The organism is Moorena sp. SIO3I8, assembly GCF_010692325.1.
Taxonomy (GTDB): domain Bacteria; phylum Cyanobacteriota; class Cyanobacteriia; order Cyanobacteriales; family Coleofasciculaceae; genus Moorena.
Genome location: NZ_JAAHHW010000051.1, coordinates 1 through 42,072, shown reverse-complemented (window position 1 = coordinate 42,072; position 42,072 = coordinate 1). Strand labels below are relative to the sequence as shown.

Genomic DNA, 42,072 nt, shown 5'->3' with positions numbered 1-42,072 from the left:
AAGCTTCTTCATGGCAAAAAGAAAACCAAGCAGAAGGCTTGAAGTAAGGCTTGAGCCGGATGATGGGTAACTGTCAAGTCCGGTTCTTAGGGGAGGGGAGTAGAGTAATCTACAAACCTTACCCGACTTCACGTCCGGTTCTGGAGACGAGTCAGCTGTGAGGTGACTCCCTGGCTTAGTTTAATGGAAACTGGGCACGGGTATCCAGAATACACAAACCAAAGGAGAGCATAGGTAGACGCATGTCAAACAGATATAGCGACCTCTGGAAAAACCAAAGGTGGAAGAAACTCCGCCAGAACCTTTTCCGCCTACAAAAGCGCGTGTACAAAGCGGTTCGAGATGGTGACTTGAAGAAGGCACGGTCTCTACAAAAACTGATTCTGAAGTCCCGTTCAGCTCAACTTTTGGCAGTCCGTCAAGTGTCCCAACTAAATAAAGGGAAAAAAACGGCTGGAGTTGATGGCATGTCAAGCCTCAACTACAGACAGCGTATGGAACTGGTAGATACATTGAACGACCATGCCTCTGACTGGAAGCATAGCCGACTTCGTGAAATTCCTATTCCTAAAAAGAATGGGAAAGTAAGGATGTTGAAAATACCAACCATCGCCGACAGAGCCTGGCAATGTCTAGCCAAATTCGCCCTTGAACCAGCCCATGAGGCTACGTTCAGTGCCGACAGCTACGGGTTTAGGACAGGTAGATGTGCGCAAGACGTACAAAAACGCCTACAACTACACCTAAAATCAGACGCAAACGGCATAAACAAGCGAATCATAGAACTAGACATCAAGAAATGCTTTGACCGTATCTCACACACCGCCATAATGGATAGGTTAATTGCACCAGTAAGTTTAAAGACTGGGATATTCCGCTGTCTTAAAGCAGGAGTTGACCTGGAATTTCCTGAGCAAGGAACCCCCCAAGGTGGAGTAGTAAGTCCCTTACTAGCCAATATCGCACTTGACGGAATAGAGAACATTCACACCAGCCTAAGATATGCTGACGATATGGTGTTCATTCTAAAACCAAAAGATAACCCCAAGAAGATACTAGACAAAGTCAAAAACTTCTTAGCAGAGCGTGGGATGGAAATTAGTGAAGAAAAGACCAAACTAACCAAAACGACAGACGGCTTCAACTTTCTGGGGTGGAACTTCCGCGTCCAGAAAAACGGAAAGTTCCGGTCAATTCCCTCAGAGGAAAACCACCGAAATATCCGAAAGAAGATTAAAGCCGTAGTTAACAACTCGAATTATGGTGCTGAAGTAAAAGCCAAAAAGTTAGCCCCAATTGTGCGTGGCTGGAGAAACTACCACAGCAGCTGTGATATGAGCAGTTCCCGAGATTCCCTCTGGTTCATGAATAAAACCGCCAACCGTAAATTCCGAAAGGAAAAGAAGGTAAACCGGTACAAAGCAAACGAACTATGTAAAAAGGGATTCCCTAAGGTAGGCTACAAACAAAACCAGCACGTCAACGTAAAGGGGACTAAGTCACCTTACGACGGTGACTTAGTTTACTGGAGTAACCGGAATTCAAGGTTATACTCCGATGCTACCTCTACAGCCTTAAAAAAGCAAAACCAATCCTGTGGATTCTGTGGGCTGAGATTCTTAGAAGACGAATATGTACACCTCCATCATATCGATGGAAACCACGACAATTGGAAAACTAAGAATTTATTAGCAGTACACCAAAGCTGCCACCAACAGATACATTGGAGCAATCCAAAAGGATAGGATATCTAGGAGCCGTGTGAGGCGAAAGTTTCATGCACGGTTCTGAAGGAGAGGTGCTCCCCTTAATAGGGGACATCGACTCTAACTAAGACAATTTGAATGAATTAAGAATTAAGAATTAAGAATTAAGAATTAAGAATTAAGAATTAAGAATTAAGAATTAAGCATGGAGAATGGAGAATTAAGAATTCTAAATTCCCAATTCCCAATTCCCAATTCTAAATTCTAAATTCCCAATTCCCAATTCCCAATTCCCAATTCTAAATTCTAAATTCCCAATTCTACATTATAAATTCCCAATTCTACATTCTACATTCTACATTCTTAATTCAAAAGAGATGTTCCCATAAATAATCTGCGATCGCATTTTCTCCTGCCAGTTTCTCTGACTGAACACCCAACAAAACGGAAATTTGTTCCAACTGATTATTGAATCGTCGAGCAACCCGACTGGGTATACCGTAGCCATAGATAATATGACCTTGCCCAGCAATCACTACTACTTGATAATCTGGGTTAGCTTGGGCAAACAAAGCAATCTTCTCTGCCATGGTTTCATCCCATAACACTTGGGCAGTGAAAAAATTGTCGAAGTTGCGACTATTGCTATGACCGGCGTGGTGATGTTGTTGGTAGAATCCCTGAATCAGGTTGCGGTAATCAGCGTTATCTGTGCGAATTTCTGATAATGGGGGAATATGTTCCTGCTCAGCAGAGGTTAAACTCTCTAAACCCCTACGGGCTACTTTACGAGTGACCTCAGTAGGTGTATTTAAGGCTAACACAGGCAGTTGATTAGTTTTAGCAAAGCGTACCAGGGGAGCATAATATTCCCAAGGAAAGCCCCAGCGTTGTTCATACTCACTTTGCTTAACCAACTCAGCTTCTGTGATTTCTCCTGCTAGGTATTGATCCAGGATATCTTGAGCTGGGCGCTGGAACATTTCCATTGCGATCGCAATTTTGGAATTTTCACGGGTTAGTGCTTTAATAATCGCTAACTGCGCCTCATGATCTTTTTGGCTGCTGTGAGTTTCTCCTAAATAGATAACCCGGGCTTTTTTCCATTCCGGTAATACCTCCGGTAGGGATAGTAGATTAACCGTTTCTATCTGTTGTTGCTGGCTAGTGGCAGTTGAACTATTATGTTGAGTATGTTGAGCAAAAACTGGGGTAGTACAGAAAAAGAAAAGTCCCAGGGAATAAACAACGACTTTGGTAATTGTACCCATAGAAAATTGATAATAGCGACTCAAAAATCCAACTGGTCATGTTTACTGGTCATGTTTAGCTTAACGTGATTCAGGATTGCCAGGAAGTAATTGAGCATCACAAAATTCCAAAAGCCGATTCAAAGCCCAAAATTCATCCACATCACCTTTGCCTGTACTAATGTGAGCCACATGACCCCCTTGGGCAGTTAAAATTAAGTTGGCATAGGGATTACTACTCGTGCGCTCTTCCAATTCTGGAATAATAGTAGGGTCAAAAATCGGGTCATCCGCAGCATAGATGATCAAATAGGGCAAAGCTAACCTGTCCAACAGGTAAAGTCCACTAGTCTTCTGATAGTATTCATTAACGCTAGCAAACCCGTAGTAATCAATCACCATATAGTGGTCAAAGCTCCGCATTGAGTTAATGCACTCCACTACACCAGGTTTGACAGCCTCAGGAAAGTTTTCTAACCGTTGTTGAGATATTTTCCTGAGTTTATGAGTGAACTTCTTTTCGATCAAGCGTCCTATTGGCGTAGATAGCAAATAATCTATGGAGCGATTCGATTCGAGATTAGGACCCAAAACTGTTCCAAACCTGACCAGAGAACAATTGTTATCAACTGCTGCCTTAAGTCCCCACAATGCCAACTGTCCCCCCATGGAAAAGCCCACCAAACCGACAGGTTCTGGGCAACCCATCTTTACTAATTGCATGGCTAGCTGCAACTGATCTTCCCCTTCTCGCCAACCGTCAGAAGATGGGACTGGGGATAGTTGTGCACTGCGTCCGTTACTGCGCCAATCATAAATTAACACTGCCCAACCATTGCTGTAGGCTTTACGAGCAAGGGTACGACTATACCAACCATTATCGACATCCCCTGTAAGGGCATAGTTAACAATCAGGGTACCTTTGGCATTGTCAGGACAACTCCACAATCCGCGCAACGGTACCTGATCCGCACCAGTAAATATGTGTTCCTGCCAGGGCATCAGGGGCAAATGGGAAAGCCAAGGTACTCTTTCCCCCCACCAACTCCAGGTCGTGCCGTACCAGTAAGTGGTAGCAATACTTTGAAATAAGCCATTTCTTAGGTACCAGGGAGCTTGGTAGTCTTGCATCAGGTTTCGTGCCTATTTGTGATTACACATCGGACTATAAGCCCTTCTAGTTCTCCATTGGTGTGGGCAGACAAACATTTGTTGCTCTAATTTTCGATATCTTATTCCATCCAGCGACGAGTCCCAAAAAACTGACAGGAATTGGAAGCTACCTTTGCTGCGGCGGCTAGGGCATCAGTAAACTCGTTCTGTAGAATATAGTGACAGAAGGCACCGTGAAACACATCCCCAGCTCCCAAGGTATCTACTGCTTGAATCTGGGGTACGGGTACTTCACCGGACACTCCTAAGCTACGATACTGAATTGGTTTTTCTCCTTGGGTAATGGCAATGTGATCAATCCCAGCGTCTAGGACATAAGCCATCACCTCTTCTTGGCCAGAGCACCCTGGTGGATAGAAATTGGCTGAGCAAATGGCGTAATCAACATAGGGCAAAATTGTTTCAAATCCTGGCTTCCAGCTACCGCCATCCATGACTACAGGGATATGATGAGTTTTGGCAAATTTTGCGATCGCATTACTAACCAGCATCTGATGACCATCAATGAGCACCACATCCACCATCAAGTCTAAATCCTGAGGTATTTGTGTACTGCTGGCTTGGATTTTAGTAGCATTAATCGAAATAACTGCGCGATCGCCTGTGGATTCCGTAACAATGATCGAAGATACTGGTGGTGGTTGGGGGTTAGCTGGATCAAGGTCAGCGATGATTACGCCATGACTGGTCAAATCGCTGCGAATTAGCTGAGTAATCGGATTAATTCCCACCACACCGAGAATTTTAGCTAGATTCCCTAGATAGCTAAACGTTACTGCTGCATTCGTTGCTGGTCCCCCAGCCGCTACTGTATAGTCAGAAGCAGTTATTTTTTCATTGCTGCTTGGTAGGTTGGTGCTGAGGTATACCAGGTCTAAGGTAACCATCCCCACAAAAAGACCAGTGCTCGCCATCTAACAACTACCCTTAGTATGATTTTTCATCAGCCTTGTAAAGGTAAAATTGTTGACAGATCCCTACAGTTTCAAAGGAGTATGAAGGGATCAGCGTACTAACATCCAGGTCAGTGCGGTAAATACTAAAGAGCAAAAAATTTTCTCGCTTTGTGGTCTGGGCAACAACTTGCTTAATTTGGGGTCGTCCTGTATCCACCAGTATGGTACACTGACGGCGCAGGAAACTGCCTAGGGTTTCCGGTGCTTGGGGACAAACTTCTTCTTTTAGATACTTGCTCAGTTGCTCAACCGCATAATCTTCATAGGTAGCTTGTCCAGGATTGGTCACCACCATTGAGCCTCCCACCACCGCAAGTACTATAGTTCCAAAAGCGGTGACAACCTGTGAAATCTTCATCTGAATTTTTTAACGATATATTATATATTACGATGCCTATCAAGCCTTCGAGTTCCAGGTTAACTGCAAAATGGTGGTAACGTCTTGCATGTTTGATGGAAATCCCTCAGGGCAAGACAATTGCCGCCATGGTCAGCAAACCTCAGGACTCTATTCATTCCTGACTGACTGAGTAATTACCATCAAAATTTTATAGATTGTTGATAAACCAACAAATAAGATGCTATAATAAACAACGGTAAGATTATGGCGAGCGTAGCCAAGTGGTTAAGGCAGTGGATTGTGGTTCCACCACTCGCGGGTTCGAGTCCCGTCGTTCGCCCTAAAAGTCCGTGGAATGGAAATCAGTCGTGGAACAGGCATCTTGCCTGTTTCGACTTCCGGGCATCAGGGGTGGAACAGGCATCTTGCCTGTTTCAACTTCGGGGCATCAGGGGTGGAACAGGCATCTTGCCTGTTTCAACTTCCAGGCGGGCAGGATGCCCACCCCACTCATATTCATCCCGCCCCTAAGTAATTCAAAAAAAAATGCAGAAGTAGATTCACATCATCACTTCTGCCATTATCCTCTCAAGACGCTTAACTAGACACCAATAGAGTCTACATCCACAGTCTTGACTTCAGGGTCTTGAGAGTCATTGGCAATCTTTTCGCTTTGGCGGGCTTTGGCAAAGTCAATTAGCCACTGAGACAGCTCTGAAACGAGCAGGGTTATAACTGCGATATCATCAATTTGCCCAATGATGGGAATAAAGTCTGGGGAAATATCAATGGGGCTAAGAAAGTAAACTAGGGTTCCCAAGATGATCCACCAGCGGTACTTGGAATGGCGGATAGTGTTGCGATACCAGTTGTAAAAAGATTGAATTGGATTGTTCATCAAAATTTGCGGCTGAATACCTCATCCCATACCAAGTTGCGTGGGTAGGAAAGCCACACCTCCAACTAATGGTTTAAACGACTGGTTTTAAATGCTCATAAGCCGAGACCAGCCAAACTCGTTATCCCCAAGGGCCACACTTGTTAAGATTTCTTCCAATTAGAAGCAACCACAAAAGGGGTTTTTCCTATAGACCGGACTGGGGAACTCTCCGGCTCTGATGTACCAAACAATGGCTCAATACTCTATAGCTACTATTTATAGTGCCAGATTCTTCCAGAAACCGACTATGGGGATAACCACCCGTTTGATTAGAGTTTTTACTAGAATTTAGGCAGTTGAAACGGGCAAGATGCCCATTCCACCATGAAACGGGCAAGATGCCCATTCCACCATGAAACGGGCAAGATGCCCATTCCACCATGAAACGGGCAAGATGCCCATTCCACCATGAAACGGGCAAGATGCCCATTCCACCATGAAACGGGCAAGATGCCCATTCCACCATGAAACGGGCAAGATGCCCATTCCACCATGAAACCAAAAATTGAGGCTTTCCCTAATAGGGAACTTGGTTATCGTAATCAGAGGAAGAACATCAAATGAAATTTTTGCCCATCTCCCTATCTCGCCATCTTCCCATCTCCCTATCTCCCCATCTCCCTATCTCCCTATCTCGCCATCTTCCCATCTCCCCATCTCCCCATCTCCCCATCTCCCTATCTCCCCACACTCCCCGCACTACCTAAGACACTCTGTACCGGATATGCTAAAGTCCAAGTGTAAATTTCCTGACCTAATCAGTTAACTCGTGGAGAATAGGATCAGTTTCTTGGCAAGTGGTTGAAAATCAATAGAAGATTGATAAACCACTGAGTTATTTGGAAGTAAGGGCAAGTCGTGGATATTGTCGAACTTATTGCAAAAGGTGGGATCGCCATGTGGCCTCTGTTGGCTCTATCGATCCTGACTATGGGTACAATCTTTGAACGGATCTGGTTTTGGGCAACTATAGCGTTGAGGGAAGGCATAATTGTTAATCGTGTTCTAGAGGCAGCAGCTGGTAGCTGGCATGTTGCTAGACAGATTGCCCTAGAGTCACGCCGACAACCCATCGGTAGATATTTGTATGCTCCTTTACGACTGAATAATCCTGACCCAGAAGTATTCCGACTGGCTCTAGAGTCGGCTGCGGATGATGAATTAGCTGCTATGCGACGGGGAGACAAACTCCTGGAAGCTGTGATTGCTCTAGCACCACTGTTGGGATTACTTGGTACAGTGTTGGGCTTGATTAACTCATTGGGTTCCATTCGCATTAGTGACCTTGGCACAGCTTCCACCGATGGGGTGACTCAGGGGATTGGAGAATCACTGATTAGCACAGCTACAGGTTTGATTGTGGCGATTATCAGTCTGGCTTTCTATCGACTATTTCAGGCTTTTTGGTTTAACCAAGTTAAAGTGTTCCGCAAAGCTGGAAGCGAGTTGGAATTGCTTTATCGACAAGATTGGTTACAACAAGAAGAAAGCTCTTAGTCACAGGAAAAATTTATGACGAAAAAAAAGGATTCAGCTCCTTCCCCCATGGCAGTCCGTCCTCTAAGACTGCGAATGGATAGCTCGCCGGAAGAGGTTCGGGTTGAGATTGTTCCCCTGATTGATGTGATTTTTTGTATTCTGACCTTTTTCATTTTGGCAGCTGTTACTTTATCTCGCCAGCAAGCCCTGAGCGTGGATTTGCCTAAGGCAAGTACTGCTAAGGCTCAAGGACGGGAAATCTTAATGGTTAGCCTTAATGAATTTGGTCAACTCTACGTTGAACAGGAGCCAGTGGTAACCCAAGAGCAGTTCAAAAAGAAACTGCAGGCATATCGTCAAACCAATCCTTATGGGTTGATGGCTCTTTATGCTGCCAAGGAGGCTAGTTACAACGAGGTCGTTCAGGTATTGGATGTGCTACGACAAGTGGGAGGCGATCGCGTAGCCCTAGCTACTCTACCGGGATCCTCAGGTCAATCCATTGACTTTATTCCTTCCCTGCCATCGGGAACAGGTGTCCCTAAGTTTAACTCCCCTGGAAACAACTCCTCTGATGCTCTTAATGACATATTAAAGTTCTTGCCTGGAAATAAATAAGGTTGTTGGTAAGTGTGGGGAGATGGGGAGATGGGGAGATGGGGAGATGGGGAGATGGGGAGAGTGGGGAAATGGGGAGATGGGGAGATGGGGAGATGGGGAGAATTTTAGGCAAATAGTCAGGATTTTCGCGCCTATTTATCGAAACATCCCCTCATATCCGAATCACGAATTGTTAGTCATTGTCTTGATGCAGTCGCTCATGGGGGTTCCCCCCATGAGCGACTGCATCAAGAAAGGAAATTTTGGTTTATCCCCCTATCTCCCTATCTCCCTATCCCCCTATCTCCCTATCTCCCTATCTCCCTATCTCCCTATCCCCCTATCTTCCCACACTCCCCCCTCTCTAGAGTCCTAAGCTGGAACCTCGATTTTTTGGCTTCCAGCAAGACCAAAGGCTTTATGAATAGCTTGCAATGCTCGCACTCCTTGGTCTTGGGCAACAACACAGCTAATCTTAATTTCTGAGGTGGCAATCATTTGAATATTGATTTGTTCCGAAGCTAGGGCAGCAAACATTTGTGCTGCGATCCCTGGTTGTCCAACCATGCCAGCACCGACAATACTGACTTTGGCAATATCGGCATCTAGGAGAATTTCACTACACCCAATCACTGGTGCGATCTGTTGTAGGGCTTTCTGAGCCATTTCTGCTTCGGCTTGAGGTACTGTGAAGGCAAGATCCCTGGTGGCAATTCCATTAATGATTCGACAGCGTTGGGACTGGATAATCATATCAATACTAATATTGTGCTCTGCCAAGGTTCCAAATATCTTGGCTGCCATGCCTGGACGATCGGGAATTTGACGAATGGCTAGACGGGCTTGCTTGATGTCTAGGGCTACACCTCGAACGGGGGGATGGGTGATCTCGCTGGAGTGGTCACTATCTGCTGCTTGATCAGCAATGGGTAGATGAATGGGGGTATTGTTGATATCGAAACAGTTACACAAGGCCGCGATCGCGCGATCGCATTCGAGGGCATCAATCACACAGCTGACTTTGATTTCGGAGGTGGAAATCATCTCAATGTTGACACCGGCATCGGCTAAAGCCTGGAACATCTGAGCTGCAACCCCAGGACGTCCAATCATCCCTGCCCCAGTGATCGAGACTTTAGCAATATCCCTACCGACCATTACTTCTGCTTCTTGGGTATCGGGGGTGGTTTGGCGACGCAGGGCGGGAGCAATGGCTTCGGCTACTGCTTCCGCTCGATTGATCATAGGGGTATTGACGGTAAAGGCAATATCATTAGTATTCTGTTCGTGAATGGACTGGATAATTAAATCTACATCTAGGTCTTGAACTGCAATTTCACCAAACAACCGTGCTGCTACACCAGGGGAATCGGGCACTCGTAATAGGGCTATTTTTGCCTGGTCGGTGTCATATTCTACGCTATTGACTGGTCGAGCAATTTCTAATCCCTCTAAGGAACGGGGGGGAGAGCTTGGGGAAATTACTCTAGTGCCAGGTTCATCGCTCCAGCTGGATAAGACTACTAAGGTTAAGCCATAGTTGCGAGCAATTTCTACGGCACGGGGATGGAGGACTTTTGCCCCTAAGCTAGCTAATTCCAGCATTTCATCAGCGGTAATTTCCGGCATCAGTTGAGCATCCGGTACGATCCGGGGGTCAGTGGTTAAAATCCCCGGTACATCGGTATAAATCTCACACCGAGATGCCCCCAGTGCTGCAGCTAGGGCTACGGCTGAGGTATCAGAGCCACCCCGACCTAGGGTAGTGATTTCTAAGTCATCAGTGCTGGTGATGCCCTGGAAACCAGCAACTACTACAACTTTCCCCTCGTTTAAAGACCGCTCCAGCCGCTCGGTTTCGATTTGCATAATCCTAGCGCTACTGTGTTTAGCTTCTGTTACAATACCTACTTGAGCGCCAGTCAGGGAAATAGCTGGTTGCCCTAATTCCTGTAGGGCCATGGATAATAGAGCAATGGACACTTGCTCACCGGTGGATAGCAGCATATCCATTTCCCGACGACAGGGATTAGGGGAGATGGCTTTCGCTAGTTGTACCAAACCATCGGTAGTCTTACCCATAGCGGACACCACCACTACCACAGAATTGTCCTGTTGCACTGTTTTGAGAATTCGCTGGGCAACGGCTTGTATGCGTTCCACAGAGCCCACCGAGGTACCACCGTATTTTTGGACAACTAGCGCCATAAGCTTATTCCACTATTTGTTTTTTTGTTTGACTCCCGTTTCCAGGATTGAGTGAATCGTAATGTAAGCTATCAGCTATCAGCCGTCAGCTATCAGCCGTCAGCTATCAGCTATCAGCTATCAGCTATTAGCCGTCAGGTATCAGCTGATGGGCTACGGGCACAGCCAAAGGCTTGTCGCCACGCTACTTATCGGTGCTTTTGAATAAAATAAGCTGACCGCTGACTACTGACTGCTTACATCGTAATTCCCTGGATACGTTAACAAAATCATCAATAATTGTCAACAAACAAAAATTTTTTCAGTCTCTTGTTTCTAGGGAAGCATTCAGCTTTCAGCAATCAGCTTTCAGCAATCAGCTTTTGTATCTGGGTTGTCAAGTCATCGATTGCCGAAAAAGGCAAGAGGCAAGAGGCAAAATGCAAAAGATATCCGGAGTTTTATTGGACAGAAAAAAAAAGACCATACAGGTTTAAAGCAAGATAGCTGACCGCTGACCGCTGACCGCTGACTACTGACCGCTGACCGCTGACTGCTTAGAAACCTTCACCAAATTAAATCAAGATACAACACAAAACCAGGCAAAACTTCTTCTCCCGATAAACTACTGGGAGACTCTAAAACTTCAACATCTCTACTTGGTCGATAAATTTCCAATTGTCGCTCTTTACGATTAATCAACCAACCTAAACGAGTGCCATTGTCTCGGTATTCTTCCATTTTTTTTCGAATTGCTGTTATGGGATCACTAGGAGAACGTAACTCAATCACAAAGTCAGGACATAGGGGCAAAAATTTCTCTTGCTGTTGAGGAGTTAAACTATTCCAGCGTGCTAAGGGTATCCAAGAAGCATCGGGAGAACGGTCTGCTCCATTGGGGAGTTTAAAACCAGTGGAAGAATCGAAAGCAATGCCAGTTCCAAAGGCCGAAGGCCACGCTACGCGATCGGAATCACTCCAGTTAAACAACTGTTGGTTTAATCTACCATTCCGGTTTCCTGTGCTGCCGCCAGTGGGTGACATAATAATTAAATCTCCATTAGCATTGCGTTCAAATTTCAAATCGTCGTTGTCTTGACAAAGCTGGAAAAATTGCTCGTCGGTAAGGTTAATTGATTGGAGATCAAGGGTTAAGGTGGTCATTATTGTTTAGGAAAGGGAGTAGGGAGTAGGGAGTAGGGAGTAGGGAGTAGGGAGTAGGGAATAGGGAGTAGGGAGTAGGGAGTAGGGAGTAGGGAGTAGGGAGTAGGGAGTAGAAACCTAAGTGTATTTTATAATTATAATTAACGCTATAGAATTGTTTTAGCGATTGACCTTTGCGACCCTAAACTATTCCGATGTTGTCCTCTAAAAATTTACTACTAATAGAATAGCTAGTGTAGGTACCTGGACAAAAATAAACCTCACAGTATTAACTTGTGTAACGTTGCCAAAAGTCCCTCTGCTTCCTACTCCCTGCTCCCTGCTCCCTGCTCCCTGCTCCCTGTTCCCTGCTCCCTGTTCCCTGTTCCCTGTTCCCTGTTCCCTAAAAGTTGTACCTCACCAAATTGAAAACCGCTATAGTGTAGCAACTCCAATACCATAGTTTGGTCAAAAAAGACAGAACCAACGGCTGGGTTTTTTGGCGAGTTTCAACGATACCTTAGCGATAGGCGTTAAATTTGAGTAGGAAATACCACCACTATGTCTAAAACTATGACCTCTGCTGTTGTGCCTAATACTCCTCCTATACCGCCAACTCAATATGAACTTCCTTGTGATGACGGTATTCCCATGGAAACGGAACGACATAAACTTCAGATGGAATTGCTGACTGACCCGTTATACCCTTGGTTAGCCCAGCGGGAGGATGGCTATTTTGGGGGTAATATGTTTCTTTATTTCAGTACAGAACAAATTAAGAATCAAGACTTCCGAGGTCCGGATGTATTTGTAGTGCTTGGAGTTCCCAAAGCCGAACGACTAAGTTGGGTAGTTTGGGAAGAAGGTAAAGCACCTGATGTGATTATTGAGCTAATTTCTGACAGTACAGCCAACACAGATAAAACTACTAAAAAAGTAGTTTATCAAGACCAAGTCAGAGTACCAGAATATTTTTGGTACGACCCGTTTAATCCAGAGGATTTTGCGGGATTTAGGTTACACAATGGCGTCTATCAGCCTTTAACTGAAGATGAACAAGGACGACTAATTAGCGAAAGGTTAGGATTAGCCTTAGTCCGTTGGCAAGGGGTTTATAAAAATAATGTTGATACTACTTGGTTACGTTGGGCTACTTTAGAAGGAATTGTGCTACCTACTGCTGAAGAAATAGCAGCCCAAGCTCAACAACAAGCAGCTCAAGCTCAACAACAAGCAGCTCAAGCTCAACAACAAGCTACCCAAGCTCAACAACAAGCTACTCAAGCTCAACAACAAGCTACTCAAGCTCAACAACAAGCTACCCAAGCTCAACAACAAGCTACCCAAGCTCAACAACGAGCTGAACAACTGGCTGCTCGTTTACGAGCTATGGGAGTCGATCCTGATCAAGTATAGCGCTACGCGCAAGTCAGAAGTTAGAAGTCAGAAGTCAGGTGTAGGGTGCGTTAGGGCAGGGATTGCCATGATATTCAAGGTCGTAGCCAGTAGCCCCGTAACGCACCACCAAAAGGTAGGAGATGCACTGAGTTTATGATCAATAACTTGGAACGAGTTGCTCCATTTTCCCGATTCCCGATTACCGATTCCCGATTCCCTATTCTTCATTATCAGCTCAGGTAAAAGTTTAACAATGGTTCAGCAGATCCAACCAACTACCGATGACATTTTTTATCCCGAAAGTGACGGCCAACCTTTGGCGGACAATACCCTTCAATTTGAACTAATTACTACCATTAAGTCTGGCCTAGACCTTAAATTTAAAGATGACCCCAATGTGTTTGTAGCAGGGGATTTGTTGTGGTATCCAGTAGAAGGACAACCAAAAATTAACCAAGCACCCGATGTGATGGTGGTGATCGGTAGACCGAAAGGGCATCGGCGTTCTTACAAAACTTGGGTTGAAGATAACATTAATCCCCAGGTAGTTTTTGAAATAGCCTCACACACAAACACTATCAAAGAATTAGAAGAGGATAAACTCAAGTTTTACCAAAACCATAAAGTAGAAGAGTACTATATCTATGATCCAAATCGGACAACACTAAAAGGCTGGTTGCGTTCAGGAGAAACCTTAGAACCAATCCCCCAGATGCATGCTTGGGTTAGTCCCCGTTTAGGAATTACCTTTGAGTTAGTAGAGTCAGAATTGGTACTGTATTATCCTAATGGTGAGCGGTTTGCGAGCTATTTGGAAATTGTTGAACTCAAAGAGCAAGCGGAGAAAGCTCTAGATCAAGAAAGAAGTCGTATGCAATCATTGCTGGAACAATTGAAAGCGAAAGGGATAGATCCAGAGGATTTTGAGCTTTGACTGCTTTTAAGCTTTCACCAAATTAAATCAAGATACAGCACAAAACCAGGCAAAACCTCTTCTCCCGATAAACGAGTGGGAGACTCTAAAACTTCCACCTCTCTACCTGGTCGATAAATTTCGACTTGTCGCTCTTTGCGATTAATCAACCAACCTAAACGAGTGCCATTGTCTCGGTATTCTTCCATTTTTTTTCGAATTGCTGTTAAGGTATCACTAGGAGAACGTAATTCAATCACAAAGTCAGGACATAGGGGCAAAAATTTCTCTTGCTGTTGAGGAGTTAAACTATTCCAGCTTTGTAATGGTATCCAAGATGCATCCGGAGAACGGTCGGCACCATTGGGGAGTTTAAAACCAGTGGAAGAATCGAAAGCAATTCCCAACTTGTTTTGACGGCTCCAGCCTTGAAGTTGGTAGCCTATTTCTAGATTACGGTTTCCTGTGCTGCCGCCAGTAGGTGACATAATAATTAAATCTCCATTAGCATTGCGTTCAAATTTTAAATCATGGTTGTCTTGACAAAGCTGGAAAAATTGCTCGTCGGTAAGGTTAATTGATTGGAAATCAAGGGTTAAGGAAGTCATGATTGTTTAGGAAAGGGAGTCGGGAGTCGGGAGTCGGGAGTCGGGAGTCGGGAGTCGGGAGAAGAAACCTAAGTGTATTTTATAATTATAAAAAAGGATATAAAGTTTGTTGGTTTTTGCGGAAGCTTTTTTGATGTAGGCATTCAGCCGTCAGCTGATGGATTAATCTATCTCGATCTAGGGTTTCATAGAATTAAAAAACTCGCAAAACCCCACTTATTTCTGACTTAATTAATTTTTTTGCTTTGTCAGCTGCGTAGTTATTTGCACTATCATTATATCGAGCTACATCAGGTTTAATTTGGGTAACTCGTCCATTGAGTATTTCAACTTTAACCGTGAACTGTCCATGGGGGGTTTTATTGTGTCCCCAAGGTGTATCAACTCGTAAACCGAAGGCATTTATTTCTGTGTAAACTTTTGAGTTCCATTTTCCGGTGATGGTATACTGTTGTATATGGCAATTATCTTCAGTAGAATCGTGGGAATTTTCCAGAGATACATCCTCTAACCAAATGTTATAAGTATAAAAGCTTCCTGTTTTGCGATCGCCTTCTTCACCTTGCAGCCGGGCATTGTTAAGTTTGGTAACTAATCGTGTAAGTTCAGGTGTAGATTGCTCCTCCCTAAAGTTGTTGTTGTAGTTGTAGATGGTAACTTTCCCTGTGGGATTAAAAACGGCAACCCCTTTACCCTGTTGCACTACTTCCACAACCGCTTGAATAGCTTCATCGCTCCAATTAAAATAATTGCGATCGCCTATATGAATGTCTTTACCTTCATCAATAGAAATATTGAATTTACTCAGTTGTTGTAGGGTGTCGTTATCATTACTCTGGAGCAATTGACGCAAAGATTCTAGATCAGATTCATTCCAGTTACCTGATTGAATGCGCTTTATAATATCACTAGGGTTATCAACTGGCATTTTAGGTTACTATTTACTACATTTTTGATAAAAAATCATCTACGTTTTTCTAGTGCTTGTTAGAGGATATCTGAAAAGTTTTTTGATACTGAATTTTGCCCCCCTAGCCCCCCAATTCTGGGGGGAACAAGAATCCAATTGGCTGGTAAAAGTCCCCCAAAATTGGGGGATTTAGGGGGCTTGGATGTAGCAAATGATACTTCTCAGACAACCTCTTATGACATTGTAATTAATTATCCTCAGATTTGTCACCAATTTTAATATTTTCGCCTTTGTTGATCTTGATGTTATATTTTGTATAATTATCAGTAGTATTTTGATTCATAGTCTTGTTCTCAACAGTGTTTTGATTGCCAAATACAATACCCTCGCCAATAACATCCGCTCCAGCTATAACTGTAGAATTTTGTGCGGCAACTGCACCATCACCTGCTGCTTTAATCTCTACAGAAGCAAGCTCTTTAATCTTCTCCTCAGCTTCAGATTCCTCCTCCTGCCATCCCTTAAAACCTTTACCACCTTTAAGTTTAGCAATTACAAAATCTTCTGTGGCCATATCAAAATTAGGGGTTTGCTGTTTTTGATAAAACTTACGAACGCTTTCAGGAACAACTTTACTAAGATGATTCATCACGTTAGAAACTTTCACGTCTGTATCACCTGGTTTATTGGCAGCACCCTGTAACGCTTCCAGAAAATGATTGGTGTAAATGCTATACAGTCCATCTGGATGTATCCAAGACTTTTCTTCACCCCTGGAAGAAGTGAACACAACTCGTCCTTTTCCTTGTTTCAGTTGCTCGACGAATCCCTTGGAAGGAGAAACCCGCTGGAAATCCTCGAATTCATCAGCCAGCTCTATATCTACCTTTTCTACTTCACGGATGATTTCCTCTGGATCTTTGGAAGTTGCCATTCCTGCTGCATGACAACTATCAATTACCACTAATAAACGTTCTGCTGGAATTTGTCGCAGAGCTTCGGTGAAAACTTCAGCGGATAATGCGGAAGCAGCCAGTTTAGTAAGTTTAATATCGTGTTGTAATAAGTAGTAACGATTGTCCTCTTTATTCAACAAACCATGGCCTGAGTAGTAGACGAAGATTGTAGCTTCTGGATCAGCTTTTGCTGACTCCTGTAACCATTGCAACCCCTCTAGAATATTGTCTCGTGTTGCTTCTTTGTTATTTAATACTCGAATATGGTCGTTATTATCTGGATAAGCACATAATTCCGGATCAATAAGCGCCGCATAAATGGCTTGAGTATCGTTAACTGTTACAGGTAGAGATAAGCGCGAATATCTAGATTCTCCTACACCAATCAGCAAAGCATAGCCATGATTAAATTGTTGGGGCATCTTATTTAATCCTTTTTCATGTAAGGGAGCAGGGAGTCGGGAGTCGGGAGTCGGGAGTCGGGAGTCGGGAGCAGTAGGTTGGGTTAGCGATAGGGTAACCCACTGATAGCTGAATGCTTACTTTCCTTAATCCACATAACGACTAACCCGAAACACCAGGTAGTTGTATTCCAGGGATGAGCCATCAGCTTTGTGAAGGATCTGGCCTAATTGTGGTTTATAAATCCACTTGTTCCAGTCAATAGTGGTCTCATCGGGAACTTGAACAGCAATATAATTACCTTCCGCCAGACGAATTCCCATGGCCGCATCTTCAAAGTCTAACCCTAAATAAAACTTCTGCACCGGTACATTTTCATTACGTTTAGCGAGGGCTTTGACTAATCCTAAGGTGAGAGTTGTGAAGGGTGCGATCGCAGGTTGAGCAGTAGTTAATAGTTCCAAACCGGTTTGAAAGGGTGAAGACTCTAAGGCAGATAACACCGCTTGATCCGCTTCATTTTTGACATTGACTGTAGAGCATTCAAAGGCAATCCCCTGAGAACCGACATTCAAACCAATAAAAACTGGATAGCCTGCGATTCCTGCTGATTGTCCTTCTGGCACTCGATAAGTTTGGCTAAAACTAACGAACTCCTGAGCATCCGCCACTTGATTGCGAGCAGCAAATGAAACCAAAACATTGTGAAGACCGCCCCCTGGATACTTATGAATTCGCAGGCGATCAAGGCGAATATTTAGCCTACTATTTTTTAACGTTGGATCCGCCTTTATGGCACTCGGATGTTGAATGACTTGGACTTCTGTAGAACCAGGCGGAGGTGGAGCAATATAGCCAAATTGATGGGTGGCGTGAGACCAAGGCGGGTTTTGAACTGAGTTGAAGATATTCAAGATATCTTCAACCCCTTTTTCCCTAACATCTGGTTGCTCCAAAAATTCAGGGTCCTTCATCTGCTCCAGTTTAGATACAATTAGCTCTGGATCATCGTATTCCCCAATAACCTTTAAATCCGTTAAGGAAGTCAACGGTTTATCGCTTGGCACCTTTTTATCGTAATTATAATATTTTTGATATTATAGCAATTTAATAATATCTGGTTGTAACAAAGGGTTAATAATTAGGTAAAGAATTATTTAGCAAAGGTAACAGGGAACAAGGAGCAGGGAGCAAGGAGCAGGGAGCAGGGAGCAGGGGATGAAGAGGAAGATAACCTACCAGAAGGAAGCTATGTTTTTTGATAACTGTTTATCTCAACATGATATCACTGGGAGAACGTAACTCAATCACAAAATTAGGACAAAGGGGCAGAAATTTTTATTGTTGTTCAGGAGTTAAATTATTCCAGTGTTCTAAGGGTATCCAGGGTGCATCTCACTTTCACAATTAGGGAAAAATTGCCACAAAAATCCCCACACTACCCGTACACCCGCCCCACAATTGTAAAAATTTCCTTCATTTTTACAAATATAAAATGCCTCCTTCCTACTACTCCCTACTCCCTACTCCCTACTCCCTACTCCCTACTCCCTACTCCCTACTCCCTACTCCCTACTCCCTACTCCCTACTCCCTACTCCCTACTCCCTAACAAAAAAAATAGCCGCAGAAATACTATCTACGGCTAGGTAAACCTTATGAATTCAGATTTCACACCATTCCAGACATGCTCCCATGGGAGCAAACCCGATGGTTTTGCCAGGGGGCTTTGCCCCCCAGCAAGTTAATAGCTTAACCCAGAGTTAAGTATTTCGTCATCATCGTAATAAATTCTCCAGGAAGTCCCGTCGGCTGCAGAGGAGTCCACTCGACAATTTCCGCATAACCCACTACATGGAGAGTATGCATGGTGTTGATTATGGCCTTGCGAGACCCCTTCAAAATATGCTGAACCGGGTATTTTTTTGGAAAGGATTCTTGAGGATTATTACTAGGAGTTATATCCTCGGGATTAGTCTCTGGGTTTGGGCGAAATTCGGAATCCATAATGGTCACCTTTTGCTTTTTGCTATATGATAATCATAACCATTAATGTTTTGGTTAAGGGTTTTTAGAAATTTTTTTTACAGCAAATTTCGCCCACCGCTAAGTTGAGTTAAAGTCCCCCAGAATTGGGGGATTTAGGGGGCAAATTCGTAAGCCCTAAAAATTAGAGACGCTCTATTGAACGTCTCTAAAAAGCTACTCTTTTCTCGCAGTTATGAGGTACGCTTTTCCACCTCAAAGTCCCCCTTATTAAGGGAAACGGGGGATAATAGGTACCTTATGGGATATAGAATTGCTAGATAGCGTTTCTCGCAGTTATGAGGTACGCTTTTCCACCTCAAAGTCCCCCTTATTAAGGGGGATTTAGGGGGATCAATTTGAGGGGATTAAGGGGGACCAAAGGGGGATAATAGGTACCTTATGGGATATAGAATTGCTAGATTGTGACTATAGCTTTCTCCATAATTATTAGGTACAGTTTGCCTTGAGTAGGGATCCCCCCTAACCCCCCTTAATAAGGGGGGGACTTTAATAAGGGGGGAATATGATTCACTATTCCCTGTTCCCTATTCCCTATTCCCTAAATTTTGCACCTCACTGAATTGAAAACCGCTATAGCAAATACTCCTATTCTATTCCTTCAATCCTATCTTCAACCTCCTGATACAATTCGCGCAACAGCTGTAAATTACTTTCACTAGTTTCCCAATAGCCACGGCCATTAACTTCTAATAAGGTAGAGACTACTTTACGGAAGGAATTGGGATTCAAATTCATTAACCGCTGACGCATTTCTTCATCCTGGATAAAGGTAGTATTCACATCTTCATAAACCCAGTTATCCACTGCATCAGCGGTTGCACTCCAACCCATAGTATTCACTAAGCGTTTGGAAAGTTCCCGGACCCCTTCATAGCCATGATTCAACATCCCTTCGTACCACTTGGGATTAAGTAACTTAGTCCGGGCATCTAAACGGACGGTTTCTGATAGGGTGCGAACCTGAGCATTAGCAGTAGTAGTATCAGCAATGTAAGCGGTTGGTTTCTTACCATCGTTGCGCAAGTTAGCTACTACTTTAGTGGGGTCAGAGTCAAAGTAATGAGAAACATCAGTTAGGCTAATTTCCGATGAATCAAGATTCTGGAAGGTAACATCAGCAGTTTTCAAGGCGGACTCAAAAATCTTCTGACTCTGTTCCATGGTGCCTGGGCTATCGGAAGAGAAGGCAAAGGACTTGCGACTGAGATACATATTCTGTAACTCGGCTTCTTCTTCCCAGGTGCTGTTTTCGACAGCTAAATTAACATTGGACGCATAGGAACCAGACGCATTGGAGAATACCCGAGTGGCAGCTTGCCGTAGATTAATCCCCATCTCTTGAGCTTGTTGCAAACTGTGTTTCCGCACAAAATTCATTTCCAGGGGTTCATCGGCTTCTGCGGCCATTTTCACCCCTTGGTCTAGTAAATTCATCTGATTGATGAACAAATCCCGGAAGACACCGGAACAGTTTACTACCACATCAATCCGAGGACGACCTAACTCTTCTAAGGGAATTAGTTCTAATTTATTCACCCGTCCCAAGGCATCGGGCACTGGCTTAACCCCGACCATCCACAGAATTTGGGCTAGGGATTCCCCGTAGGTTTTAATATTATCCGTACCCCATAGCACACACGCAATGGTTTCTGGCCAAGCCCCATCATTATCTCGCTTTTGCCGTGCCAACAGTCGGTCTACTACAATTTTGGCAGATTTCACCGCTGCTAGGGTCGGAATGGATTGGGGGTCGAGGGCGTGAATATTCTTACCGGTCGGTAGCACATCGGGATTTCGGATCGGGTCACCACCAGGACCGGGCAGCACATATTCCCCATCTAAAGCTTGGAGCATTGCTCCTAATTCGTTATCTGCTACTATCTGCTCTAAACAGAATTCCAGATAGTCAAACAGAGGCTTGATCGCTTCAGAATCTACGTTGGTGTACCCTAGATTGTGCAAGGCTTCTACCCAGGGTTCTTTTTTACCAAGGTTGAGGAAGTTGAGTTTAGAGACTTTAGAGACTCGTCCATCGCTGTCGATTTGAGCTTGAACCATAGCACTCACAGCAGCACGGGTAGCTTGGGTGATATCTTGCAACAATTCCACATCAGCTAAGATGCCTTGGTCATTGTTGCTGTAAATTTCATCAATCTCTCGCTCAATACTGTTAGCAATAATCCGGGGTAAACCGATGATTTCGTCTTCGCTACGGTCTAGGTTGGCAATATTGACTAGGGTTGCGATCGCTTCTTCTGCGGTTGGTGGCTTACCAATCACATGCAACCCACAGGGTAACAACCTTGATTCAATTTCCATCAAACGGCGGTACACCTGACCGACCAAGGTATCCCGTTCTTCGGCACTCAGCTCCTTAGCATCTTGCTCGGGCAAGGCAATATCTTGATCAAGATTCACCAAGCGGCACTTATCCATAATGGTGTTAACAATGGGAACACCGCGCCCAGTATCTTTGAGAGTTTGATAAGACCCAATTAACTCACTGAGTTCCTTTAACCCCTTATATAATCCAGCATTTTCTGCGGGTGGGGTGAGATAGGATATGGTTTCAGCGTAGCTGCGGCGCTTGGCAATGGTTGCTTCACTGGGATTATTGGCAGCATAGTAGTACAGATTAGGAATAGAACCAATTAAATTATCTGGATAACAGTCTCCAGACATCCCCATCTGTTTCCCTGGCATAAATTCTAGAGACCCATGAGTTCCAAAGTGCAGCACAGCATCCGCTTGCCAGATTTGTTCTAAATAGGTGTAATAGGCAGCAAAGCCATGGTGAGGACTTGCGGAACGGGAGAACAACAGTAGCATTGGGTCTCCTTCATACCCAAAGGTAGGTTGTACTCCAATGAATACCTTCCCGAAGTGCTTGCCGTAGATTAACAAGTTTTGTCCATCACTATTAAGATTTCCTGGTGGTGGTCCCCAGTTTTCCTCTAAGCGAGTGGAGTAGGGAGTAAACCGTTCATACTCCATCACCGACATCCGGTGAGCAATATTCAATTCTGGACTAGCGTACTGAGCTTGGGCATCATGGATCACCTCTTGCATCAGTGCCTCAGCAGATTCCGGCAAGTCTTGGACATCATAACCATTGTTGTTTAGGGCTTCCATCACTTTATAGATGGAACCAAATACATCAAGATAGGCCGCTGACCCAACATTGCCTTTATCTGGGGGAAAGCTAAAGACTGTGATCGCAATTTTCTTCTCAAGCTTGGGCTTACGGCGCAAATTCGCCCATTTCATCACCCGTCGGGCTACTGATTCAATCCGGTCCTGTAACGCAATGGATTTTCCAGTTGCGCCATCCCGTCCGGATAGGATAATTGGTTCAATGGCACCATCCAGCTCTGGAATGGCAATTTGCAATGCTACTTGAATCGGGTGCAGTCCCAATTCACTATCTTCCCACTCTTCCGTAGTTTGGAAGACTAAGGGAAGTGTAACCATATACGGGCGATTGAGGCGTTTTAAGGATTCAATTGCTTTGGGATGGTCTTGCCGTGCTGGACCTCCTACTAGAGCAAAGCCGGTTAGAGATACCACAGCATCCACTAAGGGGACTACGGTTTTGCCATGTTCCTCAGAAAAATAGGTATCTACTGGTTTAGAGAAATCCAAACCACCCGCAAAGATGGGAATCACCCTTGCTCCCATGGCTTCGAGTTCCTGCACCATGGCTACATAATGGGCATCATCCCCTGTAACTAGGTGAGTGCGTTGCAGGACTAAACCAATACAGGGAGCGAGGGGGTCTTTTATGTCTGTTGAGATATCCTGACGGCTACTATACCAATTCAGGTATTCCTTGACATCTTCAAACATTTCCGGTGCTAGAGGATGCCAAACCCCCATATCTGGGTAAACCACTGGGTCTTTGAATTGGACAGAGGTTTCGCTGTTTTTCTTCTCGCGCTTAAAGACATACTTATCTGCTAGCATCAGCAAGAAGTTTTCCAGGTTATCAGAAGACCCCCCTAGCCAATACTGGAAACTCAGCATGAAGTTGCGAGCATCCTGAGCTTTGTCCATGGGCATATACTTCAGGACTTTCGGTAAGGTCTGCAACAGCTTGAGCATACTGTCTTGGAAGGAAGACCCAGATTTTTTCTTGCGCTTACGCATGAATTGTGCGATCGCACTCTTGGATTGACCCAAATTGGCCATGGAGAAGCTACCTAATTTATTCAGGCGCATCACTTTCGGCATTGATGGAAATACGACTGCGGCATCCAAGCGATCGCGATGGGGTTGTACAGCGGTGACTACCTTCTCGGCCAAGTCTTCTATGAAAATTAGTGACGCGATAAAGATATTCGCTTCTGCTATATCCCGTTTAAAGTCTTCATAGTTTTCTGGGTCACGGAGTTCCTCAATGAGGTAGCCGCTGATTTCAATAGCGATATCTGGTTGATTTTGATTGATTGACCGAACAGCAGCTGATAATGCACTTTGGTACTGCGGTTCTAGCACGACATAGACCACCTTCAGCAAATGACGCCCATTCAAGGCTTCCGGGGTGATGTGTCTAATGGTGGACTTGACGTGAGTGAACATGCGGCTAGGTCTCCTTCCTGATTATTCGTTATCTGTGCCTTACCTTGAGTGGCGGTAAGTGGCTGATCACCTTTGATAGTTTTGATCGTATTTAGATTTTATTGACAGATGTGCTATCTAACGTCTCTACCAGTGACCACTCACTCTTGGTTGGGATGGTTTTGTTTTGCCAACTAAAGAGTTTCTATCAAAAAACGTATACTTTCAGGGAGTTTCAGCCGTTATCTGATACAATTCGATATAAAAATTACTGATTTTTGTAAAATTACTTAACAATTACTGAAGTACTAAATCAGCTTAGCTTAAAAAAACTAAACAATAAAAATCATTGACAAAGGTAACCTTAGCTGTATATATAAGGATATTTTATCGATTTATACAACTATTACTTATGCTTCTTACTTAATCATTACTTAATATTTTGTAGTCAGCGGTCAGTGGTAAGCAGTCAGCAGTCAGCAGCGGTCAGTGGTCAGTGGTCAGCACTCAGCACTCAGCACTCAGCACTCAGCATTTGACTGAAACCTGTTCCCGTAGCGTGCGCGTAGCGCATAAGCTGATAGCTGATAACTGATAGCTGATAGCTGATAACTGATAGCTGATAGCTGATAGCTGATAGCTGATAGCTGATAGCTGATAGCAAGCCAGATAGTCATAATCAGGAGTGGGGAAGAGTGCCAGCAGCAGATATTTTAGTTATGTCCAATGGCCCAGGAGAGTTGACCACCTGGGTGCGACCAGTGGTGAAGGCATTGCGGCAAACTCTAGGGAATGACCGTTCATTACTCCGGATATCGGTAGTGCTATCTCCTTGCCCTCATGCCACGGGCAAAGAAGATGCGATCGCAAAATCCTACCCAGAAGTAGACCGGGTTCAGGCAGCAGAGGATTTTTTGCCATTCTTGTTGTGGGGCAAGACAGCGGAAAACTGGGACTGGCATCCAAAAGGGGTTGTTCTATTCCTAGGGGGAGACCAATTTTTCCCAGTAGTGATTAGTAAGCGCTTAGGGTATCGCAGTGTTGTCTATGCCGAGTGGGATGCTCGTTGGTACCGCTGGATTGACCACTTTGGCGTGATGAAACCCGATATTATCGCTCAAGTGCCTAAGAACTATGCCCACAAATTCACCATAGTGGGGGATTTAATGGCAGAGATTAGAGGGTTACAGGTTAATAAGGGGTTACAGGTTGCAGGTTCTCAGGTTAATCAGGAGTTACAGGTTACTCAGGGGTTGAAGGTTACAGGTTCTCAGATTGCAAGTTTAACGGAAGATACCCTTGAACATTCCACTGAAGTGATCGCACTATTACCGGGGTCAAAACCAGCCAAACTAGCTCAGGGAGTGCCTTTGTCTTTAGCGATCGCTGAACACATTCATAGGGCTAGACCCCAAACTCGCTTTGTGATTCCCGTTGCTCCTACCATAGATCTCAAAACATTAGCCAAATTTGCCAATCGTGATCACAATCCCATTATTAACAAGACAGGATGGTCAGAGGCACAACTTATATATAAAGTTGATAACGACTCGGTGATTAATCCAGGGTTACAGGTTAAGGGGTTACAAGTTAACGGGTTACAGGTTAACGGGTTACAAGTTAACGGGTTACAGGTTAACGGGTTACAAGTTACAGGTTCAAACTCCGATAACCTACCCTACCGGAACGCCAAAGGCGAACAACCTCCTAACCTTCAACCAGCTAACCTTCAACCAGCTAACCTTCAACCAGCTAACCTTCAACCAGCTAACCTTCAACCAGCTAACCTTCAACCAGCTAACCTTCAACCAGCTAACCTTCAACCAGCTAACCTTCAACTATTCCTTAAAACCCCCAGTGGCTTGTGTGTAGAACTCTGGGATTCCTTTCCTGCCTATGAGTTGTTATCCCAATGTTGTCTTTGCTTAACCACAGTGGGAGCGAATACCGCTGAATTGGGGTCTCTGGCCGTACCCATGATTGTGCTGTTGCCGACGCAACAGTTAGATGCGATGCGGGCTTGGGATGGCTTACCCGGTCTATTGGTCAAGTTACCAGGAGTAGGCTCTAGCCTAGCCAAAGTGATTAATTGGTTGGTGCTAGGGCAAAAGCGTCTGTTTGCATGGCCGAATATTTGGGCAAAAAGAGAAATTGTGCCAGAATTGGTAGGGAAGCTTGAGCCGCTTGAGGTTGCCCAACTTGCCCTAGACTATCTAGAGCATCCAGAGAAGTTGTCCGAAATGCGATCGCATCTCAAGAGTGTTCGGGGAAAACCAGGAGCTGCCCAAACCTTAGCTCAACTGGTTAAACAAGAACTTCAGAAAGACGTTATGTAAGGTACCTAAATCAATTCCGAAAATTTTAGTTCCCTACTCCCTACTCCCTACTCCCTACTCCCGACTCCCGATTCCCGATTCCCTACTCCCTACTCCCTACTCCCCTACTCCCTACTCCCTACTCCCCTACTCCCTACTTGAGCTTGACTTTCCCAGTTAGATGGGATTACAATACTATTCCGCAATAGTATTTTAGTTATGGTTGTCGGTACAACACAAGCTGCATCTCTGCTGGGTATATCGTCTCAGCGACTGCGGATGCTATTAAGTAAAGATCGCATCAAAGGAGCCAAAAAAGTTGGTCGGTTTTGGCAGATTCCATTATATGATGGTGTGCCAGTGGTAACCGAAGGTCGTAGGGGACCAAAAGGTACATGGAATCAGGACAAACATCTCGAAGCTACCTATATCCACGTTAATGAGCAAGCCTTAAAAAGCAATCACAAGAACCAGACATCTTTGCCAGTGTTTACTGTTAAACGGGGTGAGCGGACTCATTGCTGTCATGAGGTAGAAATCGCAGGAGCCTGCCGACTGGTTTATCGACCCAATCAAGCTGAGTCTATTAGTGATTCGGTGTGGCTCCAAGTTGAGCCTAACGTTCCAGTGACTACTAAAGTGTTTACTGGTAGTGAGAACCTCGACGATAAATTAGAAGAGTCTCAAGATAGCCTTGACGCAACAGTTTAATCAGTTAGTGAAATTAAGAGTTATTTCTCAATATAGCGTTTCTAGGACTCATGAGGTACACAGAATTGTTTGAGATCTGATGTAGGGTGGGCAGTGCTTTCTCAAGGGATGGTAAAGGTTTAAATTGGAATGGAGCACTGCCCACCAGAGGATTAATTTTATTAAAAAATAAGACAACTATCGTGTTAAAAATATCTAGGTTTTTAACAGATTTTTTGAGCTGTTACCTATTCCCTGTTCCCTATTACCTAAAAAAATAACCCAATTTTAAACCCCTATACTATTGCCCTATTTCGTAATAAAAAAAAATTCCTAAACCCCTTGACAAATGGTTAATAAGTTAATATTTTAATAATGTAAGCACTTTAAACCAATAACGATTCATGAGTACAAACTTTCCGTCAAACCCTGATGAAAATCAAAACCCTGAAAACCAAGGTCGCAAACCTAAAAAAGTCAAGCACATCTTGGTCGGTTCTCCTGAACAAGTTCGGAAAACAATTATTGCCATCTATTCTCTTAAATACGCTTATCCAGAGGAATGGAGCACTCCCGAACCTACCGGAAATCCTGGTGAGGTTATGGTGACTTTGATTCGAAATTTTTACCTAGACTAGGATAGTAATTTGCCAGGGCCACGCCCTGGCGACCAGGAATGAAGAATGAAGAATGTAGAATTAAGAATGAAGAATGAAGAATGAAGAATGAAAGTTTTTTTTGGGGAGGGGTATAAATAAGCTACCAGCCATCAGCATTCAGCCGTCAGCATTCAGCCGTCAGCTTATTTTATTCAAAAGCACTTGCGCTACCTGCATAAGCTGATAGCTGATAGCTGATAGCTGATAGCTGATAGCTGACTAACTCGGGAATAATGTACAATTAATCAGTCAGGAGTTATTTGGTTTACGTGCAGCTTAGCTGTCCTTGTTGATGTTTACACAATATAATTCGGTCAAGTATTAGGGTTAATCTGAGCTTGACCGAATTTTTTTATTGTTAAATAAGGGAGCAGGGAGTAGGGAGTAGGGAGTAGGGAAGAATAAATAAAATTTAGATGTAACTCACGGTTACTATAAAACGCTATACTTATAGAAGTTATTATAGAGTTTATCGCAGTTATGAGGTACGCTTTTCAACCTCAAAGTCTCCCTTATTAAGGGGGATTTAGGGGGATCAATTTGTACATTATGGGATATAGAATTGCTAGAATTGGTAACTTTACATAAATTGTGGATTTTCTGGAGTAGCGAATAGGGCATAGGGGTAAGTAAAAATGGACGAACAAAGAAGACAAGCATACCTCAACTTGATCCAGCAACTGCTAACTTGTGCCAGCGGTGAAGACGATCAAATTCTTGAGAGTAACCGCGAGTTAGTGGATGCAGAATTATTGCAGGTAATGGCAGTAGTAGCAGAAAAAATAGCAGCCGATGGGAACCAAAACGCTGCTGAATTTTTAGGTAGTCTCAGGAGTGAGCTTTTAGAGATAATTTCAGAATCCTCTAGTTTAGTTAATGCTTCATCCCAAGACTATCTGGAATTCTTGAAAGAGGTATTGCTAGCAACTGATAACAGCAATAGCGACCCCGAAGTAGTCTACCCACTCCTGGAAGCAAATCTAGACAAACTCGATCATAACTTTATCGATATTTTAAAAACCTGGGCAAGTGATAAATTCTTAAAAGCGGAACCAGAAATAGCAAAAGAAATCGCTAATACTATCTGGAATTTTAGCTACATTATCGACGATTTTTATCTGGGCAATAAAGCCAATAATATGGAAATCGTCATTGCTGGTTACGAACAGGTGCTAACAGTTTTCACCAAACCAGACTTCCCCCAAGATTGGGCAAACACTCAATATAACCTGGGCAATGCCTACATAAACAGAATCAATGGAGATAAAGCTGATAATTTAGAACTCGCCATAGAAGCATACCAACTAGCTTTATCCGTTTATACTAAACCAGACTTCCCCAAAAATTGGGCAAGCACTCAAAATAACCTGGGCTATGCCTACTTTTACAGAATCAATGGAGATAAAGCTGATAATTTAGAACTCGCCATAGAAGCATACCAACTAGCTTTATCCGTTTATACTAAACCAGACTTCCCCAAAAATTGGGCAAGCACTCAAAATAACCTGGGCTATGCCTACTTTTACAGAATCAATGGAGATAAAGCTGATAATCTTGAACTCGCCATAGAAGCATTCCAACTAGCTTTGTCCGTTCATACTAAACTAGACTTCCCTGAAGATTGGGCAATCACTCACTATAACCTGGGCAATGCCTACTTTGACAGAATCAATGGAGATAAAGCTGATAATCTTGAACTCGCCATAGAAGCATACCAACTAGCTTTATCCGTTTATACTAAACTAGACTTCCCTGAAAAGTGGGCAAACACTCACTATAACCTGGGCTATGCCTACAGTGACAGAATCAATGGAGACAAAGCTGATAATCTTGAACTTGCTATCGAAGCATACCAACTAGCTTTATCCGTTTATACTAAACTAGACTTCCCTGAAGATTGGGCAAGAACTCACTATAACCTGGGCAATGCCTACTTTTACAGAATCAATGGAGATAAAGCTGATAATCTTGAACTCGCCATAGAAGCATACCAACTAGCTTTATCCGTTTATACTAAACTAGACTTCCCTGAAGATTGGGCAAGAACTCACTATAACCTGGGCTATGCCTACAGTGACAGAATCAATGGAGACAAAGCTGATAATTTAGAACTCGCCATAGAAGCATACCAACTAGCTTTATCCGTTTATACTAAACCAGACTTCCCTGAAAAGTGGGCAAACACTCACTATAACCTGGGCAATGCCTACTTTTACAGAATCAATGGAGATAAAGCTGATAATCTTGAACTCGCCATAGAAGCATACCAACTAGCTTTATCCGTTTATACTAAACCAGACTTCCCTGAAAAGTGGGCAAACACTCACTATAACCTGGGCAATGCCTACTTTTACAGAATCAATGGAGATAAAGCTGATAATCTTGAACTCGCCATAGAAGCATACCAATTAGCATTGTCCGTTTATACCAAAGAAGACTTCCCCGAAGCTTGGGCAATTACTCAAATCATCCTGGGCTATGCCTACAGTAAGAGAATCCGTGGAGATAAAGCTGATAATCTTGAACTTGCTATAGAAGCATACCAACTAGCATTGTCCGTTTATACCAAACCAGACTTCCCCCAAGCTTGGGCAATTACTCAAAATAACCTGGGCAATACCTACAGTAATAGAATACTAGGAAATAGTGCAGAGAATCTGGAAAAAGCGATCGCATCCTATCAAAATGCTTCAGAGTTCTACATCCGTGAAGCGTTTCCCGAATATTGGGCAGACGTTCAACGTAATATTGGTAAACTGCTGGTTCAGCAAGGAAGCTGGTATGATGGATTATCCCGCTTAGAGCAAAGCCTCCCGATCTATAGTCACACCGAAAACCTAGAAGCCCTTGCCGATTCAGTATACCACATTGCCCGCACCCATCATTTAATCATGAACCTAGACAAAGCCCGGATGAATTACCGGGACGCTCTCCGCATCTACAATCATCTCAATAATCAACCAGGAATCGCTATCTGCAAAACGGGATTAGGCATGCTGATGATTTCCATTGGCTTTATCGACGATGCCAGACAAGAACTAACCCAAGCTTATGAAATTTGTCATACAATTAAGGATAAGCAAGGAATTGATAATATTCAACAACTGCTCCAAGTAATTAACAAAATAAAAACCAAGCCATAGCCATGAGTGAAGCCGATAAACTTTGGGATGAAAACAACGAAATTTTGACTAGCTGGAATCTTGAAGAAATTCCTTTTTCTGAAAGTGCTTCTAGCTTGAGGTCAAACCTAGATAAAGTTTTTACAGGTCGCACCCAGGAGTTAAAGCAGATATTTAATTTGTTGCGGGGTCGCGAACGGAAGCGGATATTAGTCTACGGTTCCGTTGGTATTGGTAAAACAGCATTTATTTTAGAAGTATTGAGCGTCTTACAACGAAAAAGTGAAGATACTCTCGCTACCTATATTAGTCTACCCTTTGAAACTGATTTAGCAACCGCTGCTTTGATTGCCCTAGCCCGACATATGCCAGAGGATGAGTGGGCGCAACAACTGTTAAACACCATGGGATTGATGAGTGAATCGACTCGCAAAACCAAAACCAAGTTTGATGCCAAATTCGCCGGGTTTGGGGGAAGTATTGAAACGGAAGCTAAACCGGTTAATGCCCCAAAGTTTCCCACTCTCACCTTTCAAGACTTATTGGAAAGGGCGCTAGAAACCTATAGTCGTGTGGTGATTGCTATCGATGATTTAGATAAACAAGACCCAGCTAAGGTGCGTCAACTATTGCACAATGCTCAAGGCATGCTCAAAGGTGATGCTTGGTTTATTTTGACTGGGCATCCTTCCGGGTTGACTCGGGATTTGTTGATCTCCGAACGAGGGTTATTTGATTTAGCATTAGAGATTAAAGCATTAGACCAATCCACCACGTATCAAATGTTAATTAACTATCTCGCTAGCGCCCGGATTAGAGAAACTAGCAAAGACGAAACTAATCCTGATGCGGTCCATCCCTTCACTCTAGAAACTGCTAGAAATCTGTGCGCACATTCCCAGGGGATACCCCGTTGGTTTAATCGCATTGCTAATTATGTATTACTCAAAGCAGCGGATTTACAAGCAGAAAAGATTACACCAGAGGTATTTCAGCAAGGTTTAGAGTATGTCAGTCAGAAACTGCGCGGTCAGTCAGAATTAACTCCTGAAGATTACTATGTCCTTGACTTAGTTTTAGAAAAAGGAGTGCTATCCGATGAAAACGTAACCATGGATGACCTCAAGCGTATTAAAACTCAACAGTTCAGTCAAGTTTTACCGATTTTAGATAAATTAATCCAATTTGATTTAGTGCGTCGTTTACCTACGGATAAAGCAGCGGAATATCAAGGGAATCCCATACTTTTGCCTCCGTCAGAGCAGTCAGATGAAGAAGAATGAAGAATTAAGAATTAAGAATTAAGAATGAAGAATTTATAATTAAGAGGGAATAGGGAGGTAAGCTGATAGCTGTTCGCGTAGCGTGCGCGTAGCGCATTGGCTCATGGCTGTTCGCGTAGCGTGCGCGTAGCGCATTAGCTGAATAACTAAAAATGAACCAACAAAGAAGACAACAATACCTCAAATTGCTCCACCAGCTCCTAACTTGTCCCAAGGGTAAAGAAATCAAAATTATTAATAGCAACCGCGAGTTAGTGGATGCAGATTTATTGCAGGTAATGGCACAATCAGCCGAATATCTGACAGCAAAGGGTCAGCAAAATGCTGCTGACTTTTTACGGCGGATCAGGAGTAAGCTTTTAAAGGGTCTGGAAAGTTCAGAAACCCTTACTTCAGCTAAGGCTTCATCGGAAGAGTATCAGCAATTTTTAGACGAGGTATTGCTAGCAACTAACAACAGCAAAGGTGACGGCGAAGTTGTCTACCAACTTCTGGAAGAAAACTTAGATAAACTCGATCATAACTTTATCAATATCCTGCAAACCTGGGCAAGTGCTAAACTCTCAGAAGCGGAACCAGAAATAGCAAAAGATATCGCTAATACTATCTGGGAATTCAGCACTATGATCAGCGATTTTCCACTGGGTAATCCAGCCAACAACAGGGAAATCGCTATTGCCGGTTACCAAACGATGCTAACGTTTTTTACTAATCATAGTAACCCAGAAATTTGGGCAGCTATTCAAAACAACCTGGGCAATGCCTACTGTGACAGAATCCGTGGCAATCGGGCTAATAATCTCGAAAAAGCCATAGATGCATACCAAATAGCCTTGGAGGTTTATACCAAATCAGACTTCCCCGAAGATTGGGCAAGTACTCAAAACAACCTGGGCATAGCTTACTGTGAAAGAATCCGTGGAGACCGGGCTGATAATCTCGAAATTGCTATTAAAGCATTCCAACTAGCCTTGGAAGTTCGCACCAAACCAGACTTCCCCATTGATTGGGCGATCACTCACTATAACCTGGGCAATGCCTACTGTGAAAGAATCCGTGGAGACCGGGCTGATAATCTCGAAATTGCCATAGAAGCATACCAACTAGCATTGGACGTTCGCACCAAACCAGATTTCCCCGAAGATTGGGCAAGTACTCACAACAACCTGGGCATAGCCTACAGTGACAGAATCCGTGGAGACCGGGCTGATAATCTCGAAATTGCTATTGCCCAATACCAACTAGCTTTGGAGGTTTATACCAAACGAGACTTCCCCGAAGAGTGGGCAAGGACCCTATATAACCTAGGTAATGCTTACAGCAACAGAATAGTAGGAGAGACTACAGACAATTTGGAAAATGCGATCGCATGCTATGAAAATGCCTCAGAAATCTTTACCCGTGACTACTTTCCCGAAGATTGGGAAAACCTTCAACGTCATATTGCTAAACTACTGATTCAGCTAAGAAACTAATATACCTTAAAATACCAGAAGTCATGGTCCGGTCACAATGGAACAGCAACTAACCTTGCCATTATTTGATTTTTCTTCTGCTGTCAGAAGCTTTGCAGCAAAGAGTAGTGAAGAACGAGGAGCAATTTTTACCCGACGTGAGGTTGTAGAGTTCATTCTTGACCTGACAGGTTATACCGTAGATCGCCCTTTGCCAGACTATCGGATACTTGAACCCTCGATTGGTGATGGTGACTTTCTTGTTCCGATTGTAGAGCGACTGTTAACTGCTTATGCTGCTCATGATTCTAATCAAATCAGACTAGTTGATAGTCTCCACAATTCTATTCGTGCAGTTGAGATCAATCCTCAAAGCTTTGAAAATACCAGAATTAAACTTTTAAGGTTGCTCCAGTACCATGGAATTAATAAAGATGACGCCTATCAATTGCTAACAGCCTGGCTGATTCAAGGGGACTTCCTACTTGTAGATTTACCAGGCTCATTTACTCATGCAGTTGGCAATCCGCCTTATGTTCGGCAAGAGCTGATTCCGGATATTCTCTTGGCCGAGTATCGAGCCAGATATAACACTATATATGATCGAGCAGATTTATATGTCCCTTTTATTGAACGGGCCCTATGTAGTCTGGAACCTGGAGGAGTTTTAGGTTTTATTTGTGCCAATCAATGGCTAAAGAATAAATACGGTAAGCTACTACGAGCAATGGTTTCTGATCATTATCATCTTGCTTACTATATTGATATGGTCGATACTCAAGCGTTTCGCACTGAAGTTAGTGCTTATCCTGGGATTACAGTCATCAAGTGCCAAAAGTCCGAAGTTGTTCGAGTTGCTCATCGACCATTAGTTGAATACAACACACTTAAGAAACTAGCACAAAATTTTTGTGCTGACTCTATTTGTCCGGAAAGTGGTATCATCGAGCTTACGGGTGTAACAAATGGTTCAAAACCATGGATTCTAGATTCTGTTGAAGAACTTATGGTAGTTCGTCGCCTGGAAGAAGACTTTCCTAGTTTAGAAGAGGTTGGTTGTAAGGTAGGCATTGGTGTAGCAACCGGAGCAGATAAAGTTTACATTAGACCCTTTGAAAAACTGGAGGTTGAACCCGATAGAAAATTGCCTTTAGTCAAGACACAAGATATTAAAACTGGTATTATCAAGTGGGGTGGCCTTGGTGTTGTAAACCCATTTCACGACAATGGTTCTTTAGTTGAACTTGAAAATTATCCCAAGCTGGCAAGTTACCTTGCCCAACATTCCGATAGAATTTTGAAACGGAACTGTGCCAAGAAAAATCCCAAAAATTGGTACAGAACAATTGATAGAATTTATCCTAGCCTGACCACTTACCCTAAACTGCTAATTCCTGATATTAAATCCAAGGCACATATCGTCTATGAAGATGGAAAATTTTACCCTCATCATAACCTTTATTTCATTACTTCACAAGAGTGGGACTTAAAGGCACTTCAAACAGTTCTCAAATCAGGTATAGCTAAACTATTTGTATCTATTTACTCAACTCAGCTCAGGGGAGGCTATCTTCGCTTTCAAGCACAATACTTGCGGCGAATCAGACTTCCTCAGTGGCAAAGTATTTCAGAGAATCTTCAAAGAATGCTAATAGAAGCAGCAAACACAAGAGATATTAACCTTGGAAACTATGCAGTGTCTGAAATTTATGGATTGACACCAAAGGAGCGAGCTGTGATTAGAGATAACGAGATCTAAATAAGCAATGAGTATTCTATGCTAAAATATAGAATAACCATTACAATATTTTTCATAAATTAATATGTCAGTTACTTGGTCAAATTGGAGGGGTAATGTTTCTTGCAACCCCAAAAGTATTGTCGAGCCGTCTTCTAACGAAGATCTCAAGAAAGTTCTTGCCATGGCTCGAACCGAAAGGATGAAAGTTAAGGTGGTTGGTTCGGGGCACTCATGGTCAGAAGCTGCATGCACCGATGGTGTTCTGGTATCCTTGAAGCGACTAAACCGGGTAATCGAGCTAGACCGAGAACGGGGGACCGTTACTGTCGAGCCAGGAATAACACTAAACAGCTTGAATCAATACCTAGACCAACACGGAATGGCCTTGGAAAACCTGGGAGCAATCACCAAGCAGACTATTTCTGGTGCAATAGCAATGGCTACCCATGGAACAGGAGACAAAAACGGCTCACTGGCCAGTGCAGTGGTCGAGCTGGAGCTAATGAAAGCATCCGGGGAAGTTGTCCGCTACCAACAAGATAATCCAACATTTTATGGAGTATGTGTCAACTTGGGTGCCCTTGGTATTATTACTAGATTAACCCTTCGTTGTGTCCCGACATTCTTCTTGCGAGATATTCAACAACCTATGTTGACCGACCTGATAAGAAAAGAAATAGACACACTAGTCAAAGAAAACGATCATTTCCAATTCTTTGAATTTCCCCACACCTCACGCTCCTATTCCTTTAAGTTTAATAAAATGGATGAGCCAGTTGCGCCCATGCCATTCTGGAGACAATTCCTAGACAACCTATCTAGAACTATATCTAGATCCGGCAGTGGAATCGGTGACTGGATTACCAGGAGTTTTCCTGCTCTAATTCCTCTCATCTTTAGAGTAGCTTTTATGACTAATCTACGGGGATTAAACCGTTGGGATAAGAGCTTTAATATCCTCGCCTTTGAGAATATTAATTTCACATATTCCGAGTTAGAGTATGCCATACCAAGGTCAGCTGCAATCAAAGCTCTGGAGCAAATTCACCAGATGATAGAAAACCAGGGATTTAGGATAAACCTACCCATATCAGTTCGATTTGCTAGTTCTGAAGAGCATTGGTTAAGCCCACTGTATCAAAGAGAATCGGTATATATTAGCCTTAACTTATCAGGGTCAGATTTTAAGGTGATTGAAAACTATCACCGGGAAGCCGAAAAGATATTATTAGAGTATGGTGGCCGTCCCAACTGGGGCAAGCACTTTTATTCCAATCGGGAATATCTGCGCTCACAATACCCACGTTGGGATGACTTCGCTCTACTTATGAAAGAATTTGATCCTGATCGACTTTTTTCTAACCCCTTCCTCGACCGCCTCTTCCCTTTTGATGTATAATTGGCTCAAATCGGTTGGGAGTTGGTTTCACAGCCGGGGTTTCTTCCATACTCTCTAATATCATCTCGGGATAATTACCCTTAATAAAAACCTCCCCCATCTCCCCATCTCCCCATCTCCCCATCCTGCCCTCTATCCACCTACTCCTTACTCTAATTCCCTTACCACTTGAGTCATTCCATCAAGTAATTTTTGATTTTTTTTGCTCCTAGCGCCATAGAGACGGGCGGAAAAGACTGTGATCAATTCCATCATGTCTTGGGTTAATTCGTCTTCAAAACTAACTCCCTCTGGGGATTTATTAATGATAACGACTTCTGTGCCAAACTCTTCACAAATGGTAAAGATTAATTCTGCTCCAAATCTCAGCAATCTATCCTTGTGAGTAATCACTAACCGTTCAACATCCCCTGTCATAATTTTTCTGAGTAATTTATTCAATCCTTTTTTGTGATAATTTAAACCACCCCCAAAATCAGAAATAGTCTCGTATTGCCAACCATTAGCAGCGCTAAAATTTTCTAATAATTGAATTTGACTCCTCAGGTCTTTTTGTCGCTCATCACTGGAAACTCTGGCATAGTTGATTGTCAATCTGTGGGTTAATGGCTGAGGATTTCTTGGTGTTATATGTTTGATATCTTTAAGATAAAATCGTCGTTGTCCAGTAGGTGAACGTTGATATCTGATTTTGCCCGCATCAGCCCACCGTCTTAGGGTTTTGGTAGAGACTCCTAGCTGTTTAGCTGCCTCCCCAATGCTTAATGTCATCTCAGAATGACTTTCCATATCAATGCTAGATCTCATGACTCCACTCTCTAGTATTACTCATTTTGTAAGTAATGTCCAAGGGTGTCTATTTTTTATAGAGAAGCAAGCTAGCAACAGGCAACAGGCAACAGGCATGCTAGCAAGAGGCAAGAGGCAACAGGCAACAGGCATGCTAGCAATAGGCATGCTAGCAAGAGTAGCCAATATATTATTCTATAATAGAATTTTAGGATAATTACCCTTCATCAAAAATCTCCCCATCTCCCCATCTCCCCATCTCCCCATCTCCCCATCTCCCCATCTCCCCATCTCCCCATCTCCCGACCCTAATCCCTTAGCCTTAACTGAAACTGATCGAATTTAATCACATCTGAATTAGGCGATCGCGTATCAAAGCGATAGCTAGTTACTATACCGGTGCCAGTATCCAAGATACTAAACACAGTCACATCATTACTGGCGATATAAGGCAAGGGCTGGTTATTCTCTCCTAACAATGGCTCTATGGTTGGCATCACTGGCTCTAATCCATTGGGGTCTCCAGTAGCGGAATAGTTTTCTTTATAGCCAGTTGGTACTGGGCGCTTATTCTCACCAACATGAGCGCCATAACTATTCCCCACATTGGAGGATTCTAAAAAATGCATGCCATTACCATCAACAAAGCGATTCCATAGATGGGAATGGCCATAATACACCAACTGCACACCAGCAGCTTCTAACAATGGCACCACATCCTGAATGATGTAATCCTTGTCTTTGGGGTACTCATAACGCACTGCTGTCACCTTACCCGCCCGATCCCGCTCAATGATCTGCACTGGGTTAGTATAAGCTGGGACAATATTCCCCCCTAGGCTATGGGGAGGATGGTGAAACATCACAATTTTATACTTGGCTTGTTGGAACTCAGTGCTATTGAGTTCTGCCTGGAGCCATTGGTACTGGGGACTCCCTTTACTCACCGGTTCAAAGATATGTTGTCCGTATCCCCAAGCGATGGGATTGTCTAAATCTTGTTCCCGTTCTTGATACCTACCTTTGGCATTAGGGCTTAAGCTAGGTGTCCGCCAAATATTAGTAATGTACAACACCACTAAGCGAATATCACCAAAGGTTACGGCATAATAAGGTTGGCCATTAGGTAGGTAAAAAATCTCGTTATAAGTGTCAGTATTATATGTATTATTTTTTAGCCAAGCTTGGTAATAATTAGGGTCATTATCTGGATTTAACTGTTCAGCTTTTTGCTGATAGATGGCTTGTGCTGCAGCGCGAGTAAAAGGGTCATTGAATTGGCTATTCAAATCCTTTTCCATAGAAAAACGCCCCATCACTTCATGATTGCCAACTACAGTAAATATCGGGGCATTTTGAATAATTTCACCACCATGGTAGGTAGTTTTAACCCCATTCTTTTCCAATTGGTAATTGGCTCGACCCTGAAGACAGGGGAAAAAGGCACCACCCCGGTTATCATCAAACCATTCCGAAGCCCGGTCAGGAATATTAACTAAATCACCAACATAGAACACCCCATCAATTTGGCCTACAGTTTCTACCACCTTCTGGAGATTAGCTGCTGTCATCGGCATTAGTTGATGGTCAGAGGTCAGAAGAATTTTCTGGGGTGTCTGAGGGTTTGGTAGAGCACTGAGGCTAAAGAGTTTGCTCGTGAAAACTTGCCCATTGTCCTTGACACTGCTGACTTGATAGGGAACACGAACACCAGGAGTCAGTCCAGTTACGATCGCTTCATGACGCCAAATATCCCGCATAATTGGGTTCTGGTAGAGTTGGGCGTCTTCGGTCTGCTTGCCTACTCGGGATTTTTGGTCTTCCCGAGTGCGACTGAGTTTAGTAGTAGTAGCAGTGGCCTTACGGCAAGAAGTCGTGCCGTAGGTAACGGTGTGGTGGGAGCCAGGAAATTCGGTAAACCAAACCACTCGCACGGAATCTTCTGTAGGAAATTGCAAGAATGGGTCAGTCAGTAATTCGTAAGCGGATGTCATGGCTGGCTGCTGGGTAATTTGCTTGATAGTTGGAACAAGGACAATTACACCAATCACTATAGCTGCCATGAGGATAAAGCGACTGATAGAAAACTTGACCATGAAAGCTATAGGGCAGGGAATGGGGAATCGGGAATCGGGACCCACCCCGAACGGGGTGGGTTCCGATTCCCGATTCCCTAATACTTTGACTGCTCCTATGCCTCAAACGCTCAATGTATTTATGTAAAAGATTATTGCTGTAATCACATATTGTGTGAAAATAAAGTTAGATTAGATACAAAACGAACTGACTACAGGTTTTGTATAAGCAATACTATGACATTATTAACTACTAATCAAGTTCTTAAACAACTTAAGCAAGGACTGTCGTTACAGAAAGCCGAGCTGAGTCATATTGATTTACAGGGCTTGAATCTAGATAAGGCTGACTTTGCCCATGCCTACCTACGTAATGCCAATCTCTCAGGAGCGTCTTGTCAAGAGACAGACTTTAATCAAGCCAATCTCAGCTGGGCCAAGCTATCCGGGGCCACTCTGGTTTATGCCCAACTCTCAGAAGCTAAACTGACTCGTGCTGGTTTGGAGGAGGCGAATCTCCGAGGGGCTTGGGCAGCAAAAGCTAAGCTGTGTGGAGCAAGACTAGATGGGGTTGAGGCGTCCTTAGCTCAGCTGCAAAAGGCTGATTTGAGAGAAGCAACTGGCAAAGGGATAACCTTTATCAATGCCAATCTCAAGATGGCCAATTTAGGAGCTGTGAATTTCCCTGAGGCTAATTTCAGTGGAGCAAGTCTTGATCTAGCTAGCTTAGAAGCGGCTAAGTTAATGGATACTAAGTGGCTTGGTGCTGATTTGGAACGAGCCAACTTAAGCCGTGCTAGTTTAGTCAGAGCAGATTTAACCTCTGCTAATTTGATTGTTGCTAATCTCAGAGCTGCTGATTTGACCGAGGTAATTTTGCGTGGTGCTCAGTTGCTGGAGTCAAGTTTGGAAAATGCCTTATTAAAGGATGTTGATTTAACTGAAGCGTCTTTATTTTCTGCAAATTTAGAAGGGGCTCGCTTATCTAAGGTTAATCTTAAAAATTCTGATTTACAGTACGCTAATTTGGAGAATACTATTTGGAATGGTGTTGATTTCTCTAACTGTGAGGTAGCAGGTGCAGTGTTTACCGATGCTAAAGGCTTAAGTGCTCAACAGTGCCAATGGCTGAAGGAAAATGGGGCGTTGAATGTTCCTTTTGGGTAACAGCAACCATTACCTATGCGCTACGCGCACGCTACGCGAACAGCTATCAGGGGTCAGGGGTCAGCCGTCAGGGGTCAGCTTTCAGCTTATTTTATTCAAAAGCACCGATTGCGCTACGCGCACGCTGCGCGAACAGTAGCTTGACTACAGACCCAGATAGCCTGACGGGGCTGAGGGGGTGACAACGTTGTCACCCCCTCAGACATATCCCTAGTTCTTTAGGTCTGGGTGAAAATTAAAAAATGTGCTATAAGTCAATAGTTTTATAGCCTTTTTCCTAGCTATGAGGTACACAGGATTTTTTCCATCTTCCGACTTCCCTCTTCTTTCTTACCTACTCCCTGCTCCGTTCGCGTAGCGTGGCCTACGGCCTCAGTCCCTGCTCCCTAAAACCCAAGAATTTGTACCTTACCCAATTGCAAACTGCTATAACCATACCAATCAAAAACCTCTGTTTACTAGATGAGTGAAAGCTATAGAATTTATTTAGATGCTTGCTGTCTCAATCGCCCATTTGATGACCAAACTCAGTCTCGTATTGCCTTAGAAACCCAAGCTATTCTAACGATTTTAAGCCAATGTCAATCAGGACAATGGAAGCTGATTAGCAGCACAGTTTTAGATGCAGAACTCGCTCAAATGCCAAATCTCGAAAAACTAAAAAACGTCAAATCCATTTTGGCGATCGCTAAAATCAAAGTAGTGAGTAGCAAATTCATAGAGGAGCGAACTGTAGAACTTGCTAAATTAGGATTTTCTGGCTATGATGCTGCCCACCTTGCCAGTGCTGAACGTAGTCGTGCAGACATATTTTTGTCTACAGATGACCGACTTATTAACAAAGCTCAACGAAATATTAGGGCAATCAATGTAGCTGTTGATAATCCTGTGCGTTGGCTAATAGAATCTACACAAATGGAGAATAACGATCATGATTAAACCCCAACAGGAAATTATCAAACAAGGATATCAAGCCTTAGTTGATGCTTTGGGAATTGTTGATGCAATTCGGTTTATTCAATATTTTAACTGGGGTCAAGGTGATTATACCCAAGAACGCCATCAGTGGCTAAAGCAAAAGCCATTAAACGAGATTATAAACTCAATCAAGCAACAACAATATGACAGCAATCAGTATGATGAAATTATTAAATAATAAGGGGTCTTCAGTTTCTTGGTGCTCCCTGCCAAAAATCTTATCTACTGGTCTGACAAACCTGCGGAATATGGGTTACTACTAGCTTTTACTGCTCTTATCCTGATTGATCGTAACCGTTGCGGAAGCCTAACCGTTGCGAAAGCCTAACTGTTAAACAACCATGCGATCGCTTAGCGTCGGCTGTGGCCGTAGGCCACGCTGCGCGAACGCCTAATCCCATCGACTACTACTCGCTGTTGATGCGGTGCTCTTGATTGATGGTAACCGTTGCGTCAACCTAACCGTTGCGGAAGCCTAACCCTCACAGCAAGTTTGGCCAGGGCAATGGTAAATGCCCTGGGTGGGGTGACCGTAGCCATGTCGGGAAACTATGCCTTGGCCGATCATATTGTTCCGGATCAGACCTTGGGTTCAGAAGGGTCTGTAGTTATACCTAATACCACTGTCCGAGGAGAAATAGCAGATAAGATCGAAGGTGGCGCAACACGTGGTGATAAACTATTCCACAGTTTTCAGGAATTTAATGTGTGCGGCTCGTTCTAGCTAGGAGCCTCCCGTAGTAGGGAGGGGTATAAGCTAGGGGCGCGAGGAATAAACCTCAAACCTAACTGTCTGATTGGATGGTGGTGCAAACCCAACCCCATGAGAAGATA

At 43.6% G+C, this 42,072-nt stretch carries 41 protein-coding genes, 1 tRNA gene and 2 pseudogenes; 25 read left to right on the top strand and 19 right to left on the bottom strand.

Annotation, left to right across the window (positions count from 1 at the left end; translation table 11 throughout):
- The first annotated feature begins 242 nt into the window (after window positions 1-242).
- A complete protein-coding gene (locus F6K51_RS19675; RefSeq protein WP_293023193.1) occupies window positions 243-1,745 on the top strand; it encodes a reverse transcriptase domain-containing protein in 1,503 nt (500 codons plus the stop codon).
- A gap of 329 nt (window positions 1,746-2,074) precedes the next feature.
- On the opposite strand, the gene F6K51_RS19670 is transcribed toward F6K51_RS19675, so the two are convergent.
- The 4 genes from F6K51_RS19670 to F6K51_RS19655 all read right to left on the bottom strand — a co-directional run bounded on the left by F6K51_RS19670 (window position 2,075) and on the right by F6K51_RS19655 (window position 5,443).
- Window positions 2,075-2,977, bottom strand: coding sequence for a ChaN family lipoprotein (locus F6K51_RS19670; protein ID WP_293023191.1), 903 nt, complete (start codon window positions 2,975-2,977; stop codon window positions 2,075-2,077).
- 60 nt (window positions 2,978-3,037) lie between these two features.
- A complete protein-coding gene (locus F6K51_RS19665; RefSeq protein ID WP_293023189.1) occupies window positions 3,038-4,087 on the bottom strand; it encodes an alpha/beta fold hydrolase in 1,050 nt (349 codons plus the stop codon).
- A gap of 101 nt (window positions 4,088-4,188) precedes the next feature.
- Window positions 4,189-5,043, bottom strand: coding sequence for a sugar kinase (locus F6K51_RS19660; RefSeq protein WP_293023187.1), 855 nt, complete (start codon window positions 5,041-5,043; stop codon window positions 4,189-4,191).
- A 13-nt stretch (window positions 5,044-5,056) separates the two neighbouring features.
- Complete coding sequence (locus F6K51_RS19655; protein WP_293023185.1) at window positions 5,057-5,443, bottom strand: DUF4359 domain-containing protein; 387 nt, start codon at window positions 5,441-5,443, stop codon at window positions 5,057-5,059.
- A gap of 249 nt (window positions 5,444-5,692) precedes the next feature.
- On the opposite strand from F6K51_RS19655, the gene F6K51_RS19650 reads away from it, so the two are divergent.
- A tRNA-His gene (locus F6K51_RS19650) sits at window positions 5,693-5,765 on the top strand.
- A gap of 15 nt (window positions 5,766-5,780) precedes the next feature.
- Entirely contained in the window at window positions 5,781-5,960 is a 180-nt protein-coding gene (locus F6K51_RS19645) for a hypothetical protein (RefSeq protein WP_293023183.1), read from the top strand.
- 66 nt (window positions 5,961-6,026) lie between these two features.
- On the opposite strand, the gene F6K51_RS19640 is transcribed toward F6K51_RS19645, so the two are convergent.
- Together F6K51_RS19640 and F6K51_RS19635 are read right to left on the bottom strand one after the other, a co-directional pair.
- Window positions 6,027-6,323 (bottom strand): YkvA family protein, encoded by a 297-nt coding sequence (locus F6K51_RS19640; RefSeq protein WP_075897075.1) that lies wholly within the window; start codon window positions 6,321-6,323, stop codon window positions 6,027-6,029.
- 323 nt (window positions 6,324-6,646) lie between these two features.
- Entirely contained in the window at window positions 6,647-6,859 is a 213-nt protein-coding gene (locus F6K51_RS19635; RefSeq protein ID WP_293023182.1) for a hypothetical protein, read from the bottom strand.
- Window positions 6,860-7,223: 364 nt separating this feature from the next.
- Between F6K51_RS19635 and F6K51_RS19630 the strand changes: the two are divergent.
- The 3 genes and pseudogenes from F6K51_RS19630 to F6K51_RS19620 all read left to right on the top strand — a co-directional run.
- Window positions 7,224-7,832 (top strand): annotated as a pseudogene (locus F6K51_RS19630) (MotA/TolQ/ExbB proton channel family protein); the annotation flags it as partial.
- A gap of 45 nt (window positions 7,833-7,877) precedes the next feature.
- Window positions 7,878-8,462, top strand: coding sequence for a biopolymer transporter ExbD (locus F6K51_RS19625; protein WP_293023180.1), 585 nt, complete (start codon window positions 7,878-7,880; stop codon window positions 8,460-8,462).
- A gap of 46 nt (window positions 8,463-8,508) precedes the next feature.
- Entirely contained in the window at window positions 8,509-8,820 is a 312-nt protein-coding gene (locus F6K51_RS19620) for a hypothetical protein (RefSeq protein ID WP_293023178.1), read from the top strand.
- On the opposite strand, the gene F6K51_RS19615 is transcribed toward F6K51_RS19620, so the two are convergent.
- A complete protein-coding gene (locus F6K51_RS19615; RefSeq protein ID WP_293023176.1) occupies window positions 8,817-10,652 on the bottom strand; it encodes an aspartate kinase in 1,836 nt (611 codons plus the stop codon). The genes F6K51_RS19620 and F6K51_RS19615 overlap by 4 nt on opposite strands.
- Window positions 10,653-10,703: 51 nt before the next feature.
- Here F6K51_RS19615 and F6K51_RS19610 point away from each other — a divergent pair, with 51 nt between their 5' ends.
- Window positions 10,704-10,856 (top strand): hypothetical protein, encoded by a 153-nt coding sequence (locus F6K51_RS19610; RefSeq protein ID WP_198954250.1) that lies wholly within the window; start codon window positions 10,704-10,706, stop codon window positions 10,854-10,856.
- A 342-nt stretch (window positions 10,857-11,198) separates the two neighbouring features.
- Here the strand turns inward: F6K51_RS19610 and F6K51_RS19605 are convergent, their stop codons facing one another.
- The gene (locus tag F6K51_RS19605) at window positions 11,199-11,795 is read right to left on the bottom strand and encodes a Uma2 family endonuclease (RefSeq protein WP_293023173.1); all 597 of its coding nucleotides are present in this window, start codon (window positions 11,793-11,795) and stop codon (window positions 11,199-11,201) included.
- A gap of 283 nt (window positions 11,796-12,078) precedes the next feature.
- Here F6K51_RS19605 and F6K51_RS19600 point away from each other — a divergent pair, with 283 nt between their 5' ends.
- The 3 genes from F6K51_RS19600 to F6K51_RS19590 all read left to right on the top strand — a co-directional run bounded on the left by F6K51_RS19600 (window position 12,079) and on the right by F6K51_RS19590 (window position 14,106).
- Window positions 12,079-12,237, top strand: coding sequence for a hypothetical protein (locus tag F6K51_RS19600; protein WP_293023169.1), 159 nt, complete (start codon window positions 12,079-12,081; stop codon window positions 12,235-12,237).
- Window positions 12,238-12,335: 98 nt separating this feature from the next.
- Window positions 12,336-13,190, top strand: a complete 855-nt coding sequence (locus F6K51_RS19595) for a Uma2 family endonuclease (RefSeq protein ID WP_293023166.1) — start codon at window positions 12,336-12,338, stop codon at window positions 13,188-13,190.
- A gap of 235 nt (window positions 13,191-13,425) precedes the next feature.
- Window positions 13,426-14,106, top strand: coding sequence for a Uma2 family endonuclease (locus tag F6K51_RS19590; RefSeq protein ID WP_293023164.1), 681 nt, complete (start codon window positions 13,426-13,428; stop codon window positions 14,104-14,106).
- A gap of 14 nt (window positions 14,107-14,120) precedes the next feature.
- On the opposite strand, the gene F6K51_RS19585 is transcribed toward F6K51_RS19590, so the two are convergent.
- The 5 genes and pseudogenes from F6K51_RS19585 to F6K51_RS19565 all read right to left on the bottom strand — a co-directional run.
- The gene (locus tag F6K51_RS19585) at window positions 14,121-14,693 is read right to left on the bottom strand and encodes a Uma2 family endonuclease (protein WP_293023161.1); all 573 of its coding nucleotides are present in this window, start codon (window positions 14,691-14,693) and stop codon (window positions 14,121-14,123) included.
- A gap of 193 nt (window positions 14,694-14,886) precedes the next feature.
- A complete protein-coding gene (locus F6K51_RS19580; RefSeq protein ID WP_293023157.1) occupies window positions 14,887-15,621 on the bottom strand; it encodes a hypothetical protein in 735 nt (244 codons plus the stop codon).
- 229 nt (window positions 15,622-15,850) lie between these two features.
- Window positions 15,851-16,981 (bottom strand): caspase family protein, encoded by a 1,131-nt coding sequence (locus tag F6K51_RS19575; protein WP_293023154.1) that lies wholly within the window; start codon window positions 16,979-16,981, stop codon window positions 15,851-15,853.
- Window positions 16,982-17,107: 126 nt separating this feature from the next.
- On the bottom strand, window positions 17,108-18,028 hold the full coding sequence (locus F6K51_RS19570; RefSeq protein WP_293023152.1) for a hypothetical protein: 921 nt from the start codon (window positions 18,026-18,028) through the stop codon (window positions 17,108-17,110).
- A gap of 202 nt (window positions 18,029-18,230) precedes the next feature.
- Window positions 18,231-18,356, bottom strand: a pseudogene (locus F6K51_RS19565) (Uma2 family endonuclease); the annotation flags it as partial.
- A 100-nt stretch (window positions 18,357-18,456) separates the two neighbouring features.
- Between F6K51_RS19565 and F6K51_RS19560 the strand changes: the two are divergent.
- On the top strand, window positions 18,457-18,609 hold the full coding sequence (locus F6K51_RS19560; protein ID WP_293023150.1) for a hypothetical protein: 153 nt from the start codon (window positions 18,457-18,459) through the stop codon (window positions 18,607-18,609).
- Between the two features lie 103 nt (window positions 18,610-18,712).
- On the opposite strand, the gene F6K51_RS19555 is transcribed toward F6K51_RS19560, so the two are convergent.
- Together F6K51_RS19555 and F6K51_RS19550 are read right to left on the bottom strand one after the other, a co-directional pair.
- The gene (locus tag F6K51_RS19555; protein WP_293023148.1) at window positions 18,713-18,967 is read right to left on the bottom strand and encodes a hypothetical protein; all 255 of its coding nucleotides are present in this window, start codon (window positions 18,965-18,967) and stop codon (window positions 18,713-18,715) included.
- A 627-nt stretch (window positions 18,968-19,594) separates the two neighbouring features.
- Window positions 19,595-23,587 (bottom strand): magnesium chelatase subunit H, encoded by a 3,993-nt coding sequence (locus tag F6K51_RS19550; protein ID WP_293023146.1) that lies wholly within the window; start codon window positions 23,585-23,587, stop codon window positions 19,595-19,597.
- Between the two features lie 698 nt (window positions 23,588-24,285).
- On the opposite strand from F6K51_RS19550, the gene F6K51_RS19545 reads away from it, so the two are divergent.
- The 8 genes from F6K51_RS19545 (at window position 24,286) to F6K51_RS19510 (ending at window position 36,229) form a co-directional block, all read left to right on the top strand.
- Complete coding sequence (locus F6K51_RS19545; RefSeq protein ID WP_293023197.1) at window positions 24,286-25,902, top strand: lipid-A-disaccharide synthase; 1,617 nt, start codon at window positions 24,286-24,288, stop codon at window positions 25,900-25,902.
- Between the two features lie 198 nt (window positions 25,903-26,100).
- Window positions 26,101-26,592, top strand: a complete 492-nt coding sequence (locus F6K51_RS19540) for a DNA-binding protein (protein ID WP_293023143.1) — start codon at window positions 26,101-26,103, stop codon at window positions 26,590-26,592.
- Window positions 26,593-26,975: 383 nt separating this feature from the next.
- Entirely contained in the window at window positions 26,976-27,209 is a 234-nt protein-coding gene (locus tag F6K51_RS19535) for a hypothetical protein (RefSeq protein ID WP_293023141.1), read from the top strand.
- A 656-nt stretch (window positions 27,210-27,865) separates the two neighbouring features.
- The gene (locus tag F6K51_RS19530) at window positions 27,866-30,373 is read left to right on the top strand and encodes a tetratricopeptide repeat protein (protein WP_293023139.1); all 2,508 of its coding nucleotides are present in this window, start codon (window positions 27,866-27,868) and stop codon (window positions 30,371-30,373) included.
- 2 nt (window positions 30,374-30,375) lie between these two features.
- On the top strand, window positions 30,376-31,635 hold the full coding sequence (locus F6K51_RS19525) for an ATP-binding protein (protein ID WP_293023137.1): 1,260 nt from the start codon (window positions 30,376-30,378) through the stop codon (window positions 31,633-31,635).
- A 152-nt stretch (window positions 31,636-31,787) separates the two neighbouring features.
- Window positions 31,788-33,110 carry a tetratricopeptide repeat protein gene (locus tag F6K51_RS19520; RefSeq protein ID WP_293023135.1) on the top strand — a complete coding sequence of 441 codons (1,323 nt, stop codon included), beginning with the start codon at window positions 31,788-31,790 and terminating at the stop codon, window positions 33,108-33,110.
- Between the two features lie 37 nt (window positions 33,111-33,147).
- Window positions 33,148-34,848, top strand: coding sequence for a TaqI-like C-terminal specificity domain-containing protein (locus F6K51_RS19515; protein ID WP_293023133.1), 1,701 nt, complete (start codon window positions 33,148-33,150; stop codon window positions 34,846-34,848).
- Between the two features lie 64 nt (window positions 34,849-34,912).
- The gene (locus F6K51_RS19510; RefSeq protein WP_293023131.1) at window positions 34,913-36,229 is read left to right on the top strand and encodes a D-arabinono-1,4-lactone oxidase; all 1,317 of its coding nucleotides are present in this window, start codon (window positions 34,913-34,915) and stop codon (window positions 36,227-36,229) included.
- Here the strand turns inward: F6K51_RS19510 and F6K51_RS19505 are convergent.
- The 3 genes from F6K51_RS19505 to F6K51_RS19495 form a co-directional block, all read right to left on the bottom strand.
- Complete coding sequence (locus F6K51_RS19505) at window positions 36,189-36,353, bottom strand: hypothetical protein (protein ID WP_293023129.1); 165 nt, start codon at window positions 36,351-36,353, stop codon at window positions 36,189-36,191. The genes F6K51_RS19510 and F6K51_RS19505 overlap by 41 nt on opposite strands.
- A gap of 23 nt (window positions 36,354-36,376) precedes the next feature.
- Window positions 36,377-37,000, bottom strand: a complete 624-nt coding sequence (locus F6K51_RS19500; RefSeq protein WP_293023195.1) for an IS607 family transposase — start codon at window positions 36,998-37,000, stop codon at window positions 36,377-36,379.
- Between the two features lie 326 nt (window positions 37,001-37,326).
- Window positions 37,327-39,114: a metallophosphoesterase family protein gene (locus F6K51_RS19495; RefSeq protein WP_293023127.1), complete on the bottom strand. Its 1,788-nt coding sequence runs from the start codon at window positions 39,112-39,114 to the stop codon at window positions 37,327-37,329.
- Between F6K51_RS19495 and F6K51_RS19490 the strand changes: the two genes are divergently transcribed.
- From F6K51_RS19490 to F6K51_RS19470, 5 genes are all read left to right on the top strand, one after another.
- Window positions 39,113-39,241, top strand: a complete 129-nt coding sequence (locus F6K51_RS19490; protein ID WP_293023125.1) for a hypothetical protein — start codon at window positions 39,113-39,115, stop codon at window positions 39,239-39,241. The two genes, F6K51_RS19495 and F6K51_RS19490, sit on opposite strands and share 2 nt — an antisense overlap.
- An 89-nt stretch (window positions 39,242-39,330) precedes the next feature.
- Window positions 39,331-40,260 (top strand): pentapeptide repeat-containing protein, encoded by a 930-nt coding sequence (locus F6K51_RS19485; RefSeq protein WP_293023123.1) that lies wholly within the window; start codon window positions 39,331-39,333, stop codon window positions 40,258-40,260.
- Window positions 40,218-40,442 (top strand): hypothetical protein, encoded by a 225-nt coding sequence (locus F6K51_RS19480; protein ID WP_293023121.1) that lies wholly within the window; start codon window positions 40,218-40,220, stop codon window positions 40,440-40,442. The genes F6K51_RS19485 and F6K51_RS19480 overlap by 43 nt, the downstream gene beginning before the upstream one ends.
- A 280-nt stretch (window positions 40,443-40,722) precedes the next feature.
- Window positions 40,723-41,199, top strand: a complete 477-nt coding sequence (locus F6K51_RS19475; RefSeq protein WP_293023118.1) for a PIN domain-containing protein — start codon at window positions 40,723-40,725, stop codon at window positions 41,197-41,199.
- A complete protein-coding gene (locus F6K51_RS19470; RefSeq protein ID WP_293023116.1) occupies window positions 41,192-41,416 on the top strand; it encodes a hypothetical protein in 225 nt (74 codons plus the stop codon). Before F6K51_RS19475 ends, F6K51_RS19470 begins: the two co-directional genes overlap by 8 nt.
- Before the next feature lie 97 nt (window positions 41,417-41,513).
- Here the strand turns inward: F6K51_RS19470 and F6K51_RS19465 are convergent, their stop codons facing one another.
- Window positions 41,514-41,639, bottom strand: coding sequence for a hypothetical protein (locus F6K51_RS19465; protein ID WP_293023114.1), 126 nt, complete (start codon window positions 41,637-41,639; stop codon window positions 41,514-41,516).
- A gap of 47 nt (window positions 41,640-41,686) precedes the next feature.
- Between F6K51_RS19465 and F6K51_RS19460 the strand changes: the two genes are divergently transcribed.
- Window positions 41,687-41,962, top strand: coding sequence for a hypothetical protein (locus F6K51_RS19460; protein WP_293023112.1), 276 nt, complete (start codon window positions 41,687-41,689; stop codon window positions 41,960-41,962).
- The last annotated feature ends 110 nt before the right edge of the window (window positions 41,963-42,072 follow it).

Excerpts from the sequence above, each read along its gene's own strand:
- F6K51_RS19675 (WP_293023193.1), top strand. The coding sequence starts at position 243 with ATGTCAAACAGATATAGCGACCTCTGGAAAAACCAAAGGTGGAAGAAA.
- F6K51_RS19670 (WP_293023191.1), bottom strand. The coding sequence starts at position 2,977 with ATGGGTACAATTACCAAAGTCGTTGTTTATTCCCTGGGACTTTTCTTT.
- F6K51_RS19665 (WP_293023189.1), bottom strand. The coding sequence starts at position 4,087 with ATGCAAGACTACCAAGCTCCCTGGTACCTAAGAAATGGCTTATTTCAA.
- F6K51_RS19660 (WP_293023187.1), bottom strand. The coding sequence starts at position 5,043 with ATGGCGAGCACTGGTCTTTTTGTGGGGATGGTTACCTTAGACCTGGTA.
- F6K51_RS19655 (WP_293023185.1), bottom strand. The coding sequence starts at position 5,443 with ATGAAGATTTCACAGGTTGTCACCGCTTTTGGAACTATAGTACTTGCG.
- F6K51_RS19645 (WP_293023183.1), top strand. The coding sequence starts at position 5,781 with ATGGAAATCAGTCGTGGAACAGGCATCTTGCCTGTTTCGACTTCCGGG.
- F6K51_RS19640 (WP_075897075.1), bottom strand. The coding sequence starts at position 6,323 with ATGAACAATCCAATTCAATCTTTTTACAACTGGTATCGCAACACTATC.
- F6K51_RS19635 (WP_293023182.1), bottom strand. The coding sequence starts at position 6,859 with ATGGTGGAATGGGCATCTTGCCCGTTTCATGGTGGAATGGGCATCTTG.
- F6K51_RS19625 (WP_293023180.1), top strand. The coding sequence starts at position 7,878 with ATGACGAAAAAAAAGGATTCAGCTCCTTCCCCCATGGCAGTCCGTCCT.
- F6K51_RS19620 (WP_293023178.1), top strand. The coding sequence starts at position 8,509 with ATGGGGAGATGGGGAGAGTGGGGAAATGGGGAGATGGGGAGATGGGGA.
- F6K51_RS19615 (WP_293023176.1), bottom strand. The coding sequence starts at position 10,652 with ATGGCGCTAGTTGTCCAAAAATACGGTGGTACCTCGGTGGGCTCTGTG.
- F6K51_RS19605 (WP_293023173.1), bottom strand. The coding sequence starts at position 11,795 with ATGACCACCTTAACCCTTGATCTCCAATCAATTAACCTTACCGACGAG.
- F6K51_RS19595 (WP_293023166.1), top strand. The coding sequence starts at position 12,336 with ATGTCTAAAACTATGACCTCTGCTGTTGTGCCTAATACTCCTCCTATA.
- F6K51_RS19590 (WP_293023164.1), top strand. The coding sequence starts at position 13,426 with ATGGTTCAGCAGATCCAACCAACTACCGATGACATTTTTTATCCCGAA.
- F6K51_RS19585 (WP_293023161.1), bottom strand. The coding sequence starts at position 14,693 with ATGACTTCCTTAACCCTTGATTTCCAATCAATTAACCTTACCGACGAG.
- F6K51_RS19580 (WP_293023157.1), bottom strand. The coding sequence starts at position 15,621 with ATGCCAGTTGATAACCCTAGTGATATTATAAAGCGCATTCAATCAGGT.
- F6K51_RS19575 (WP_293023154.1), bottom strand. The coding sequence starts at position 16,981 with ATGCCCCAACAATTTAATCATGGCTATGCTTTGCTGATTGGTGTAGGA.
- F6K51_RS19560 (WP_293023150.1), top strand. The coding sequence starts at position 18,457 with ATGCCTCCTTCCTACTACTCCCTACTCCCTACTCCCTACTCCCTACTC.
- F6K51_RS19555 (WP_293023148.1), bottom strand. The coding sequence starts at position 18,967 with ATGGATTCCGAATTTCGCCCAAACCCAGAGACTAATCCCGAGGATATA.
- F6K51_RS19550 (WP_293023146.1), bottom strand. The coding sequence starts at position 23,587 with ATGTTCACTCACGTCAAGTCCACCATTAGACACATCACCCCGGAAGCC.
- F6K51_RS19545 (WP_293023197.1), top strand. The coding sequence starts at position 24,286 with ATGTCCAATGGCCCAGGAGAGTTGACCACCTGGGTGCGACCAGTGGTG.
- F6K51_RS19540 (WP_293023143.1), top strand. The coding sequence starts at position 26,101 with ATGGTTGTCGGTACAACACAAGCTGCATCTCTGCTGGGTATATCGTCT.
- F6K51_RS19535 (WP_293023141.1), top strand. The coding sequence starts at position 26,976 with ATGAGTACAAACTTTCCGTCAAACCCTGATGAAAATCAAAACCCTGAA.
- F6K51_RS19530 (WP_293023139.1), top strand. The coding sequence starts at position 27,866 with ATGGACGAACAAAGAAGACAAGCATACCTCAACTTGATCCAGCAACTG.
- F6K51_RS19525 (WP_293023137.1), top strand. The coding sequence starts at position 30,376 with ATGAGTGAAGCCGATAAACTTTGGGATGAAAACAACGAAATTTTGACT.
- F6K51_RS19520 (WP_293023135.1), top strand. The coding sequence starts at position 31,788 with ATGAACCAACAAAGAAGACAACAATACCTCAAATTGCTCCACCAGCTC.
- F6K51_RS19515 (WP_293023133.1), top strand. The coding sequence starts at position 33,148 with ATGGAACAGCAACTAACCTTGCCATTATTTGATTTTTCTTCTGCTGTC.
- F6K51_RS19510 (WP_293023131.1), top strand. The coding sequence starts at position 34,913 with ATGTCAGTTACTTGGTCAAATTGGAGGGGTAATGTTTCTTGCAACCCC.
- F6K51_RS19505 (WP_293023129.1), bottom strand. The coding sequence starts at position 36,353 with ATGGGGAGATGGGGAGATGGGGAGATGGGGGAGGTTTTTATTAAGGGT.
- F6K51_RS19500 (WP_293023195.1), bottom strand. The coding sequence starts at position 37,000 with ATGACATTAAGCATTGGGGAGGCAGCTAAACAGCTAGGAGTCTCTACC.
- F6K51_RS19490 (WP_293023125.1), top strand. The coding sequence starts at position 39,113 with ATGAAAGCTATAGGGCAGGGAATGGGGAATCGGGAATCGGGACCCACC.
- F6K51_RS19495 (WP_293023127.1), bottom strand. The coding sequence starts at position 39,114 with ATGGTCAAGTTTTCTATCAGTCGCTTTATCCTCATGGCAGCTATAGTG.
- F6K51_RS19485 (WP_293023123.1), top strand. The coding sequence starts at position 39,331 with ATGACATTATTAACTACTAATCAAGTTCTTAAACAACTTAAGCAAGGA.
- F6K51_RS19480 (WP_293023121.1), top strand. The coding sequence starts at position 40,218 with ATGGCTGAAGGAAAATGGGGCGTTGAATGTTCCTTTTGGGTAACAGCA.
- F6K51_RS19475 (WP_293023118.1), top strand. The coding sequence starts at position 40,723 with ATGAGTGAAAGCTATAGAATTTATTTAGATGCTTGCTGTCTCAATCGC.
- F6K51_RS19470 (WP_293023116.1), top strand. The coding sequence starts at position 41,192 with ATGATTAAACCCCAACAGGAAATTATCAAACAAGGATATCAAGCCTTA.
- F6K51_RS19465 (WP_293023114.1), bottom strand. The coding sequence starts at position 41,639 with ATGGGATTAGGCGTTCGCGCAGCGTGGCCTACGGCCACAGCCGACGCT.